Here is a 44312-nt window from a genome sequence, read left to right as displayed (position 1 = left end):
TCGGCGGCTGAGGTCCACTTTTCTTCGATGCGGCCGTATCGCCAGACGAGCAGCGCGATTACCCAGGTGAGGACGAACATGCCAACGACGATGAAGCCGACCGCGTTGAGGTTGAGGCCACCAAGCCAGTCCCAGAACGCCCCCCTCCAGCCGAACTGGTTGGCGAACATGCCGAGCAGTTCGATGCTGCCGATCAGCAGGGCGACGGCCACCGATAGCCCGGTGATAGAGATGTTGTAGTAGATCTTGCGTACAGGTCTGGAAAAGGCCCAGCCGTAGGCGAAGTTCATAAATGAACCATCGATGGTGTCCAGCAAGCACATGCCGGCGGTGAACAACACGGGCATACACAGGATCGCGTACCACGGCAGGCCGGCGGCCGCGCTGGTGCCTGCCAGCACCAGCAATGCGACCTCGGTGGCGGTGTCGAATCCCAGACCGAACAGCAACCCTACGAGGTACATCTGCCAGGATTTCGTGATCGACTTGGTGAAGCGGCCGAGAATCCGGTTGATCAGTCCGCGGTTTTCCAACTGTTGTTCAAGTTCGGCCTCGTCGTAGTGCCCGTGACGCAGCCGAATGAATACCCGCACAATGCTGACCAGGACGATCACGTTGAGGATCGCGATCAAATAGAGAAACACGCCCGACACGCTCGTGCCGATTAAGCCGGTGTAGTGGTGCAGCGTTGAGGAATCGTCCTGGACCGGTCCGGCGATTTGTTTGATCCCGGTTGCCAGCAGGAGCGCCAGCGCGAACACCACCGTGGAGTGGCCCAGTGAGAAGAAGAATCCGACGGCAAGGGGGCGCTGGCCGTCGCTCATCAGCTTGCGTGTGGTGTTGTCGATGGCGGCGATGTGGTCGGCGTCGAAGGCATGCCGCAGGCCCAGGGTGTAAGCAGTCAGCCCGACTCCGATGCCAAATGCCTTGCCGCCCATGTTGAATTGGGCGGGCTGCACGAGCCACACCAGGGTGATCCAGCCAACCAGATGCAGTGCGACGATCACCATCGCCATCGATGCGAGCCGCCGCCACTCCGCCGGCGCCAACGAGCGGTGCACCTCCCGACAGTAGGTTCGTTCGCGAGCTGGATGCAAGCGATTTGCAAGAATTGCTGCTCGGTTGCCGGTGAACCCTGGCAATCCCGGGTGTCGGGCGCAACACTGAACGGGTGACGCCAAAGTCGTCGGCACTGGACCCCGCCGTCACCGAGCGGATCGGTGAATTCCTGCGCGCCCGCGGGCTGCGCCGGATGGCGTCGCGAATCCAGGTGCTGGCGGTGCTCGAGCCGGTCAATGGGCACCTGGCGGTGGCGGAGATCCACCAGCGGGTGCGTGCGTGTCTGCCGCCCGGCGCCCAGCCGCCTGACGTGGCGACCATCTATCGCACGGTGACCACCCTGGTCGATCAGGGGGTGCTGCACGCGTTGACCCTCGACGGCGGTGTCACCACCTACGGGCTGGCCACCGCACCCCACCACCACGCGGTATGCACGCAATGCGGCTCGATCATCGAGGTGCCCGCCCGCCAGCTGAGCTCGGCACTGGAACACGCGATGGCGGGCAGTTCGTTCGCGCTGTCCGAGGCAGCCGGCCTGACGCTGCGCGGCCTGTGTCCGCGGTGCCAGGACGACGACGAGCGCGAGCCGCGGCCGCCTAACCGCTCAGGACGCTGAAGTCAGTACAGACCCAGTAGCGCGTTTTCGACCACCTCGGGCAGCGCCGGATGAATCCAGTACTGGCCGCGGGCCATTTCCGCGGCGGTTAGCCCGAAGCTCATCGCCTGGACCAGCGGCTGGATGATCGACGACGCCTGATGGCCCATGATGTGCGCGCCCAGCAGGCGTCCGCTCTTGCGTTCGGCGATGAGTTTGACAATTCCGGTGGTGTCTTCCATCGCCCATCCATAGGCGACTTCGCCGTAGTCCTGTATCGCGACCGAGATATCGAATCCTCGTGCAATGGCCTGGTTTTCGGTTAAGCCGACGGCAGCTAGCTGCGGATCGGTGAATACCGCCGAGGGTACGAAGCGGTGGTCTGTCATGGCCATTGACTCGGTGTCGTCCCAGTCGCACAGCAGGTTGTGTTGCACGACGCGGGCCTCGTGGTTGGCGACGTGCTTGAGCTGATACGGCGACGAGACATCGCCGAGGGCGAAAACTCCACGCGCCGAGGTGCGTTGGTATTCGTCGACGGCCACCCGGCCATCCTCGACATCGACACCGGCCTGCTCGGCGTCCAGCAGATCGGCGTTGGACAACCGGCCGGTCGCCACCAGCAGCAGATCGGCGTTCACCGTGCCACCATCGTCGAGGTGTAGCGCGACGCCCGCGCCGTGGTTCTCCGCGTCCATGACCCTGCGATGGGTACGCAGCTCCCACTTGTTCGACGCTAAGCGGGTGAACCGTTCACAAATGGTGTCGTCGCAATGCCGCAGCATGCGGCCACCCCGGATCACGAGCGTGACGCGTACGCCCGGCGCGGAGAAGACATGTGCGAATTCTGCTGCCACGAAGCCACTTCCGACGATCACCAGATGCTCGGGCAATTCGGAAATTCGCATGATGGTGTCGCTGGTGTGATAGTCGACGCCGGAGGCGAGGATCGCCGGGGGAATCACCGGCCGCGAGCCCGCCGCGATCACCACCTGATCGGCGGTGAACTCGTCGCCGGCGTCGGTGTACAACAGATAGCGCCCGTCGGGTTGAACGGGCCCGAACCGGGTGTGCTGGTGGTACACGTCGATATTGGGTGCCGAGCGCCGGTAGTCTTCGCCGCTGAGCGCGATCGGATCGATCCGTCCGAAGATGCGTGAGACGATGTCGTCCCAGCGCACCCGGTCGATGTGGGCGTCGACGCCGTACCGCGCCGCGTCCCGGATCGTGTTGGCGACCTCGGCGGCGTAGACGAACATCTTCGTCGGGATGCACCCGACGTTGAGGCAGGTACCACCGAAGGTGCCCTGCTCGCAGATCGCTGCCCGCTTGCCGGCATAGCGATCGTCGAGAATGCTGTTGCCCGAACCGGTTCCGATGATCGCGATGTCGTAGGTTTCCATTTTTTCGCCGTCACCCCTTCCCCGAGGATGCCGAGGCGCCGGTGTTGTCGCTGCTGAGGTAGTCATGCAGCCAGAGGTCGAGTTGGCGATAGGCCGTCCGGCGCGGCTGCGGCAGTGACAAAAAGACGTCGTGTTTGGCGTCGGGCACCGGAACGATGGTGGTGCGACTCCCGATGCAGCCGGCCCACCTGGCGATCTGGCTGACGTCGAGGACCGCGTCGCCGCGGTGCATGGACGCCGGGTCGCCGTTTTCTTCCACGGTGTGATCCGAACGCAAGATCAAGTTGGGCACACCGACGTCGAGCCCGCGATGCAGCCGAATCTGGCCGCGGCGGATGGCGTGCAGCCAGCCGAGTGTGATCGGGAAGCCGCCCACTGGTTTCCACTGCAGGTTGTAGTCGAACTCGCCGTGGTAGTCGCGGTGCAAGGTGGTGCCGTAACCGCCTTCGGTCGGCGGCCGGACCACACCCTTGGACCGCAGCCGAGAAAGGCCGGCGATCAGCGCCGAGGTCGCGGGATGGCGCAGGACCACCGGGCCGCGCAGATCCAGAAACGGGCTGTTGAGCACCAGGCCGCCGACCCTGGCGTGCGCGGTCGCATCGCGTCGACGCAGCCGGTCCAGCCATAACGACACGATGAGCCCGCCGGAGGAATGGCCGTATATCAGGACCTTGATGGGATGGCCGGGACGGGCCTGCTCGCCGATGGCCGACAGGGCGTGTTCGAGTTCGGCGTCGTAGTGGGCGAGGTTGGTGATGAAGTGCGGGGTCTGGCCGTCGCGCCGCGACCGGCCGCACTTCTGCAGGTCCAGCGCATAGAAGGTGAAGCGGCGGTCGGCGAAGTGATCGGCGAGTTCGGTGTGGAAGAAGTAGTCGGTGTAGCCGTGCACGGCCAGGACCGCGTGAGTCGCGCCGGTGGGCTCGCCGCGTCGTATCAGGGTTGCGGCGATATCGCCCTCGCCGGCGGGGTCGGACCCGAGCGCGATCGTGCGCTGCCAGTAGCCGGGCAGCACGTCGGGCACCCAGCCAGTCACGAGGCCAGCTTAAAGCTTTTGCTGGTGGCGGGGAGGCGCATGTCGCCAGTGCCCGTATTGCGTCGGGATAACCTGGGACCGGCACAGTTGAAGGAAGGACCACCGATCCGGTGTCAAAGCTAGCCAGAACCGCACGGACGGACGTCGTGCTTGTGGGCGCGGGCATCATGAGCGCCACGCTGGGTGCGTTGTTGCGGCGGCTGGAGCCGGATTGGTCGGTCACCGTGATCGAGCGGCTGGACGCCGTCGCCGCTGAAAGTAGCAGTCCGTGGAACAATGCCGGCACCGGGCATTCCGCGCTGTGCGAGCTGAACTACACCCCGCAGAACCCCGACGGCTCGATCGACATCAGCAAAGCGGTGCGCATCAACGAGCAATTCCAGGTGACCCGCCAGTTCTGGGCGTACGCCGTCGAGAACGGCATCTTGACCGATCGCAGCTTCGTCAACCCGGTCCCGCACGTGAGCTTCGTGCGCGGCGCGCAGCGCGTGGACTATCTGCGGCGGCGGCAGCGGGCTCTGGCCGGCAACCCGCTGTTCGCCGGCACCGAATTGATCGACGACCCGGACGAGTTCGCCCGCCGGTTGCCGTTCATGGCCGCTAAATGTGACTTCTCCGAGCCGATCGGCCTCAACTGGGCCTCCGACGGCACCGACATCGATTTCGGCTCGCTGGCCAGACAGCTGGTCGGCTTTTGCGTGCGCAACGGCGCCACCGCACTGTTCGGTCACGAGGTCCGCGATATGACCCGCCAATCCGACGGCAGCTGGACGCTGCTGATCGGTAATCGCCGCACCGGCGAAAAGCACCGACTGAATACCAAATTCGTCTTCGTCGGGGCCGGTGGTGATGCATTGCCGCTGTTGCAGAAGTCGGGCATCGAAGAGGTCAAAGGCTTCGCCGGCTTCCCGATCGGCGGCCGGTTCCTGCGCGCCGACAACCCGGCGCTGACCGCCGCGCACCGGGCCAAGGTGTACGGGGTTCCGGCGCCGGGAGCACCGCCGCTTGGCGCGCTGCATCTCGACCTCAGGTTCGTCAACGGCAAGTCGTGGCTGGTATTCGGGCCGTACGCCGGCTGGTCACCGAAGTTCTTGAAGCACGGCCACTTCACCGATCTGCCTCGTTCGGTCAAGCCGAACAACCTTCTGTCGATGCTCGGTGTCGGCGCCACCCAGTTGACGCTGGTCAACTATCTGATCGCCCAACTGAGACTGTCCGAACCCGAACGGGTACAGGCGCTGCGTGAATTCGCCCCCAGCGCAGTGGATTCCGACTGGGAGCTGACGGTGGCCGGTCAACGCGTGCAGGTGATCCGGCGGGACAGGCGTAAAGGTGGGGTGCTCGACTTCAACACCACCGTGCTGGGTTCGGCCGACGGCAGCATCGCCGGACTGCTGGGAGGCTCGCCGGGGGCGTCAACGGCCGTGCCGGCCATGCTCGACGTGCTAAAGCGATGCTTTGCCGATCGCTATGCGTCCTGGCTGCCCTCGCTCAAGGAGATGGTGCCGTCGCTGGGGGTTGAGCTGTCTCGCGAGCCCGCGCTGTACGACGAAGTGTGGTCGTGGGGCACTAAGGTCCTGCAGTTGCAATCGCCGGCGGGGGTGATCCCATCATGACCCGCAGCGATGAGGAGGAGCGGCGCCCATGACCCGCGCCGGCGACGATGCAGAGCGAAGCGATGAGGAGGAGCGGCGCTAATGACGGAGGCACTGCGTCGCGCCTGGGCCAAAGACCTTGACGCCCGGACCCTTTACGAGCTGCTGAAATTGCGGGTGGAAGTGTTTGTCGTCGAACAGGCTTGCCCCTACCCGGAGCTGGATGGACGCGATCTACTCGCCGAAACCCGGCATTTTTGGCTCGAAACGCCTGACGGCGAGGTGATCTGCACACTACGTTTGATGGAGGAGCATGCCGGAGGCGAGAAAGCGTTTCGCCTAGGCCGGCTGTGCACCAAACGCGGCGCCCGCGGCCAGGGCCACACCACGCGATTGCTGCGGGCCGCGCTGGCGGAGGTCGGCGACTACCCGTGCCGGATCGATGCGCAGACCTATCTGGCCGACATGTACGCCCAGCACGGGTTTGTCCGTGCCGGTGACGATTTCGTCGACGACGGCGTTCCGCACGTGCCCATGGTGCGGCCCGGCTCCGGTCTGATGGAGCTGCCGTGAAGCCGTATCCGTTCAGCGCGATCGTCGGGCACGACCAACTGCGGCTCGCGCTGCTGTTGTGTGCGGTGCGCCCGGAGATCGGCGGTGCGCTGATCCGCGGCGAGAAGGGCACTGCCAAGTCGACGGCCGTGCGCGGGCTGGCGGCGTTGCTGTCCGCCGCGACCGGGAGTGGCGGTGCGGGCCTGGTCGAGATGCCGCTCGGCGCAACCGAAGACCGGGTGATCGGTTCGTTGGACCTGCAGCGGGTGCTGCGCGAAGGTGAGCACGCGTTTTCACCCGGACTGCTGGCCCGCGCACACGGCGGCGTGCTCTACGTTGATGAGGTCAACCTACTCCACGATCACCTGGTCGACGTGCTGCTCGACGCCGCAGCGATGGGACGGGTGCATATCGAACGTGACGGCATCTCACACTCGCACGAGGCCCGATTCGTGCTCATCGGCACGATGAATCCCGAGGAGGGCGAACTGCGTCCGCAACTGCTGGACCGGTTCGGCCTGACCGTCGACGTGCACGCGTCGCGCGATATCGACGTGCGGGCACAAGTTATCCGGCAGCGAATGGCCTACGAGGCCGACCCGGACGCGTTCGCGGAGCGCTACGCCGACGCCGACGCCGAACTGGCCCGACGAATCGCCGCGGCGCATGCCCTTGTCGACGACGTTGTGTTACCGGACAACGAATTACGGCGCATCGCGGCGCTGTGCGCGGCGTTCGACGTCGACGGCATGCGGGCCGACCTGGTGATGGCCCGGACCGCCGCCGCGCACGCCGCCTGGCGCGGGGCGAACACCGCCGAGGAGCAGGACATCAGGGTGGCAGCAGAGTTGGCGTTGCCGCACCGGCGCCGCCGCGACCCATTCGATGATCCCGGCATCGATCGCGACCAGCTTGATCAGGCCCTGGCACGGGCCGGTGCCGAAGAGCCGCAACCCGATCCGGATCCCGACCCACCGGGTGGCGGTAAGGCCACCGACGACTCCGCGCCGCAGCCGAACCAAAAGTCTGCTTCCGCGTCGACGACGCCCAGCGCGCCGCCCGCGCCGACCTTCCGCACCCGAGCGCTGACGGTTCCGGGAGTGGGCGAGGGCGCACCCGGACGACGGTCGCGGGCCCGCAACGCCTCCGGCAAGGTGGTGGCGGCAGCCGATAGCGGCGACCCGAACTCCGGCGCGCGTGGGCTGCATCTGTTCGCCACCCTGCTGTCGGCCGCCGAGCGTGCGGAGGCCGGGCCGCTGCGGCTACAGCCGGACGACGTGCGCCGGGCCATTCGCGAAGGACGCGAGGGCAACCTGGTGATCTTCGTTGTCGACGCGTCGGGTTCGATGGCCGCCCGGGATCGCATGGCCGCGGTGAGCGGCGCCACCCTGTCATTACTGCGTGACGCCTACCAGCGCCGTGACAAGGTCGCGGTGATTACGTTCCGCCAAAACGGCGCGCGGCTGTTGCTGCCGCCGACATCGTCGGCACACATCGCCGGAAAGCGACTGGCCCGGTTCGACACCGGCGGCAAGACTCCGCTGGCCGAAGGCCTGCTGGCCGCGCGTGAGCTGATCATCCGGGAAAAGGCGCGCGACCGGGCGCGGCGTCCCCTGGTGGTGGTGCTCACCGACGGTCGCGCCACCGCCGGGCCGGACCCCTTGGGCCGCAGCCGAATTGCGGCGGCGCGCTTGCGCGCCGAAGGCGCGGCGGCGGTGGTCGTGGACTGCGAGACGTCCTATGTGCGGCTGGGGCTGGCCGGCCAACTCGCGCGTCAGCTCGGTGCGCCGGCCATACGGCTGGTGCAGTTGCGCAGCGACTATCTGACGCATGCCGTGCGCGGCGTGGCTTGAACGAGTGAGAGATAAGCGTCCATGCCACAGGGAAATCCGCTCCGAGTCCCCGATGACGGCCTGACCACCCGGGCCCGGCGCAACACGCCGGTGCTTGCGGTGCATACGGGTGCGGGAAAGGGAAAGTCGACAGCGGCGTTCGGAATGGCGTTGCGGGCCTGGAATGCCTGCCTGGATGTGGCGGTGTTCCAGTTCGTCAAGAGCGCCAAGTGGAAAGTGGGCGAGGAGGCGGCCTTTGTTCAACTCGGCGAGCTGCACGACCGGCACGGGATCGGCGGAGCCGTCGAATGGCACAAAATGGGTGCGGGCTGGTCTTGGACGCGTAAGTCGCGTAAGGCGGGCACCGAACTCGATCACGCCGCGGCCGCGGCCGACGGCTGGGCCGAGATCTCGCGCCGGCTGGCCGCGCAGCGTCACGACTTCTACGTACTCGACGAGTTCACCTATCCGCTGAAGTGGGGTTGGATCGACGTCGACGACGTGGTGGAGGTTCTGCTGGCCAGGCCGGGCCACCAGCATGTGGTGATCACCGGACGCGATGCCCCGCAGCGCTTGGTGGACGCCGCAGACCTGGTCACCGAGATGACCAAGATCAAGCACCCGATGGACGCAGGGCGCAAGGGGCAGAAGGGCATCGAGTGGTGAGTGTCCCCGCCCCCGCGCCCTCGACCCGCGAGCGCGCGTGTCTGTACGCCGACACGCCGTGTGGGGTGTCATTCTGCGCACGCTCGCGATGGTGGGCGGTGCAGTGACAACGGCCCCCGCGGTGGTCATCGCCGCGCCCGCCTCCGGCAGCGGGAAGACCACGGTCGCAACGGGTTTGATTGGGGCCTTGCGACGGGCGGGCCACACAGTCGCGGGGTTCAAGGTCGGCCCGGATTTCATCGACCCCGGCTACCATGGCCTGGCCGCCGGACGGCCCGGCCGCAACCTCGACCCGGTATTGGTGGGGGATCAGCTCATCGGCCCGTTGTACGCCCACGGCGCCAGTGGTGCGGACATCGCCGTGGTCGAAGGCGTGATGGGGCTGTTCGATGGGCGCATCTCGCTCGCGGCGACCGCCCCCGCGGAAGGCTCCACCGCCCACGTCGCCGCGCTGCTGGGCGCCCCGGTAATTCTGGTGGTCGATGCGCGCGGCCAAAGTCACAGCATTGCCGCACTGCTGCACGGTTTTTCGACTTTCGATACCGCGACCCGGGTCTGTGGTGTCATCCTGAACCGGGTCGGCTCGCCCAGACACGAGCAAGTGCTGCGACAGGCGTGCGAGCAGGCCGGTGTCCCGGTGTTGGGCGCCATTTCGCGCACTGCCGAATTGGAGCTGCCGACAAGGTATCTGGGGCTTGTCACAGCGGTTGAGTACGGCCGTCGTGCACAGGTCGCGGTCGCGGCGATGACCGCTTTGGTCGCTCGTCACGTCGATCTGGCCGCCGTTGTCGCGGTCGCCGGAAGCCGCGTTGCCGATCCGCCATGGGATCCTGTGGCGGCAGTGGGGGAGAAACCGTGCGGCCGCGCCACTGTCGCAATGGCCGCCGGAAAGGCGTTCACCTTCGGCTACGCCGAGCACGCTGAGCTGCTGCGCGCTGCCGGCGCCGAAGTGGTCGAGTTCGACCCGCTCATCGACCCTTTGCCCGACGGCACAGACGCGGTGCTGTTGCCGGGCGGCTTTCCCGAACAGTTCACCGCGGAGCTCTCGGCTAACGACGTTGTCCGCCGGCAGATATGTGAGCTGGCCGCCGCGGGCGCGCCGGTGCATGCCGAGTGCGCCGGGCTGATCTACCTGGCCACCGAACTCGACGGGTATCCGATGTGCGGAGTGCTGGCCGGTTCGGCACGATTCACCCCGCACCTCACGTTGGCATATCGCGACGCCGTCGCCGTGGCTGATTCGCCGCTGTACTCGGTTGGCCAGCGGGTGGTTGGACACGAATTCCACCGAACCGCAGTGGCATTCAGCGAGAGCTACCAACCGGCATGGGTGTACGCGGGCGACGCCGTCGACTCCGTGCGAGACGGTGCCGTGCACGCCGGCGTGCATGCGTCGTACCTGCACACTCACCCGGCCGCGGCGCCGGACGCGGTGGCGCGCTTCGTCGCAAATGCCGCCGCCGGTTAAATTCGCGGCTCCGCATCGAGCAACAACTAGGTCGATGGGTGTCGACCCGCTGCGCCCGGCTCCGCCGCGCTGGCGGTCGACACTAGGCTTGGCGGGTGACCGACAGCCCCTACCTAGTTGGATTGCGGCTGGCCGGCAAGAAGGTCGTCGTGATCGGTGGGGGCACGGTCGCCCAGCGCCGGCTACCCCTACTCATCGCGAGCGGCGCAGACGTGAATGTCATCTCCCGCACCGCCACCCGGGCCGTCGAAGCGATGACCGGAATCACCTTGTCGGTGCGTGAATACCGCGACGGCGACCTCGAAGGGGCCTGGTACGCGATCGCGGCCACCGACAACGCGCGGGTGAACGCCGACGTGGTCGCCGAGGCCGAACGCCGCCGAATCTTCTGTGTCCGCGCCGACATTGCCGTCGAAGGCACCGCGGTGACCCCGGCGTCCTTCAGCTACGCGGGGTTGTCGGTGGGCGTGCTGGCCGGCGGCGAGCACCGCCGGTCGGCGGCGATCCGGTCGGCGATCCGGGAGGCGTTGCAGACGGGCGTCATCACCCCGGAAGGCTCCGAAAGCTCCGAGAGCTCCGACGTCGTGCGCGGCGGGGTGGCGCTGGTCGGCGGCGGTCCCGGCGACCCCGAACTGATAACCGTGCGCGGCCGCCGCCTGCTCGCCCAGGCCGACGTAGTGGTCGCCGACCGGCTGGCGCCACCCGAACTGCTCGCCGAACTGCCGCCGCACGTGGAAATCATCGACGCCGCCAAGATCCCGTATGGGCGGGCCATGGCCCAGGACGCGATCAACGACGTCATGATCGAACGCGCCCGATCCGGGAACTTTGTGGTCCGCCTCAAAGGCGGGGACCCCTTCGTCTTCGCACGCGGGTACGAGGAAGTCTTGGCGTGCGCCGAGGCCGGAATCCCGGTGACGGTGGTGCCAGGTGTGACGAGCGCCATAGGTGTGCCCGCCCTGGCGGGCGTTCCGGTCACTCACCGGGCGATAAATCACGAGTTCGTGGTGGTCAGCGGCCATCTGCCGCCCGGGCATCCCGAATCGTTAGTAAATTGGAACGCGTTGGCTGCAATGACCGGCACCATCGTCTTGCTGATGGCGGTCGAACGCATCGAACTGTTCGCCGATGCCCTGCTAGAAGGCGGCCGACGTGCGGATACGCCGGTGCTGGTAGTGCAGCAGGGAACGACGGCCGCTCAACACACATTGCGGGCCACTCTCGCCGACACGCCCGAGAAGATCCGAGCCGAAGGGATCCGACCTCCGGCGATCATTGTTATCGGGGCCGTCGCGGCGTTCGGGGTTTAAACGATTCTTAAGATTACTGTAAGGTAACCCGTTATGACGGCTCTCAACGACTCAGAGCGGGCAGTCCAGAACTGGACAGCTGCACGCCCGGATCGTCCGGCCCGGATGCACCCAACGCAACCGGCGGAGACCGCCTCAACGCGAACCAGCAAGTATTACCCCGCTTGGTTGCCTTCGCGCCGCTTCATCGCAGCCGTCACCGCAATCGGTGGTATGCAGCTGCTGGCGACCATGGACAGCACCGTCGCCATCGTCGCGCTTCCTAAGATTCAGAACGAGCTGAGCCTGTCCGACGCCGGCCGCAGCTGGGTGATCACCGCATATGTGCTCACCTTCGGCGGACTGATGCTGCTGGGCGGCCGCCTCGGTGACACCATCGGGCGCAAGCGCACCTTCATCGTCGGCGTCGCGCTGTTCACCATCTCCTCAGTGCTGTGCGCCGTGGCCTGGGACGAGGTGACGCTCGTCATCGCTCGGCTCTCGCAGGGCGTCGGGTCGGCCATCGCGTCGCCGACCGGACTCGCGCTGGTCGCGACCACCTTCCCCAAGGGTCCGGCGCGCAACGCGGCGACGGCGGTCTTCGCCGCAATGACCGCCATCGGCTCGGTGATGGGCCTGGTGGTAGGCGGCGCGCTGACCGAGGTGTCATGGCGGTTGGCGTTCATGGTGAACGTGCCGATCGGGCTGGTGATGATCTACTTGGCCCGCACCGCGCTGCGGGAAACCAATAGAGAGCGGATGAAGCTCGACGCCGCCGGGGCCATGCTGGCCACGCTGGCGTGCACCGCCGCCGTGTTCGCCTTCTCGATGGGCCCGGAAAGGGGCTGGATCTCCGTCACCACGATCGGCTCGGCCGCAGTGGCGTTGGCGGCCGCTCTTGCTTTCATCGTGGTGGAACGCACCGCCGAAAACCCCGTCGTACCGTTCGGCCTGTTCCGCGACCGCAACCGGCTATTCACCTTCACCGCGATCTTCCTGGCCGGCGGCGTCATGTTCAGCCTGACCGTGTCCATCGGCCTGTACGTGCAGGACATCCTGGGCTACAGCGCACTGCGCGCGGGCGTCGGCTTCATCCCGTTCGTCATCGCGATGGGCATCGGCCTGGGTGTGTCCTCGCAGCTGGTGTCGCGGTTCTCACCGCGGGTGGTGACGATCGCCGGTGGATACCTGTTGGTCCTCGCGATGCTGTACGGCTGGTGGTCCATGCACCGGGGCGCGCCCTACTTCCCCAGCCTCGTCATGCCCATCGTCGTGGGCGGCATCGGCATCGGCATGGCCGTCGTCCCGCTGACACTGTCGGCCATCGCCGGCGTCGGCTTCGACCAGATCGGCCCGGTGTCGGCGATGACACTGATGTTGCAGAGCCTGGGCGGGCCGCTGGTGCTGGCCGTCATCCAGGCCGTGATCACCTCGCGCACCCTGTACCTGGGCGGCACCACCGGTCCGGTCAAGTTCATGAACGACCTTCAGCTGCATGCGCTTGACCACGGCTACACCTACGGCCTGCTGTGGGTGGCCGGCGCGGCTGTGATCGTCGGCTGCGCGGCGCTATTTATCGGCTACACCCCTGCGCAGGTCGCTCATGCGCAAGAGGTCAAGGAAGCGATCGACGCCGGGGAGCTGTAGCTCGAGGCGTCAGGCTTGCGGAACCCGGGCCGCGGGCGTGCGCAGCGGCCACACGAGTTGGCGTAGATACCCCGCGGGTTCACTGTCGTCGACGCCGTACCGCGCGGGCCATCGGTGCGCGGGCAGGTAGAGAGTCCCGAACAGCGCGTCGACGGCCGGGAATTCCCCGGCGTAGTTGGAGTTGTAGGCCTGGGGTTCACGAGCGTGGTGCCAATGGTGAAACTGCGGGGTGGCAATCACCCACCGCAGCGGCCCGAACGTGAGTCGCACATTGGCGTGGATGAAAATCGCCTGCAGCGTGGTCAGCACGACGAAGGCGCCCAGGCTCAATCGACCGAAGCCAAGCGCATACAGCGGTAGCACCGCGGTGGACCGGACGAAGATCTGGTCCAAGGGGTGCAGGTGGTTGGCGGCGAGCCAGTCCATTTCACGCACGCTGTGGTGCACGCGGTGGAACCGCCACAACAGCGGAACCTCGTGCGCGGCACGGTGTCCCGCGTAGCCGCCGACCGTGGCGATCGCCAATGCGGCGACAATTTGCGCCGAACCGGGGCTCGCGGCAATCGCGGTGCGAAAGGGTGCGGGGACAAAAGCCCGCAAGACGGTGCCGACCACAGCCACCGTGACGACGAGACCGACCTTGAGCGCGGCCCCATTGATCAGATAGTGCACCACGTCGGTGCGCCACCCCGTGCGCAGTATCTGGCGCGGGCGCAGCGCGAACAGCCGCTCGAGCGGAATGAAGATGATTGCCAGGATGACCAACCCGACCACGATTCCGCCGCGCACGCTCAGGGCGCACAACACCAGCGCCGACGTGATCACCACCAGCATGACGCCACTGAAGCCCGGCTTGCCCGGCCGACCAGCCACACCGCGCACTTCCGGTGAGAGAGGATCCTCGGGCGGCATGGCCAACGGCTCCGCCGGTCGATCGGGCCTCCCCAGCCGGCCCCACGCCGCCAGCACGCCGGCGGCCACCATGACCCCAAAGGCCCCCGCAGTCGGTCGTTGGGTGGCCACCGCGATCGCGCTGATCAGAATCGCCGACTGGACGGCCAGGCCCGGCACGCTCAACCTGCGCTGGCCCAGCAGCAGGCGGATCGCATGCCAGCCAACCAGTGCCGCCACCGCGACCAAGCACAACGCCAGCAATCCCGCGCCGCGACCGAGATGCGCACGCCCCAGACTTGCGACAATCGTTGCCGCGCAGAGGATCCCGATCAATTCGATCGCATACAAAAGTGTCAAAGCCACCACAACAGGCCCGCTTCGATGACCGGAACCGGCACGGGTCACAGACGTGCCCATGCGCGGTAACCTAGCGCGCACAGCTGAGGAGAACCTGAATTCCCGGGGCCAACGCTACATTTTCGGTCGGCGCGCCGGCCGACCACCGGCGCTCCCGCACCGTGGCTTGCACTGGAATTGATAGCGCATGCGATATCAATTTCGAGAAGGCACGCATGGCTGAGCTTGCGTCAGCGCACCGCAGCCCCCTCCGCCAAACCCGCGGCAGGCTAGGCTTGCCCGCTGTGATCACCCGGATGTCCGAGCTGTCGCGAACCCCCGCTTTGGTGAGCACGGACCTCGTTACGATACGTCAGTGCCGGTGCGTGTGACACCGGCTGACTGGGATGACCATGTCATTTGTATTCGCGGCGCCCGAGGCATTGACGGCAGCAGCCGCTGACTTGAACGGGATCGGTTCCACGTTGGAAGCGGCCCGCGCGACCGTAGCGGCGCCGACCACCTCGGTGCTGGCGCCCGGTATCGATGAGGTTTCGACGGCCATCACGGCACTGTTCAACCAGCACGCGCTGGGCTATCACGAAGTCAGCGCCGAGCTGAAGCTATTCCACGACCAGTTCACGCAAACATTGGTCGCCGGTGCTGCCTCGTATGCGAGCACCGAGGCCGCCAACGCCAATCCGATGCAAAGCATGCTCGCCGCGGTGAACACGCCCGCCCAGTCGCTGCTGGGGCGCCCCCTGTTCGGCAATGGCGCTGACGGCACCGCTGCGAATCCCAACGGGGGCGACGGCGGACTGCTGTACGGCAACGGTGGCAACGGCTTCAACAGCACAACCGCTGGCGTCGCCGGCGGCAACGGCGGAAGCGGCGGGCTGTTCGGCAAGGGTGGTAACGGGGGAGCCGGCGGGCTCGGCGCGTTCGGTGGGGCCGGCGGGCAAGGCGGGTTGATCGACCGCGGCGGTACCGGTGGAGCCGGCGGGCTGGGCGCGGCCGGTGGGGCCGGTGGGGCCGGCCGGGTGTTCGGCAACGGCGGCACCGGCGGTGCCGGCGGCGGGGCCGGCGCGGCCGGCGGAGCCGGCGGGGCTGCCGGGCTGTTCGGCGACGGTGGCACCGGTGGCGCCGGCGGTGCCAACACCGGCGGGCTCGCCGGCGCCGGCGGCGCCGGCGGGAATGCCCAGTGGTTGGGCGCCGGCGGAGCCGGCGGCGCGGGCGGGGTCGGCTTGCCCGGCGGCATCGGTGGCGCCGGTGGCACCGGTGGGCTGTTATACGGAAACGGCGGTACCGGCGGCGCCGGCGGGGCCGGTGGCGTTGCGCTGGTCGGCGATCCCGCCGCGGCCGGCGGCAACGGCGGGGCCGGCGGAAGCGCCATGTACCTCGGCAACGGCGGGCACGGCGGGATCGGTGGGGCCGGCGGCCAGGGCAACAACGGCACCAACCTCCCCTTCGACCAGCACGGCGAGTTGCCGCCGGGCAACAACGGCACGAGCAACCCCTCGGGTAGCGGCACCGCCGCGGGTCCTGGCGGGGACAGCACCCAGCAGTTCATAGGTGGCGGTGGCGGCGGCACCGGCGGTAGCGGCACCAGCACTGGCGACGTTTTGGGGGGCCCAGGCGGTGGTGGCGGTCAGGGCGGTATCTCCGCATCCGGCGGCTTCGGCGGCGCCGGTGGCTCGGCGACCAGCACCGGGTCAGGCACGGCAGATGCCGGTGCCGGCGGTAACGGCGGCGCCGGGGGACCCGGTGCTCCCGGCGGTGATGGTGGCCCGGGCGGTTCGGCCAGCAGCGCCTCAGGCACGGCAAATGGCGGTGCGGGCGGTAACGGCGCCAACGGAGGCATCGGTGCCAACGGTGGCAACGGCGGTGTCGGCGGCAGCGTGCTCAGCGCGGCCGGTGAGGGTGGCGCCGGCGGCAACGGCGGAAACGGTGGTCCCGGCACCCCGGTGCCCGCCGCGACCGCTACCGGAGGTGCGGCCGGGGCCGGCGGGGCCGGCGGGAACGCCGGCATGCTGATCGGCAACGGCGGCCACGGCGGCGCCGGTGGCGTAGGCGGCACCGCCGGCATCGGCGCCGCGGCGGGTAACGGTGGCCTCGGCGGCGCCGGCGGGGCCGGCGGGAGCTCCAGCGGCCTGGACGGCAGCGGTGGCGTCGGCGGCGACGGGGGAGCCGGGCCCGTCGGCGGTATCGGCGGTCAAGGGGGCGCCGGCGGCCAGGGCGGTACCGCCGGGATGATCGGCAACGGTGGGGTCGGCGGTGCCGGCGGCGTGGGCGGTGCCGGGACCATCGGCGGTGCGGGCGGTACCGGCGGCGATGCCGGCAACAGCGTCGGCGCTACACCGGGTTCTGCCGGTAACGGTGGTGCCGGCGGTCCTGGGGGTGAGGGTGGCACCGGCGGCAATGGCGGCGCCGGTGGTGCCGGCGGCGCTGGTGGGACGCTCGGCAGTACCGGCAGCGGCGGATTTGGCGGTGCGGGCGGCGCCGGCGGCGCGAGCGGCACCGGCGGCGCGGGCGGCGCCGCCGGTAATCCCCATGGCGGCACGGTGGGCGAGGCCGGGGCCACAGGCGCTAGCGGCGTGGCCGGCGCGTCCGGCCAGGACGGCGCGCCCGGCACATAAGAGCCAAGGCCGGGCGACCCGACTGCGCCCGGCTTCGTCATAGGCGCGGCAAGCTAGGCTTGCCCGCTGTGATCACCCGGATGTCCGAGCTGTTCTTGCGCACTCTGCGCGATGATCCCGCCGACGCCGAAGTGCCCAGCCACAAACTACTGATCCGGGCCGGCTACATCCGGCCCATCGCACCCGGGCTGTACAGCTGGCTGCCCCTCGGGTTGCGGGTGCTGCGCAAGATCGAACGGGTCGTCCGCGAAGAGATGAACGCGATCGGCGGGCAGGAGATTCTGTTCCCCGCCCTGCTGCCACGCGCGCCTTACGAGACGACCAACCGATGGACCGAATACGGCGACGGGGTGTTTCGCTTAAAGGACCGCCGCGGCAACGACTATCTGCTGGGCCCCACACACGAAGAGCTTTTCGCCCTGACCGTCAAGGGCGAATACAGCTCCTACAAAGACTTTCCGCTGCTGCTGTACCAAATCCAGAACAAATACCGCGACGAGGCGCGGCCGCGCGCCGGCATCCTGCGGGTCCGGGAATTCCTGATGAAGGACTCCTACTCCTTCGATATCGACGACGCCGGACTCAAGGCCGCGTACCACGCGCATCGGGAGGCCTATCAACGCATCTTCGAGCGGCTCAAGGTGCGCTACATCATCGTGTCAGCGGTGTCAGGAGCGATGGGCGGCAGCGCTTCCGAGGAGTTTTTGGCCGAGAGTCCGGTCGGTGAGGACACCTTCGTGCGGTGCCTGGAGTCGGGGTATGCGGCCAACGTCGAGGCGGTCGTCACCGCCCGCCCGGAGGCTCGGCCCATCGACGGGCTGCCCGAAGCGGTGGTCCACGACACCGGCGACACCCCGACGATCGCCACCCTGGTGCACTGGGCCAACGAGGCCGGCCTGGGCCGTGCGGTCACCGCGGCCGACACGTTGAAGAACGTCTTGCTCAAGGTTCGCCGGCCGGGCGGAGAGTGGGAGCTGCTGGCCATCGGGTTGCCCGGCGACCGCGAGGTCGACGACAAGAGGCTGGGCGCTGCGCTGGAACCGGCCAACTACGCGTTGCTCGACGATGCCGACTTCGCCAGGTATCCGTTTCTGGTGAAGGGTTATATCGGGCCGAAGGCATTGCGTGACAACGGTGTTCGCTATCTTGTCGACCCGCGCGTGGTCGACGGCACCAGCTGGATCACCGGGGCCGACCAGCCCGGCCGCCACGTCGTCGGGCTGGTGGCCGGCCGGGATTTCACCGCCGACGGCACCATCGAGGCCGCCGAGGTGCACGACGGCGATCCATCTCCCGATGGCGCCGGCCCGCTGGTGTCGGCGCGCGGCATCGAGATCGGCCACATTTTCCAGCTCGGCCGCAAGTACACCGATGCCTTCACCGTCGACGTGCTCGGCGAGGACGGCAAACCGGTGCGGCTCACCATGGGCTCCTACGGCCTGGGGGTGTCGCGGATGGTGGCCGTGATCGCCGAGCAGCACCACGACGAGCTGGGCCTGCGCTGGCCGTCGGCCGTCGCGCCGTTCGACGTTCACCTGGTGATAGCCAACAAAGACGACCAAGCTCGCGCCGGAGCCACCACCCTGGCCGCTGATCTTGACCGGTTGGGTGTCGAGGTGCTGCTCGACGACCGCCAGGCATCACCCGGCGTGAAGTTCAAGGACGCCGAGTTGCTGGGTGTGCCCCGGATCGTCGTGGTGGGGCGGGGCTGGGCCGATGGCATCGTCGAGCTGCGCGATCGCTTCAGCGGACAGACGCGGCAGCTGGCCGCCGGGCCAACGTTGGCCGGCGACATCGCGGCGGCCCTGAACGGCTAGCCGGAACTACTCGTTGCCGCCCGGGAAACCCGTGGTGATGGGCCAGGCACCCAGCACGCGGTTCCATCTGGCGGCCATGACCGCGCTTTGCGTCAGGGCCGTCGCGGCGAACGCACGATCATCCGCCGTGTCGGCGTGCTCGACGACGGCCCGCCAAGCCGTCGCGCCGTCGTTCTCCATGCGTGCCGCCAGGCGGGCGGCATCCGCGGCGCTGCCCACCAGCATGGGCAACTGGTAGCCGGCGGCGGCGACCGGCGCGTTGACCTTGCGGGCGGCCAGCATCGTGATGACGTCGTCGCGTCGCTGGCGGTGCTGGTCCAGGGCTTCCACCACCAAGTCGTTGACACTGGGAGGCGACAACGCGGACACGATGCCGTAGCCGTAAATGGTCGAGTGTTCGACGGCCAGCGCGTCGCACAGCGCCGCGGTGTCGGAGTCTTTGCCGGATGTCATATCGACGGACCCCCCGGCACGAGCGCAACCGTGTAGGACGCCGTGCAGGAAGCCGCAATGGAGGCGAGCAGCCCAGCCCGGTAGCCAGACTCGGTGGCGACCAGGCGGCTGGCGCTCTCGGCCGATGCGCGCAGCGAATCGATCACATCGGACACCGGGGGTGGAGGAGGTGGTGGCCCCGCCGGCTCAGCCTGGCTGGGGCTGGTCGTCTCACTCGATGAACTCGGTGAAGACGTGAGCTTGCCGGCGGCTCGGGTTATTTCCGTGGACAGGGCGCGCGCGTGCGCGGCACGTTGGGTGGCGACCACCGTCAGCGCGGCGGCGATCTGGGGCGGGTTACCGGCGGCCGCGGCGGCGGCGGCCGCCAGCGCGCTGTCTTTTCTGGCCTGGTCCAGCGGCCCCAAGAGGTCTTCGACTGGGGGCGGCTTGGGTGGGAGCTCGCCACAGGCGGATACGACCACCCCGAGCGCAGCGAGGGCCACGCCGCCGGCGAGCAGACCCCGCCTGTTGGTGACGGGTACTGCGCTAGGCACAGCAACATCCTGCCATTGGTAGAGGGCAGGGACCTTGACGACGCGATCACCTCGTCAAACGCGATTCCTGGCGTATCGTTGATAGCTGGCTCTCGCGGGACGGCAGCGGTCGCGTTCCGCCGGGACGCTGAAAGCCGCCCAGAAGTCAACCGGGCACCGACACCCGCCGGATGACCGGACAACTCAAGATGAGGAGCTCGCCGTGACCACCGGGCTACCTTCGCAGACGCAGGTGATCGAGCTACTCGGTGGGGAGTTCGCGCGCGCCGGTTATGAAATCGAAGACGTGGTCATCGACGCGCGGACGCGGCCGCCGCGGATCACGGTGGTCGCCGACGGTGACAGCCCCCTCGACCTGGACACGATAGCCACTCTCTCGCGTTCGGCATCGGCGTTGCTGGACAGCCAGCAGGGCATCCGGGACCCCTATGTGCTCGAGGTCAGTTCGCCCGGCGTCGAGCGCCCGCTGACCAGCGAGAAGCACTTCCGCCGCGCCCGCGGCCGCAAGGTCGAAATTGCGCTGTCGGACGGATCGCAGCTGACCGGCCGGGTCGGCGAGACGCGCGATCACACCATCGCGCTGGTGGTCCGCGACGGCCGGGACTGCACGGTACGCGAGATCCCGCTCACCGAAATCGTGAAAGCTGTTGTCCAGGTGGAGTTTTCACCGCCAGCCCAGAATGAGCTGGAATTGGCGACTAAGCATCAGGCGCGCAGGACGGAGGCCGGAGCATGAACATCGACATGGCCGCGCTGCACGCGATCGAAGTGGATCGCGGAATCTCCGTCACCGAGCTGCTCGAGACGATCAAGTCCGCGTTGCTTACCGCCTATCGGCACACCCAAGGTCACCAGACGGACGCGCGTATCGAGATTGACCGCAAGACCGGTGTCGTTCGCGTGCTCGCGCGAGAGACCGATGAGGACGGCAACGTCATCAGTGAATGGGATGACACCCCCGAGGGTTTCGGCCGCATCGCCGCGACCACCGCACGTCAGGTGATGCTGCAGCGATTCCGCGACGCCGAAAACGAGCGTACCTACGGCGAGTTCTCCACCCGCGAGGGTGAGATCGTCGCGGGCGTCATTCAGCGCGACAGCCGCGCCAACGCCCGTGGTTTGGTCGTCGTCCGGATGGGCAGCGAGACCAAGGCCTCCGAGGGCGTGATCCCGGCGGCTGAGCAGGTTCCCGGCGAGAGCTACGAGCATGGCAACCGCGTCCGGTGCTATGTGGTTGGGGTGACACGCGGCTCCCGTGAGCCGGTGATCACGCTGTCCCGTACCCACCCCAACCTGGTGCGCAAGCTGTTCTCGCTGGAAGTCCCCGAGATCGCCGACGGATCGGTGGAGATCGTGGCGGTGGCCCGCGAGGCCGGTCACCGCTCCAAGATCGCGGTGCGGTCTAACGTTCCCGGCCTGAACGCGAAAGGCGCCTGCATCGGTCCGATGGGGCAGCGGGTCCGCAACGTGATGAGCGAGCTCTCCGGGGAGAAAATCGACATCATCGACTACGACGAAGACCCGGCCCGCTTCGTCGCCAACGCGTTGTCGCCCGCGAAGGTGGTCTCCGTGTCCGTCATCGACCAGAGCGGCCGGGCCGCGCGCGTGGTGGTGCCGGACTTCCAGTTGTCGCTGGCCATTGGCAAGGAGGGCCAGAACGCGCGGTTGGCCGCCCGACTCACCGGGTGGCGCATCGACATCCGCGGGGATTCGCCGGGGCATTCTGAGGACCAGTCCGAACATGGTGCCACCCACGGGATGGCGCACGACCGCTAGCGGCGCTCGTGACCGCCGGCGACGATGCAGAGCGAAGCGATGAGGAGGAGCGGCGCTCGTGACCGACCTCCGATCCCTTGCCCGGCTGAGCGGTGCGCAATCGCGGTCGATCAGCCCGGAGAACTTCGACGGCGCCAAGGGCGGGGGTGCGCGCGCCGCCGAGGGAACCGGTGCAGCCTGCGCGGCGCACCTCGGCCCGGGCTGGAAGATCTCGCCCAGCGTCCACATCGACGGGCACACCACGTTCGAGCTGGCCGCCATCGACGGGCCGGCGGTCATCACTCACATCTGGCTGACCACGCACCCGACTAACTGGCGCAGCGTCATCTTGCGCGCCTACTGGGACGGCGCGGACAAGCCCGCAATCGAGGTACCGGTCGGCGACTTCTTCGGCCAGGGCTGGTGCGAGTTCGCCCAGCTTTCCTCCGTGCCGGTCGCAGCCAACCCGCACGGCGGCTTCAACAGTTACTGGCCGATGCCGGTGCCGCGGCACGCCCGGCTCACGCTGGAGAACCGCTCGCCGCAGACCGCCACCGTGTACTACCAGATCAGCTACGAGATCGACGTCGATGTCGCCGGTGATGGCTACCTGCACAGCCAATTCCACCGCAGCAACCCCCTCGCGGCCGGCAACGTGCACCCCATCCTCGACCCCGTGCCCGGCGCCGGGAAGTACGTCGGCACCTACCTCGCCTGGGGCGTCAACCGCCCGGGCTGGTGGGGCGAGGGCGAGGTCAAGTTCTACCTCGACGGCGACGAGGAGTTCCCCACTATCTGCGGCACCGGCACCGAGGACTACTTCGGCGGCGCCTGGAACTTCGACGTGCCCGGGCAGGGGTACACCGTCTACTCGACACCGTTCCTCGGGCTGCACCAGGTCATCCGCCCGGACGGGCTGTACCGCAGCCAGCAACGGTTCGGCATGTACCGCTGGCACCTCCTCGACCCCATCCATTTCCGCGCCGACCTGCGCGTGGACATCCAGGCCCTCGGGTGGACTTCGCATCACCGCTATCAGCCGTTGCACGACGACATCGCCTCCACCGCGTTCTTCTACCTGGACCGCCCATCGGCGCCGGGACCGCCGCTGCCCAGCGCCGACGACCTGGAGGTAGGCGGCTGACGTGGCTCGGCCCGACGACGTGCGCGCGGCCGAGTGCGACGGCGCCGAGTTCGCCCACCTGGCCATGCCGCTCGGTGGCATCGGCACCGGGAACCTGGCCGTCTGCGCCGACGGCGGGCTGCGGCAGTGGCAGTTGCACAACATCGGCAACCATGCCGGCGCGCTGCCGGGGTCGTTCTTCGCGCTGCGGGTCAGCCGATGGGAGCCACCGCTGGACGTGGTGCGCATCCTGCAGGCGCCACCGCGGGACTCGACGGACACCCCGCTGGTCAGCGATGACGTCGTGCCACAGTGGCAACGTGACCTGCTGAGCCGGCATCCGGGGGTGGCCCGCACCACCTTCTGCGCTACCTACCCGATTGCCCGGGTGGGCTACCTGGATCCGGCCCTTCCCCTGGACGTCACGCTGGAGGCCTTCAACCCGCTGGTGCCACTGGATGTCGACGCCAGCTCCATTCCGGCGGCGATGTTTACCTTCCGGTTGGTCAACACGGACAACCACCCGCTGCACGGAACGCTGGGCGCCACCGTGCAGAACGCCGTCGGGTGGGATGGCATCACCCCGATCGACGGCGTCCACACGCCGGGGTATGGCGGCAACACCAACCGGTTGCGGCGTCGCGACGGCTGGACGAGCGTGGTGCTGGAGAACGCGGCGCTGCCCGACGACGCCCCGGGCGCCGGGCAGGTGGTGCTGGCCACCGACGACCCGCGGGCCGCCGCCCTGACCCGGTGGCGGGACGCGGGTGAGTTCGTCACGTTTCTGCGCTCGCGGGCGCTGGCCAGCGGCGCGCCGCGGCTGGCCCTGGCGGCGGGCATCGCCGACCCGCAACGTCACGCTCCGCGGTCGGCGATGGGCGCCAGCCCGCGGGGCAGCACCTGGAACGCCGGCCTCGGCGTTCCGTTTCTGCTGCAGCCGGGCGAGACGCGGTTGATCCGGGTCGCGCTGACCTGGTATTTCCCCAACCGCTACGTCAACTTCGAACAGTTCGGGCCCGACCGGCCGGAGTGGGGGCGGTCCCGGTTCTGGCTGGGCAACCACTACGCCACCCGCTACGCCGACGCCCAGGACGTGTTCGAGCGGGTGCGCCGAGAATGGCCCGCGCTGCGCGAGGCCACCGGCGCATGGACTTCCACACTGGCCCGCTCCGGCCTTGACGACGCCGCCGTCAGCCACCTCGCCGCGCAGCTCGCGACCGTGCGCAGCCCCACCTGCTTTCGCGCCGCGGACGGTCGGTTCTTCGCATTCGAGGGGGTGCTGGGCGCCTCCACGGTGATGTGGTCGGGGTCCTACGGCGGGTCCTGTCCGCTCAACTGCACGCACGTCTGGAACTACGCGCAGGCGCTCGCGGCGGCTTTCCCCGCGCTGGAACGGAGCATGCGCGAGACCGAGTTCGAGATCATGCAGGCCCCGTCGGGGTACATACCGCACCGGGTGATCGCGCCGACCTACCTACCGCAGCTGTGGGGAGAGCCGATCGGCGGCCCCGACCAGCCGGCGCTGGACGGCATGCTCGGCACCGTGCTGAAGACCTACCGCGAGTACCGGGCCGGCGCGGGCGGTGCGGACAGGGACTGGCTGCGCCGGTACTGGCCCAACCTCACCCGCCTGCTGCGCCACATCGACCGCACCTGGAACGTCGACGGCACCGGGATGCTCAGCGGCATCCAGCCCAGCACCCACGACATCGACCTCGCCGGGCACAACCCGTTCACCGGCACCCTGTGGCTGGCCGCGCTGCGTGCCGCCGAGCAGATGGCCCTGCTCCTCGACGACACCGACGCGGCGACGGCGTACCGGGCCACCTTCGCCCGCGCCAGCGAGTCCTATGACGCGGCACTGTTCAACGGCGAGTACTACGTGCAGCGGTTGCCGCCCGGGGACAACCACGACTATCAGTGGGGTGACGGGTGTCTGGCCGACCAGCTGATCGGGCAGTGGTGGGCGCACCAGCTCGACCTCGGCCACCTGCTGCCCGCCGAACACGTGCGCACCGCCCTCGCCGCGGTGGTGCGGCACAACCTGCGCCGCGGGTTCTGCGGCTTCACCCACCCGTACCGGGTGTTCGCCGACGGAGACGACGCGGGGCTGCTGCTGTGTACCTGGCCGCACGGCGGCCGGCCCGCGGTGTCGATCCGCTACGCCGACGAGGTGTGGACCGGCTCGGAGTACCAGGTGGCCGCGCACTGCTGGCGGGAGGGCCTGCACCGCGAGGGGCGCGCCGTCCTCGACGCCGTGTGGGTGCGCTACGACGGGCGGCGCCGCAATCCTTTCAACGAGATCGAGTGTGGCGACCACTACGCGCGGTCGCTGGCCGGCTGGTCGGCGCTGGAGGCGCTGGCCGGGTTCAGCCACGACGAACCGGCCGGCGCGTACAGCTTCCGCCGCCCGGACACCGCCCTGCCGTTCCTCGCCGGCTCCGGCTGGGGCCTGTGGTCGCAGCAGGGTGACGCGCTCGTCATGGCCTGCACCGGCGGGCGGCTCGACCTGCGCCGGCTCACGGTCCTCGGCGGCGCGGCCGGCTACGACGCGTCCGTCGACGGGACGGCCGTGCCCACCCGGTGTAGCAGCGCAGGCATCGAATTCCCCGATGGGATAAGGCTGCTCGCCGGACAGGCACTCACGCTGACAGCCCGCTGACGGCGGACGTCACGCCGCATTCTCGGGCGGTTCTGAGCTCCGGTCAAGTGACGCTAGACTGAGCCGTGATCCAGCGCGAACTTTCGGCCCCCGAAACCAGACGGGCGCACAGAAGCACTGATGGACCAGTGCGCACGTGTGTGGGGTGCCGTAAGCGAGAGTTGGCCGTCGAACTGCTTCGAGTGGTTGCTGTGCCGACCAGGAACGGCGAGTATGCCGTGATCGTTGACACGGGGAGTAGCCTGCCGGGGCGGGGTGCATGGCTGCATCCCGTACCGCAGTGCGCGCAACAGGCGATTCGGCGGCGGGCTTTCACCAAAGCGTTGCGGATCGCCGGTCCACCGGACACATCCGCGGTGGTCGAGCACGTCGAGTCTCTAGGCGCGCCCGATTATCGCGGCAACAGAACAGGTAGCTAAGAACATGAGCACACCGTGAAGTCCCGATGACAATGCGTCATAACTAAACCCGAGGCGCGGCCCACGACTGTCGCCTCATAGACAGGAGATGTAGTGGCAGGTAAGGCCCGCGTACACGAGTTGGCAAAGGAACTCGGTGTCAGCAGCAAGGAAGTTCTCGCCCGGCTGAACCAACAGGGCGAATTCGTCAAATCCGCATCCTCGACGGTTGAGGCCCCGGTCGCTCGCCGGCTGCGAGAGTCCTTCGGAGGCAGCAAGCCAGCCCCCGACAAGGCACCCGCCAAGGGCCCCGACAAGTCACTCGATAAGGCCCTCGACAAGGCGATCAACAAGGCCGTCGGCAACGGCGAAGCGACCGTCGCACCCGCCAAGCCCGCCGACACCCGCACAGCGGCAACCGCTGCGGCCCAGGCTTCCCCGGTTCCGGCCGCAGAAGCGCCCGCGCCGCCGGCACCCGCGCGGCCGTCGGCGCCGCCGCCCGGGCAGCCGGGAGCGGCGACCCCCGGACAGCCACCCAGCCAACCGGCGCCTCCCCCCGGTATGACGCCGGGCCCGCGCCCCGGCCCGATGCCGAAGCCCGGGGTCCGTACCCCGCGCGTCGGCAACAACCCGTTCTCGTCGGCGCAACCCGTCGACCGGCCCATCCCGCGTCCGCCGGCGCCCCGCCCCGGAGCGGCCAGGCCCGGCGCGCCGCGCCCGGGCGCTTCGCCCGGCAGCATGCCGCCCCGTCCCGGGGGTGCCGGCGGGCAGTCCCGCCCGGCACGTTCGGGCGCACCGCGACCCGGCGGTGGCCGGCCGGGTGGGCCCGGCGGCCGCCCCGACTCGGGTGGCGGTAACTACCGCGGCGGTGCGGGCGGAGTAGGCGCCGCACCGGGCGGCTTCCGCGGCCGTCCCGGCGGCGGCCCCGGCGGTGGTCCCGGCGGTGGTCCCGGCGGTGGTGGCGGTGGCGGCCGTCCCGGACAGCGCGGCGGTGCCGCCGGCGCGTTCGGCCGTCCCGGCGGCGCGCCCCGGCGCGGCCGCAAGTCCAAGCGGCAGAAGCGCCAGGAATACGACTCGATGCAGGCGCCCGTCGTCGGCGGCGTGCGCTTGCCGCACGGCAACGGCGAGACGATCCGATTGGCACGCGGCGCATCGCTGTCGGACTTCGCCGAAAAGATCGATGCCAACCCGGCCGCGCTGGTGCAGGCGCTGTTCAATCTCGGCGAGATGGTGACGGCCACGCAATCGGTCGGCGACGAGACGCTCGAGCTGCTGGGCAGCGAGATGAACTACAACGTCCAGGTCGTCAGCCCGGAGGACGAAGACCGCGAGCTGTTGGAGTCCTTTGACCTGACCTACGGCGAGGACGAGGGCGGCGAGGAAGACCTGCAGACCCGTCCGCCGGTGGTGACCGTGATGGGTCACGTCGACCACGGTAAAACCCGGCTGCTGGACACCATCCGGAAGGCCAACGTCCGCGAGGGCGAGGCCGGTGGCATCACCCAGCACATCGGCGCCTATCAGGTGTCCGTCGACTTCGACGGCACCGAGCGGCCGATCACCTTCATCGACACCCCGGGCCACGAGGCATTCACCGCCATGCGTGCCCGCGGCGCCAAGGCCACCGACATCGCGATCCTGGTGGTGGCCGCTGACGACGGCGTGATGCCGCAGACGGTGGAGGCCATCAACCACGCGCAGGCGGCCGATGTGCCAATCGTGGTGGCGGTCAACAAGATCGACAAGGAAGGCGCCGACCCGGCCAAGATCCGCGGCCAGCTCACCGAATATGGTTTGGTGGCAGAGGATTTCGGCGGCGACACGATGTTCGTGGACATCTCGGCGAAGGTGGGCACCAACATCGAGGCGCTGGAGGAGGCGGTGCTGCTGACCGCGGACGCGGCTCTGGACCTGCGCGCCAACCCGGACATGGAAGCCCAGGGTGTGGCGATCGAGGCGCACCTGGACCGCGGCCGCGGACCGGTGGCGACCGTGCTGGTGCAGCGCGGCACGCTGCGGGTCGGCGACTCGGTGGTCGCGGGTGACGCCTACGGTCGGGTCCGCCGCATGGTCGACGAGCACGGCGACGACGTCGAGGAGGCGCTGCCGTCGCGGCCGGTACAGGTGATCGGCTTCACGTCGGTGCCGGGCGCCGGTGACAACTTCCTCGTCGTGGACGAGGACCGCATCGCCCGCCAGATCGCCGACCGGCGCAGCGCCCGCAAGCGCAACGCGCTGGCCGCGCGTTCCCGCAAGCGGATCAGCCTGGACGATCTGGATGCCGCGCTGAAGGAAACCAGCCAGCTGAACCTGATCCTCAAGGGCGACAACGCCGGTACCGTCGAGGCGCTGGAAGAGGCCCTGCTGGGGATTCAGGTCGACGACGAGGTGGAACTGCGCGTCATCGACCGCGGCGTCGGTGGCATCACCGAGACCAACGTCAACCTGGCGTCGGCCTCGGACGCGGTGATCATCGGCTTCAACGTGCGCGCCGAAGGCAAGGCAACGGAGCTGGCCAACCGCGAAGGCGTGGACATCCGCTACTACTCGGTCATCTACCAGGCGATCGACGAGATCGAGAAGGCCCTCCGCGGCATGCTCAAGCCGATCTACGAGGAGAACCAGCTGGGCCGCGCCGAGATCCGGGCGTTGTTCCGTTCCTCCAAGGTCGGCGTCATCGCCGGCTGCCTGATCACCTCGGGTGTGGTGCGGCGCAACTCGAAGGCCCGGTTGTTGCGGGACAGCATCGTGGTCACGGATAACCTCACGATCAGCTCGCTGCGACGGGAAAAGGATGACGTGACGGAGGTCCGCGAGGGCTACGAGTGCGGTATCACTCTGGGCTACTCCGACATCAAGGAGGGCGACGTCATCGAGACCTACGAGTTGGTGCAGAAGGAGCGCGCCTGATGGCTGACCCCGCCAGGGCGCGCCGTCTGGCCAAACGGATTTTCACGATCGTCGCCTCGGCGATTGAGTTCGAGATCAAGGATCCGGGGCTGGACGGAGTGACGATCGTCGACGCGAAGGTGACCGCCGACCTGCACGATGCGACGGTGTTCTACACGGTGATGGGACGCACGCTGGACGACGAGCCGGACTACGACGCGGCCGCGGCCGCGCTGGAACGCGCCAAAGGTACGCTGCGCACCAAGGTCGGGGCGGGCACCGGTGTGCGCTTCACTCCGACGTTGACGTTTACCCGCGACACGACATCTGACAACGTACGTCAGATGGACGAGTTGCTGGCCCGTGCTCGTGCCGCCGACGCCGATGTCGCGCGGGTTCGCTCGGGTGCCAAACCGGCTGGGGAGGCCGATCCATACCGTGTTAGCGGGTCGGTCGCCGAACCGCCGGCATCGGGGGCACTGGACGGACTCGACGCAAAGGACACCGGTGACGACAACCAACCCGAAGACTGAACTGGCCGGTGCCCCGCGGGTCGGTGCACGCGTCGACGCTCTCGGCGCCGTCGAGCTGCTGGCGCGCGCCGCGACGATCGGGGTGGTCGCTCATGTCCACCCCGACGCCGACACCATTGGTGCCGGGCTGGCACTGGCCCTGGTGCTGGAGAAGTGCGGCAAGGATGTCGCGGTCAGTTTCGCCGCACCGGCGACGCTGCCGGAGTCGCTGGCGTCGCTGCCCGGTTGTCACTTGATAGTCAGCCCCGATGCGATGCGACGCGACGTCGATTTGGTTGTGACCGTTGATGTTCCGAGCGTCAAGAGGTTGGGCGGGTTGAGTGATTTGGCCGGTCCAGGCCGCCAGCTGTTGGTCATCGACCACCACGCCTCCAATGACATGTTCGGCACCGCGAACTTCATCGACGTGTCCGCGGATTCCACCACGATGATGATCGCCGAAATGCTTGACAGGTGGGGCAAGCCGATCGAGCCGGACGTCGCGCACTGCATCTACGCCGGCCTGACGACCGACACCGGATCGTTCCGCTGGGCTAGCGCCCGCGCTCTTCGGCTGGGGGCTCGGCTGGTCGATATCGGCGTGGACAACGCCGCGATCAGCCGAACGCTGATGGATACCCATCCGTTCGTATGGCTGCCGCTGCTGTCGCGCGTGCTGGGCTCGGCGCAGTTGGTGCCGGACGCGGTCGGCGGTCGCGGACTGGTCTACGCAATTGTCGAGCATCAGGACTGGATCGCTTCCCGCCCAGAGGAAGTCGAGAGCGTCGTCGATATCGTTCGCACCACGCAGCAGGCCGAGGTGGCGGCGGTCTTCAAAGAGGTCGACCCGCGGCAGTGGTCGGTGTCGATGCGGGCCAAGGCGCACGTGGATTTGGCGGCGGTCGCGTCCACCTTCGGCGGCGGTGGCCACCGGCTGGCCGCCGGCTACTCCACCACCGGCTCGATTGACGATGCGGTGGCGTCGTTGCGCGCAGCCCTGGACTGATCGCTCGCTCTTTTTCAGGCCTGGTTAGAACGCCCAGCTTCCCGAGCGTTGCAGGACGAACCCATGGTCTCCGCTGGTGGCATCCAGACAGGCGACGAGGCTGTCGGCTCCCACCGCGCATGTCACGTTCAGATACGACAATTTCTGGCCCACGCCCAGCGATTTGCCGCCAGACGGCAGAGGGGGCGGGCTTCCATCACATCCGCCGTAGGACATACGGCTCAATTCGTAGCCGGGCCCTTTGAAATTCACCGCACCCACAACGCAGTCGCCCGGTTTCGGGTGGCCCCCGCCGGGAAAGGGAACGTCGTCCATTCCTGGCATGTCTCCACTGCACTTGATGTCCTGTGACGGTTGCGGCGGAGGCGCCGTCCCCCCGTAAAAGTCACACACCAGGGTGGACGAAGCCAAAAAAGTGATCCGGGCAGAAGCGGCCGAAAGCGAAGACGAGGCGTAGCCGTCCACCGGGACAGAGGTGAAACCGTCGAGACTGGGAAATCCCGGGGGTGGCTGCGCGGCCGCCTGCGGCGTGGGCGCTGCGATCGCGGATGCCGTCGCCAGGGTCAGGCCGCCGAGGGCCCGCATGGTGAGGGCCCGCATGGTGAGGGGGCCAGCACGCATCGATTCCTCCTGCGCTGGGCGTGGTAGTGACTGCTGTTGGGATCGTATTGGCTGTCGTCGTAGCCCGTGATCGAGATCGGCCAGGTTGGTGCTCGCCGTTGCGGCTAACGCACCTGTGCCCGCCCGCGTTGCAGCACCGCCTCCCGGTTGGCGGCGATGTCGTCGCCGCTGGTCCGGTATTGTCTGGCCGCCATCGCTTCCAGCCATAGCCCCGCGCCCGTCTGCGACTCGTCGATCCGGTGGTAGGACGCCAGCAATGCCCGCACCGCGCTCTGGTTGTTGCCGGCGATGGTCGCCGCCACCCGGAGGGCGGCGGGCAACAGCTGGTCGTGCGGCACCACCTCGGTCACCAGACCCGCACGCAGCGCGTCGGCGGCGGACAGGTAGTCCCCGGTGAGGCTCATGCGCCGGGCCAGGCCAACGCCCACCTTCTGCGGTAACCGCACGCTCAGCCCCCACGTGGGCAGCAGGCCCACCCGGGCGTGAGTGTCGGCGAACCGCGCCTGCTCCGACGCGATCACGATGTCGCAGTACAGGACCAGCTCCAGGCCGCCGGTGACCGCGGCGCCGTTGATAGCGCCGATCACCGGCTTGGTCATCGACGGCCACCGCGGCGAGATGTCCGGAAGCGCCGACTGCCTACCCAGCTCCTTGAGATCCAGTCCCGCGCAGAACACCGGGTCGGCGCCGGTCAGGATGACGACGTCAACGTCGTCGTCGGTCTCCGCGTCGGCCAGGGCACCGAAAAACCGGTCCCGCAACGCCGAGGACAGCGCATTGCGAGATTGCGGCCGGTTGAGGGTCAGGGTGCGCACCCGCTCGTCGGTGTGGATCAGCAGGATGTCGTCGGTCATGGACATCACCGTAGCCAGTGCCGGACGCAGCCAACGCGGTCGGCCACCGGGCCGCGCCTATGGTTGAGGGCATGTGCCGGAACATCACCGAGCTGCGCGGCTTGCAGCCAGCGGCGACGGCCGAGGAGATCGCGGCGGCGGCCCGCCAGTACGTGCGCAAGGTCAGCGGCATCACGCGCCCGTCGGCGGCCAACGCCGAAGCGTTCGAGGATGCGGTCGCCGAGGTCACGGCGACGACCACTCGGTTGCTGGCAGTTTTGCCACCGCGACGCCAGCCACCGAAGACCGTCCCACCATTGCGCCGGCCCGAGGTGGTGGCCCGCCTGGCCGGCGAGATGACCCCGACATGACGCTGACCGCGACGATGCCGGCGCTGAAGGAGTGGAGCGCGGTAGTGCACGCGCTGCTGGACGGTCGCCAGCGGGTGCTGCTGCGCAAGGGCGGTATCGGTGAAAAACGCTTTGAGCTGGCGGCCCGGGAGTTCTTGTTGTTCCCGACGGTGGCGCACAGCCACGCCCAGCGCGTCCGACCCGAGCATCAAGATCTGCTGGAGGCCGGGGCCGCGGACAGCACCGACGAGCACCTGCTAATGCGGGCCGCAGCGAAAGTCGTTGCTGCACAGGAAGTTAACCGGCCGGATGGGCTTTCGGAGATCGAGGATCTGCATATCTGGACCGCCGAGTCGGTGCGCGCCGATCGGCTCGACTTCCGGCCCAAGCACAAATTGGCCGTCCTGGTGGTGTCGGTGCTTCCCCTGGCCGAGCCGGTGCGAATCACTCGCACGCCCGAGTACGCGGGCTGCACCAGCTGGGTGCAGATCCCGCTGATGCCGGCCGATGCCGAACTGGTCCCGCCGCTGTACGACGACGCCGCGCTAAGCGAGGTCGCCGTCCGGGTCCGCGACGCGGTCGGCTGACAGGTCGCCAGGGCCGACGGGTAGCAGCAGCCGGGAGCGTCCGTAGCGCACGAAGTGGGTGGCCGGTTTGAACTGCCTGCCCGTCAGCAATGGTTCTTCGGTGCCGTGGTTGCGCGCGTAGCGGGGGAACCAGCTACCGGCGATCAGGACGCGGATGCGTGAGCCGGCGCGGAAGCGGTGTGCGGTCCCGTCGAGTTCGATGCGGACGGTCCTTGTAGCGGTCTTTGTCGCGGCATCCAACCGCCGGTAGCCCTCGCTGACATTTTGCGAGCGTCCTTTGGAGTCGACCTCGCTCACCCGGACGAACAGGTCGACATGGGGATTGTCTGAGGTGTGCTGGAGCTCGATGACCGGATTTCCGTAGACGTACAGATCGTGGGTGAGGGTGACGCCGGTGAATGCGAGCACGTCGTCGCGTAACGCAAGCCGGCTGTCGTCACGGTAACCGCCGTTGGGGGTAAGCAGCGGGCCGCCGGTGGTGGGTGTCGGGTCGGCGGGGTCGTAGCGAAATCTTGCCGGTGCCAATCCCTTTAAACCCGTTGGCGCGGTCTCGCCCAGGTGGCCGCCGGGCCTTAGGTACAGCGCGCGTTGGGTGGTGGCCGGCGGCCAGTCGGCCACGTTGCGCCAGCCCTGGCCGTTGACGTGGACGCGGACCCTGCTGGGCCGGCGCAGGGCAGGCGCACCGCCCAGGTGGGTGTCCAGCCAGTCCAGGGATTCACGCGCGCTGATGGCCAGCCCTTTGCTGAGTAGTTGGGTGTGTGTCCAGGGCCCCATGGTGAGCGCTACGTCGATGCCCCGCCGACGCAGATGCGCGTACTGCTGCAGCGTCTGCCGCACGAAGACGTCTTGCCAGCCGGCCCAGGAGCAGCACCGGCACCTGCGCCCGGTCCAGCGCCTCGCCGAACCGCCGCGCAGTCCAGAACGGATAGTTCTGGTCGGAGTTTTCGACCCACGATTCAAACCACGGCGCACCCGTGCCGAGCAGCGCCCGGGCTGCGGCACCCATCGGCACCTCACCGACCGCCTGAGCCACCCTGCGTTGGGCATCCGGCTGGTGGAGCACCAGCCGGATGCGTGCCGGGTCCTCCTGGTTAGCAACGAGGTCGCTCCAGCCCAGAAAGTCGTTGACGGCGAACGAGCCGGTACCCCACACAGAGGCGTTGAAATCGTGTGGGCCCGCGGTGATGACGGCCGCGGCCAGTTCCGGCGGCGGATCCTGCAGCACGGCCCACTGGGTGAAACCCAGGTAGGACACTCCGACGGTGGCGAATCGTCCGGTGAACCAGGACTGCTCACGCAGCCAATCGACCGTGTCGGCGCCATCGGCGGCCTCGTTGACCATCGGCTCGAACACCCCGCCGGACCCGAACGTTCCGCGCACGCTCTGCAGCACGACGTGGTAGCCGCGGGCGGCGTACAGCCTGGCATAGACCAGCGAGAACGGAAACGCACGCCCGTAGGGTCCGCGGACCAGCAAGGTGCCGACGGGGCTGGAGGTATTTGGTACGTAGTGGTCAGCCACCAGCCGGACGCCGTCGCGCGTCGGCACATGGACGCGATCCACGGTGTAATCGGTGGTCGCCCGCGGCAGCCCCAACAGTCGGCCAAGAGCGCGGACGCCGGCTTGTCTCAGGGCGCCCAGCTTGGGCTGCGCGGGTCGGGTAGAGGTGGTATTCACGGTGCCCAGGTTAAGACGGTCGCGTCGCGCTAGAACTTGTAGTAGGGCGCAAGGTCGTTGGCCCGTTGCAGGTTGGTGGACGGGCAGTCGACCTCGGGGCTGGAGTAGACCGTCGAGTAGAACAGCGACTGCTGGATCACCCCGTAGCTGGTCTTGAACGTCACCATGCAGGAGAAGTACCAGTAGCTGTTGTGATAGGTCGGCTTGAGGACCCAGTACGTGGCGGCGCGGTGCCCCTGGATCGTCGTCTCGAGGCCGTCGGGGGGCAGCGTCTGCTCGTAGGTGCGCCAGATGATCGGCTCGACGGCCAGCTGATAATTACCCGCGTCGAAGCGGCAGCGCAGTCCGTCTTCGTGTTCGGGCGGTGTGAACGCCAATCCGAGTCGCTGCACGACGTCCAACGGGATGTCCTCGCACGCGTCGAACGGGCGCGGGTCGGTGGTCGCCACGATCGGGCTCTTCATCGTGGTCTCCATCGGTTCGGCGGTCGACCGCAGCTCGACGGGCCTGCCTCCGGCCGGTGCGAGCGGGGTGCTCTGCCAGCCCACCGTACCCCCGATGATCGCGATCGCCAGCGCACCAAGCGCGCCGATCAGACGCATACTGGCGAACACGACACCCCCTGACGCCTCGGCGGTCCCTTGCCGGGAGTGTACAAGTCGCGTGCGCGGCGTCACAGTGAAACCCCACGTTGACGGCGACGCGGGGCCGGAAAGAGGCCGTGAAAGGGCTTGTTCGAACCCGGGTCGTTAGGCTGGTTAGTCGTGGCTGGGCAAAAATCCGGGCGGGAATCGACTGGCGGGGGGCAGCCGACGCTGTGGGCGGTTTCCGACCTGCACTCCGGTCACCTCGGCAATAAGCCGGTCGCCGAATCGCTGCACCCGTCTTCGCCGGAGGATTGGTTGATCGTCGCCGGCGACGTCGCCGAACGCACCGACGAGATCCGTTGGACACTTGACCTGCTGCGAAGGCGATTCGCCAAGGTGATCTGGGTGCCCGGCAACCACGAGCTGTGGACCACCACACGGGATCCCATGCAGATCTTCGGCCGGGCCCGCTACGACTACCTGGTCAACATGTGCGACGAGATGGGCGTGGTCACGCCCGAGCATCCCTTCCCGGTGTGGACCGAACGCGGTGGCCCGGCCACGATCGTGCCGATGTTCCTGCTTTACGACTACACCTTCTTGCCCGAGGGGGCCGCGACCAAAGCCGAGGGATTGGCCATCGCGCGGGAGCGCAATGTGGTGGCCACCGACGAATTTTTGCTTTCGCCTGAGCCGTACCCCACTCGCGAGGCCTGGTGTCGCGAGCGTCTGGCCAGCACCCGCGCCCGGCTCGAGCAGCTGGACTGGATGACTCCGACCGTCCTGGTGAACCATTTCCCGATGGTGCGAGAGCCCTGCGACGCGTTGTTCTACCCGGAATTCTCGCTGTGGTGCGGGACCGCCAAGACCGCGGACTGGCACACCCGCTACAACGCCGTGTGTTCGGTTTACGGCCACTTACACATTCCGCGAACCACCTGGTATGACGACGTCCGCTTCGAGGAAGTGTCGGTGGGTTACCCGCGGGAGTGGCGGCGCCGCAAGCCGTACAGCTGGCTGCGTCAGGTATTGCCGGATCCGCAGTACGCGCCCGGCTATCTCAACGACTTCGGCGGTCACTTCGCGATCACTCCCGAGATGCGGGAACGGCATGCGCAGTTCCGGGAACGATTGCGGCAGCGACAATCACGATGACGGTGCGCCCGCTGGTCTCGTCTGTGCTGCCCGATACGGCATTGGAGGACCTGGCGTATTCGGAGGTGTATTCCGACCCCCCGGGACTGACCCCGCTGCCCGAAGAGGAGCCGCTGATTGCCAAGTCGGTCGCCAAGCGGCGCGACGAGTTCATCACCGTCCGGCACTGCGCCCGGATCGCACTGGGCCAGCTCGGCGTGCCGCCAGTGCCGATCCTCAAGGGCGACAAGGGAGAACCCTGCTGGCCCGACGGCGTGGTGGGCAGCCTCACCCACTGCACCGGCTACCGCGGTGCGGTGGTGGGACGCAGTGGCGCGGTGCGCTCGGTGGGCATCGACGCCGAGCCGCACGACGTGTTACCGAATGGCGTCCTGGACGCGATCACCCTTGAAGAGGAACGCCACGAGATCGCCGCGTTGCCCGACGGCCTGCATTGGGACCGAATCCTGTTCTGCGCCAAGGAAGCAACCTATAAAGCCTGGTTCCCGTTGACCAAGCGCTGGTTGGGTTTTGAGGACGCCCACATCGTGTTCGACTTCGATCCGCCCGGTGTGGGAGCCGCCGGGGTGTTCGTCTCCCAGATCCTGATCGACGGGGAGGCCCTAGCGGGTCCGCCGCTGACCGCGCTGAGGGGCCGTTGGTCGGTCGACCGCGGGCTGGTGCTGACCGCGATCGTGTTATGACTGAAAGCCCGACTGGACCCGGAATAGTGGTTGTCGACAAGCCGGCGGGTATGACCAGTCACGACGTCGTGGCACGCTGTCGCCGCATCTTTTGCACCCGCAGGGTGGGGCACTCGGGGACGCTTGACCCGATGGCCACCGGCGTTCTGGTGATCGGCGTCGACCGCGCCACCAAGATCCTTGGCCTGCTGACGGCGGCATCGAAGTCGTATGCCGCCACCATTCGGCTGGGCCAGACCACTTCCACCGAGGACGCCGAAGGCGAACTGCTACACAGCGTTTCGGCTGAGCACGTGACAGATGAGGCGATCGCCGCCGCGGTCGCCGGGTTGCGCGGTGAGATCGAGCAGGTGCCGTCGGCGGTCAGCGCGATCAAGGTGGACGGCCGTCGTGCATATCGGCTAATCCGCGAGGGTCACGCCGTCGAACTCGAGGCCCGGCCGGTAAGCATCGACCGGTTCGAGGTGCTGGCAACGCGCCGCAAAGCGGGCTCCGGCGACGATGTCATCGATGTCGACGTCGAAGTCGACTGTTCGTCGGGAACCTACATTCGTGCGCTGGCCCGCGATCTCGGCGCCGCGCTCGGAGTGGGCGGACATCTGACGTCGTTGCGGCGCACCCGCGTCGGCCGCTTCGGGCTGGACCAGGCGCGCTCACTCGACGACCTGACCGAGCGGCCCCGGCTAACGCAGACCCTTGATGAAGCCTGCCTGCTGATGTTTCCCCGGCGCGACCTCACTGCCGAGGAGGCCGGGGCAACCGGCCACGGCCGGCCGCTTTCGCCGGCCGGTATCGACGGCGTCTACGCCGCCAGCGACGCGGACGGCCGAGTGATCGCGTTGCTGCGTGACGAGGGTTCGCGGACGAAGTCGGTGGTGGTGTTACGCCCGGCGACGATGCAGGACGGGACGTCCTGAGGAGGAGTCGGGCAGTCGGGTTTAGCCCGGCGACGATGCAGGACGGGACGTCCTGAGGAGGAGTCGGCCAGTCGGGTTTAGCCCGGCGACGATGCAGGCATAGGCTGAGCCCAAGTATCTAGACGGCCTACGGTTACAGAAGGGGCGCTCATGTCCGACAAGGGGTCAAACAAGGTTTACGTCGTCGGCGTGGGCATGACGAAGTTCGAGAAGCCGGGCCGCCGCGAGGGCTGGGACTACCCGCAGATGGCCAAAGAGTCGGGCAGCAAAGCGCTGCAGGACGCCGGGATCGAGTACAGCGAGATCGAGCAGGGCTACGTCGGCTACGTGGCCGGCGACTCCACGAGCGGGCAGCGCGCCCTCTACGAACTCGGCATGACGGGCATCCCGATCGTCAACGTCAACAACAACTGCTCCACGGGGTCCACGGCGCTGTACCTGGGTGCGCAGGCCATCCGCGGCGGACTGGCGGACTGCGTGCTGGCGCTGGGCTTTGAGAAGATGCAGCCGGGGGCGCTTAGTGGCGGCGCCAGCGACCGGGAATCGCCGATGGGCAAGCACGTCTCGGCGTTGGCCGAAATCGACGAGTTCGCTTTTCCGGTGGCGCCCTGGATGTTCGGGGCGGCCGGCCGTGAGCACATGAAGAAGTACGGCACCAGCGCCGAGCACTTCGCGAAGATCGGTTTGAAGAACCACAAGCACTCGGTCAACAACCCGTACGCGCAGTTCCAGGAGGAGTACACGCTCGACGACATCCTGGCCGCCAAGATGATCTCCGACCCGCTTACCAAACTGCAGTGCTCGCCCACCTCCGACGGCTCGGCCGCGGTGGTGCTGGCCAGCGAGGATTACGTGGCCAGGCACAACCTTGCCGGGCAGGCCGTGGAGATCGTCGGGCAGGCGATGACCACCGACTTCGCGTCCACCTTCGACGGCAGCGCCCGCAACATCATCGGATACGACATGAATGTGCAAGCCGCTCAACAGGTTTACCATCAGTCCGGACTCGGTCCGGAGGACTTCCAGGTGATCGAACTGCACGACTGCTTCTCCGCCAACGAGCTGCTGCTTTACGAGGCGCTGGGCCTGTGCGGCGAGGGCGAGGCGCCCAAGCTGGTCGACGACAATCAGACGACTTACGGTGGGCGCTGGGTGGTCAATCCCTCGGGCGGGCTTATCTCAAAGGGCCACCCGCTGGGTGCGACCGGGCTGGCGCAGTGCTCCGAACTGACCTGGCAGCTGCGCGGCACCGCCGACAAGCGCCAGGTCGACAACGTGAACGCGGCATTGCAACACAACATCGGGCTGGGTGGGGCCGCCGTCGTCACCGCCTACCAGCGCGCCGAACGCTGAACCGACATGATCGAGTGGTCCGACACCGATCTGATGGTTCGGGATGCCGTTCGTCAGTTCATCGACAGGGAGATCCGTCCGCACCTGGACGAACTGGAATCCGGGGCGCTGTCGCCCTATCCGATCGCCCGCAAGCTGTTCAGCCAGTTCGGGCTCGACGTGATGGCCGCCGAATCGGTCAAGTCAATGCTGGAACGTGAGCGTGCCAAGCAAAACGGTGAGCTGCACGACGAAAAGCAGGACAGCGCAGACGCTTCGGGAGGGATGGGTGCCCAGGCGTCGATGGTCGCAGTACTGGTTTCCGAAATCGCCCGAGTCAGCATCGGATTGCTGAGCACGGTCGGTGTCAGTCTTGGCCTGGGCGCGACGACCATCATGAGCCGCGGCACGCTGGCTCAAAAGGAGCGCTGGTTGCCCGACCTGATGACGTTGAAAACGATTGCGGCGTGGGCCATCACCGAACCGGACTCCGGCTCGGACGCATTCGGCGGGATGAAGACCTACGTCAAGCGCGACGGTGAGGACTACATTCTCAACGGGCAGAAGACATTCATCACCAACGGGCCCTACGCCGACGTCCTGGTGGTCTACGCCAAACTCGACGACGGCGATCCAACCGTGGACCGGCGGAACCGGCCCGTGCTCATCTTCGTCCTCGATTCCGGCATGCCGGGTCTGACGCAGGGCAAGCCGTTCAAAAAGATGGGCATGATGTCTTCGCCGACAGGCGAATTGTTCTTCGACAACGTGCGGCTGACCCCGGACCGCCTGCTCGGCGAGAACCAACACCACGCCGAAGGGGACGGCCGCGACAATGCCCGGGCCAATTTCGCCGCCGAACGGATCGGGATCGCGACGATGGCGCTGGGCATCATCAACGAATGTCACAGGCTGTGCGTGGATTACGCCAAGACCCGCACTCTGTGGGGCAAGAACATCGGGCAGTTTCAGCTGATCCAGCTCAAGCTGGCCAAAATGGAGATTGCCCGGATGAACGTGCAGAACATGGTGTTTCAAACCATCGAGCGGCAGCAGGCGGGGAAACCGCTGACGCTGGCCGAGGCATCGGCGATCAAGCTGTACACGTCGGAGGCCGCCACCGACGTCGCGATGGAAGCCGTGCAACTGTTCGGCGGCAACGGTTACATGGCCGAGTACCGGGTCGAACAGCTGGCCCGCGACGCGAAGTCACTGATGATCTACGCCGGCAGCAACGAGGTTCAGGTCACCCACATCGCCAAGGGCCTGCTGGCCGACTGAGTCACGCCGTCTGGACGCGCTAAGCCACTACCCAGATCGCCCGGGCGGCCGGGCTGCCCAGATCGATGGTGGTCTCGGCCCCGTCGGCGGATTCGATCGCCACCGAGATCATGCCGGCGAACTCTCGGCGGGTCAGCACCCGCAGCCGAGAGTCGAGAATGATCCCGACACCGGCGAAATAGCGCAGCATTTCCGGATCGGCATCGGAGATGCGTGCGACGGTCGCGGTGTCTCCGTCGCCGCACGCCCAGAGCTGACGGGCGGGCGGTGTCGGCACCTGCCCGTCGGAGGCGGGGATGGGGTCACCGTGCGGGTCACGCCGGGGGAACCCCAGCTTGGCGTCGATGCGGGCCACCAGGCGATCCGACACCGCGTGTTCGAGCACCTCGGCCTCGTCGTGCACCTCGTCCCAGGCGTAGCCGAGCTCATTGACCAGGAAAGTCTCCAACAGCCGGTGCCGGCGCACCATTTCGAGCGCCGCTCGCCGCCCCGCCTCGGTCAGGGTCACCGCGCCATACTTCTCGTGGTCGACCAAGCCCTGCTCGACGAGTTTGCGGATCGACTCCGACGCCGTGCTGGCCGACACCCCGATCCGGTCGGCCAGCATCTTGGTGCTGACTTTCTGCGGGGTTCCCTCAGGGGACCATTCCTGGGCATTCCAGATGACCTTCAGGTAGTCCTGGCCGACCGCGGTGAGACTGCCAGGCTCGTCGTCAGCCCTCACAAGCAGAGAGTTTAGGCAACCCGCGACCTAATCCGCCTCATCTGCGGGTTGCGCCCGCCTGTGCTGACCACGTCGTTGCCACCGAGCCTGCGCTGCGCGTGCCCTCGACTGGACGAGTGTGGGTCTAGACGCAGTTTCGGCGCGCCGAGTGCAGGCTCGATGGCACGCCATGGACCCCCATGGCGCCGTAGGCTTGCGGTCGTGCAGCGGTGGCGCGGCCAAGACGAGATTCCCACGGACTGGGGCAGGTGCGTGCTCACCATCGGGGTGTTCGATGGTGTGCATCGCGGCCACGCCGAAATAATCGCGCACGCGGTGAAGGCCGGGTGCGCGCGCAGCGTGCCGACCGTGCTGATGACGTTCGACCCGCACCCGATGGAAGTGGTCTATCCCGGCAGCCACCCGGCCCAGCTGACCACGCTGACCCGCCGTGCCGAGCTTGCCGAGGAGATGGGCATCGACATCTTCCTGGTGATGCCGTTCACCAGCGATTTCATGAAGCTCACGCCGGACCGCTACATCCACGAGCTGCTGGTGGAAAACCTGCACGTGGTGGAGGTCGTGGTGGGTGAGAACTTCACATTCGGCAAGAAGGCGGCCGGCAACGTCGACACCCTGCGTCGTGCCGGCGACCGATTCGGATTCGCGGTGGAGTCGATATCACTGCTGTCCGAGCACCACAGCAACGAAACGGTGACCTTCTCCTCCACCTACATCCGGTCCTGCGTGGACGCCGGCGACATGGTGGCGGCCACGGAGGCGCTGGGCCGCCCGCATCGCGTCGAGGGTGTCGTGGTCCGGGGTTACGGGCGGGGGGCCGAGCTGGGTTTTCCCACCGCGAACGTGGCGCCGCCGATGTATTCGGCCATCCCGGCCGACGGGGTGTATGCCGCCTGGTTCACCGTGCTCGGGCACGGACCGGTGACCGGCACCGTCATCCCCGGCGAGCGCTACCAGGCCGCGGTGTCCGTCGGCACCAACCCGACCTTTTCCGGACGCACCCGCACCGTCGAGGCGTTCGTCCTGGATACCGCCGCCGACCTGTACGGGCAGCACGTGGCGTTGGACTTCGTCGCGCGCATCCGCGGGCAGCGCAAATTCGACTCGGTGAAGGATCTCATCGCCGCCATGGGTAGGGACACCGAACGGGCGCGTGCGGTGCTCACGGACTGACCGCGACGATTCGGGGCCGGCACCGTCCGGCTGCTAAACTGCCGGACGATATCGGTGCGTGCTGCGGTTCGCGGTGGCCGCGCTGTGAAATCCATGATCGCGGACCAATTGATGGAGATAGTTCGTGGCGCTTACAGCCGAGCAGAAAAAAGAGATCCTGGGCCAATACGGCCTGCACGACACCGACACCGGGTCCCCGGAGGCGCAGATCGCGCTGCTGACCAAGCGGATCGCCGACCTGACCGAGCACCTCAAGGTGCACAAGCATGACCACCACTCACGGCGGGGACTGCTGCTGCTGGTGGGCCGCCGGCGTCGGCTGATCAAGTACGTGTCCCAGATCGATGTCGAGCGTTATCGCTCGCTCATCGAGCGGCTGGGGCTGCGCCGCTGACCCCGGCAAATCCCATGTCCCGCTAACAGGCCAAACTTCGCCCGTGTAGAGTGGGAGCGTTCTGGGCCGGTTTGGCCCGAGCAAATGGTGCGGTTCGCGCAGATCCGCGTGTGCCGTTCCAGCGTGTCACGACGGGAGCAGCCCAGTCTGCATCGGGCGGTCTTCGGTAGTGGCTGCCGGGCTCTCCGGATCTGGGGCAGGTCGGCCGCTTCGATCGATGGCCGTAGCCGTATTCAGACTTTGCTCTTGGGGAAGCTCCCAGGTTGACTCGCGGGCCCGCCCGGCCGGTGAGTTGTCCTGGGAAGTCGCGCGTGACGACGCGAAAAAGCCGAATAACCCAGAGAGGCCGTACGGACACCTATGTCTGTAGCTGAAATTGAAGAGGGCGTGTTCGAGGCGACCGCCGTTATCGACAACGGGAGCTTCGGCACCCGGACAGTACGTTTTGAGACCGGCCGGTTGGCCCTGCAGGCCGCCGGCGCTGTGGTCGCTTACCTGGACGACGAGAACATGCTGCTGTCGGCGACCACCGCCAGCAAGAGCCCGAAGGAACACTTCGACTTCTTCCCGCTGACCGTCGATGTCGAGGAGCGGATGTATGCCGCCGGCCGCATCCCCGGTTCGTTCTTCCGTCGTGAGGGCCGCCCGTCCACCGACGCCATCCTGACCTGCCGGCTCATCGACCGCCCGCTGCGCCCGTCGTTCGTCGACGGTCTGCGCAACGAGATCCAGATCGTGGTGACGATCCTGAGCTTGGACCCCAACGACCTGTACGACGTGCTGGCGATCAACGCCGCGTCGGCGTCCACCCAGCTGAGCGGCCTGCCGTTCTCCGGCCCCATCGGGGGTGTGCGGGTGGCGCTCATCGACGGCACCTGGGTCGCGTTCCCCACCGTCGAGCAGCTCGAGCGCGCCGTGTTCGACATGGTGATGGCCGGCCGAAAGGTCGACGGTGACGTGGCCATCATGATGGTCGAGGCCGAGGCCACCGAGAACGTCATCGAACTCGTCGAGGGCGGCGCCCAGGCGCCGACCGAAAGCATCGTGGCCGAGGGCCTGGAGGCCGCCAAGCCGTTCATCGCCGCGCTGTGTACCGCGCAGCAGGAACTCGCCGACAAGGCCGCCAAACCAACCGGCGACTACCCGACATTCCCCGACTACGGCGACGATGTCTACTACTCGGTGGCCTCGGTGGCCACCGACGAGTTGGCCGCCGCGTTGAGCATCGGCGGCAAGGCCGAACGCGACCAGCGCACCGACGAGCTCAAGGCCGAGGTGCTGAAGCGGCTCGCCGAGACCTACGAGGGTCGTGAAAAAGAGGTCAGCGCCGCGTTCCGCTCACTGACCAAGAAGCTGGTCCGGCAGCGCATCCTGACCGACCATTTCCGCATTGACGGCCGTGGCATCACCGACATTCGCGCGTTGTCGGCCGAGGTCGCCGTGGTTCCGCGGGCACACGGCAGCGCGCTGTTCCAGCGCGGCGAAACCCAGATCCTCGGTGTGACCACGCTCGACATGGTCAAGATGGCCCAGCAGATCGACTCGCTGGGACCCGAAACGTCCAAGCGGTACATGCACCACTACAACTTCCCGCCGTTCTCCACCGGCGAGACCGGCCGCGTCGGCTCGCCGAAGCGGCGTGAGATCGGGCACGGCGCGCTGGCCGAGCGGGCTCTGATCCCGGTGCTGCCCAGCGTCGAGGAGTTCCCGTACGCCATCCGGCAGGTGTCCGAGGCGCTGGGCTCCAACGGCTCGACGTCGATGGGCTCGGTCTGCGCGTCCACGCTGGCGCTGTTCAACGCCGGAGTGCCGCTGAAGGCGCCGGTGGCCGGCATCGCGATGGG

37 protein-coding genes and 2 pseudogenes are annotated in these 44312 nt (G+C 67.9%); 28 read left to right on the top strand and 11 right to left on the bottom strand.

What is annotated here, in order from left to right:
- A partial coding sequence (locus tag ACLP4W_RS23860) for a HoxN/HupN/NixA family nickel/cobalt transporter (protein ID WP_442389865.1) occupies positions 1 to 1097 on the bottom strand: 1097 nt, incomplete at its 3' end.
- Positions 1098 to 1171: 74 nt separating this feature from the next.
- Here ACLP4W_RS23860 and ACLP4W_RS23855 point away from each other — a divergent pair.
- Positions 1172 to 1675 carry a Fur family transcriptional regulator gene (locus ACLP4W_RS23855; RefSeq protein WP_442389864.1) on the top strand — a complete coding sequence of 168 codons (504 nt, stop codon included), beginning with the start codon at positions 1172 to 1174 and terminating at the stop codon, positions 1673 to 1675.
- A gap of 2 nt (positions 1676 to 1677) precedes the next feature.
- Here ACLP4W_RS23855 and mtr read toward each other — a convergent pair whose 3' ends face one another.
- Positions 1678 to 3057: a mycothione reductase gene (mtr, locus tag ACLP4W_RS23850; RefSeq protein ID WP_442389863.1), complete on the bottom strand. Its 1380-nt coding sequence runs from the start codon at positions 3055 to 3057 to the stop codon at positions 1678 to 1680.
- A gap of 10 nt (positions 3058 to 3067) precedes the next feature.
- Positions 3068 to 4090: an alpha/beta hydrolase gene (locus ACLP4W_RS23845; protein ID WP_442389862.1), complete on the bottom strand. Its 1023-nt coding sequence runs from the start codon at positions 4088 to 4090 to the stop codon at positions 3068 to 3070.
- Positions 4091 to 4257: 167 nt separating this feature from the next.
- Here ACLP4W_RS23845 and mqo point away from each other — a divergent pair, with 167 nt between their 5' ends.
- From mqo to ACLP4W_RS23810, 7 genes and pseudogenes are all read left to right on the top strand, one after another.
- Entirely contained in the window at positions 4258 to 5706 is a 1449-nt protein-coding gene (mqo, locus tag ACLP4W_RS23840; protein WP_442389861.1) for a malate dehydrogenase (quinone), read from the top strand.
- Positions 5707 to 5787: 81 nt separating this feature from the next.
- Positions 5788 to 6258, top strand: coding sequence for a GNAT family N-acetyltransferase (locus ACLP4W_RS23835; RefSeq protein WP_442389860.1), 471 nt, complete (start codon positions 5788 to 5790; stop codon positions 6256 to 6258).
- Positions 6255 to 8090 (top strand): magnesium chelatase subunit D family protein, encoded by a 1836-nt coding sequence (locus tag ACLP4W_RS23830; protein WP_442389859.1) that lies wholly within the window; start codon positions 6255 to 6257, stop codon positions 8088 to 8090. The genes ACLP4W_RS23835 and ACLP4W_RS23830 overlap by 4 nt, the downstream gene beginning before the upstream one ends.
- A gap of 21 nt (positions 8091 to 8111) precedes the next feature.
- On the top strand, positions 8112 to 8735 hold the full coding sequence (gene cobO / locus ACLP4W_RS23825; protein WP_442389858.1) for a cob(I)yrinic acid a,c-diamide adenosyltransferase: 624 nt from the start codon (positions 8112 to 8114) through the stop codon (positions 8733 to 8735).
- Positions 8736 to 8838: 103 nt separating this feature from the next.
- Positions 8839 to 10203, top strand: coding sequence for a cobyrinate a,c-diamide synthase (locus ACLP4W_RS23820; protein WP_442389857.1), 1365 nt, complete (start codon positions 8839 to 8841; stop codon positions 10201 to 10203).
- A gap of 95 nt (positions 10204 to 10298) precedes the next feature.
- Positions 10299 to 11524 (top strand): annotated as a pseudogene (gene cobA / locus ACLP4W_RS23815) (uroporphyrinogen-III C-methyltransferase).
- A 22-nt stretch (positions 11525 to 11546) separates the two neighbouring features.
- Entirely contained in the window at positions 11547 to 13139 is a 1593-nt protein-coding gene (locus ACLP4W_RS23810) for an MFS transporter (protein ID WP_442389856.1), read from the top strand.
- Positions 13140 to 13148: 9 nt separating this feature from the next.
- Here ACLP4W_RS23810 and ACLP4W_RS23805 read toward each other — a convergent pair whose 3' ends face one another.
- The gene (locus ACLP4W_RS23805) at positions 13149 to 14396 is read right to left on the bottom strand and encodes a sterol desaturase family protein (protein ID WP_442389855.1); all 1248 of its coding nucleotides are present in this window, start codon (positions 14394 to 14396) and stop codon (positions 13149 to 13151) included.
- A 386-nt stretch (positions 14397 to 14782) separates the two neighbouring features.
- Here ACLP4W_RS23805 and ACLP4W_RS23800 point away from each other — a divergent pair, with 386 nt between their 5' ends.
- Both ACLP4W_RS23800 and ACLP4W_RS23795 read left to right on the top strand, forming a co-directional pair.
- Positions 14783 to 17005, top strand: a complete 2223-nt coding sequence (locus ACLP4W_RS23800; RefSeq protein WP_442389854.1) for a PE family protein — start codon at positions 14783 to 14785, stop codon at positions 17003 to 17005.
- A 68-nt stretch (positions 17006 to 17073) separates the two neighbouring features.
- A complete protein-coding gene (locus ACLP4W_RS23795) occupies positions 17074 to 18822 on the top strand; it encodes a proline--tRNA ligase (RefSeq protein WP_442389853.1) in 1749 nt (582 codons plus the stop codon).
- 6 nt (positions 18823 to 18828) lie between these two features.
- Here ACLP4W_RS23795 and ACLP4W_RS23790 read toward each other — a convergent pair whose 3' ends face one another.
- Positions 18829 to 19275, bottom strand: a complete 447-nt coding sequence (locus ACLP4W_RS23790; protein WP_442389852.1) for a ferritin-like domain-containing protein — start codon at positions 19273 to 19275, stop codon at positions 18829 to 18831.
- The gene (locus tag ACLP4W_RS23785; protein ID WP_442389851.1) at positions 19272 to 19808 is read right to left on the bottom strand and encodes a hypothetical protein; all 537 of its coding nucleotides are present in this window, start codon (positions 19806 to 19808) and stop codon (positions 19272 to 19274) included. Before ACLP4W_RS23785 ends, ACLP4W_RS23790 begins: the two co-directional genes overlap by 4 nt.
- A 202-nt stretch (positions 19809 to 20010) precedes the next feature.
- Between ACLP4W_RS23785 and rimP the strand changes: the two genes are divergently transcribed.
- The 8 genes from rimP (at position 20011) to ACLP4W_RS23745 (ending at position 30153) form a co-directional block, all read left to right on the top strand.
- On the top strand, positions 20011 to 20544 hold the full coding sequence (gene rimP, locus ACLP4W_RS23780; protein ID WP_442389850.1) for a ribosome maturation factor RimP: 534 nt from the start codon (positions 20011 to 20013) through the stop codon (positions 20542 to 20544).
- The gene (gene nusA, locus ACLP4W_RS23775) at positions 20541 to 21584 is read left to right on the top strand and encodes a transcription termination factor NusA (RefSeq protein WP_442389849.1); all 1044 of its coding nucleotides are present in this window, start codon (positions 20541 to 20543) and stop codon (positions 21582 to 21584) included. Before rimP ends, nusA begins: the two co-directional genes overlap by 4 nt.
- A gap of 58 nt (positions 21585 to 21642) precedes the next feature.
- The gene (locus tag ACLP4W_RS23770; protein WP_442389848.1) at positions 21643 to 22707 is read left to right on the top strand and encodes a glycoside hydrolase family 172 protein; all 1065 of its coding nucleotides are present in this window, start codon (positions 21643 to 21645) and stop codon (positions 22705 to 22707) included.
- A 1-nt stretch (position 22708) separates the two neighbouring features.
- Positions 22709 to 25348, top strand: a complete 2640-nt coding sequence (locus ACLP4W_RS23765) for a GH116 family glycosyl-hydrolase (protein WP_442389847.1) — start codon at positions 22709 to 22711, stop codon at positions 25346 to 25348.
- 65 nt (positions 25349 to 25413) lie between these two features.
- On the top strand, positions 25414 to 25767 hold the full coding sequence (locus ACLP4W_RS23760) for a YlxR family protein (RefSeq protein ID WP_442389846.1): 354 nt from the start codon (positions 25414 to 25416) through the stop codon (positions 25765 to 25767).
- A 93-nt stretch (positions 25768 to 25860) separates the two neighbouring features.
- Positions 25861 to 28656 carry a translation initiation factor IF-2 gene (gene infB, locus ACLP4W_RS23755; RefSeq protein ID WP_442389845.1) on the top strand — a complete coding sequence of 932 codons (2796 nt, stop codon included), beginning with the start codon at positions 25861 to 25863 and terminating at the stop codon, positions 28654 to 28656.
- Positions 28656 to 29168, top strand: coding sequence for a 30S ribosome-binding factor RbfA (gene rbfA, locus ACLP4W_RS23750; protein WP_442389844.1), 513 nt, complete (start codon positions 28656 to 28658; stop codon positions 29166 to 29168). The genes infB and rbfA overlap by 1 nt, the downstream gene beginning before the upstream one ends.
- Complete coding sequence (locus ACLP4W_RS23745; protein WP_442389843.1) at positions 29143 to 30153, top strand: DHH family phosphoesterase; 1011 nt, start codon at positions 29143 to 29145, stop codon at positions 30151 to 30153. Before rbfA ends, ACLP4W_RS23745 begins: the two co-directional genes overlap by 26 nt.
- Positions 30154 to 30177: 24 nt before the next feature.
- On the opposite strand, the gene ACLP4W_RS23740 is transcribed toward ACLP4W_RS23745, so the two are convergent.
- Both ACLP4W_RS23740 and ACLP4W_RS23735 read right to left on the bottom strand, forming a co-directional pair.
- Positions 30178 to 30753 (bottom strand): hypothetical protein, encoded by a 576-nt coding sequence (locus tag ACLP4W_RS23740; protein WP_442389866.1) that lies wholly within the window; start codon positions 30751 to 30753, stop codon positions 30178 to 30180.
- 125 nt (positions 30754 to 30878) lie between these two features.
- Complete coding sequence (locus ACLP4W_RS23735) at positions 30879 to 31628, bottom strand: enoyl-CoA hydratase (protein WP_442389842.1); 750 nt, start codon at positions 31626 to 31628, stop codon at positions 30879 to 30881.
- Between the two features lie 71 nt (positions 31629 to 31699).
- Here ACLP4W_RS23735 and ACLP4W_RS23730 point away from each other — a divergent pair, with 71 nt between their 5' ends.
- Both ACLP4W_RS23730 and ACLP4W_RS23725 read left to right on the top strand, forming a co-directional pair.
- A complete protein-coding gene (locus ACLP4W_RS23730) occupies positions 31700 to 31978 on the top strand; it encodes a DUF2277 domain-containing protein (protein ID WP_442389841.1) in 279 nt (92 codons plus the stop codon).
- On the top strand, positions 31975 to 32544 hold the full coding sequence (locus ACLP4W_RS23725; RefSeq protein WP_442389840.1) for a DUF1802 family protein: 570 nt from the start codon (positions 31975 to 31977) through the stop codon (positions 32542 to 32544). Before ACLP4W_RS23730 ends, ACLP4W_RS23725 begins: the two co-directional genes overlap by 4 nt.
- On the opposite strand, the pseudogene ACLP4W_RS23720 reads toward ACLP4W_RS23725, so the two are convergent.
- A pseudogene (locus tag ACLP4W_RS23720) lies at positions 32503 to 34222 on the bottom strand (CocE/NonD family hydrolase). The gene ACLP4W_RS23725 and the pseudogene ACLP4W_RS23720 sit on opposite strands and share 42 nt — an antisense overlap.
- Positions 34223 to 34251: 29 nt before the next feature.
- Positions 34252 to 34836 carry a DUF3558 domain-containing protein gene (locus tag ACLP4W_RS23715; RefSeq protein WP_442389839.1) on the bottom strand — a complete coding sequence of 195 codons (585 nt, stop codon included), beginning with the start codon at positions 34834 to 34836 and terminating at the stop codon, positions 34252 to 34254.
- Between the two features lie 150 nt (positions 34837 to 34986).
- Here ACLP4W_RS23715 and ACLP4W_RS23710 point away from each other — a divergent pair, with 150 nt between their 5' ends.
- The 5 genes from ACLP4W_RS23710 to ACLP4W_RS23690 all read left to right on the top strand — a co-directional run bounded on the left by ACLP4W_RS23710 (position 34987) and on the right by ACLP4W_RS23690 (position 40177).
- Entirely contained in the window at positions 34987 to 35964 is a 978-nt protein-coding gene (locus tag ACLP4W_RS23710) for a metallophosphoesterase family protein (RefSeq protein WP_442389838.1), read from the top strand.
- Positions 35961 to 36647 carry a 4'-phosphopantetheinyl transferase PptT gene (pptT, locus tag ACLP4W_RS23705; RefSeq protein ID WP_442389837.1) on the top strand — a complete coding sequence of 229 codons (687 nt, stop codon included), beginning with the start codon at positions 35961 to 35963 and terminating at the stop codon, positions 36645 to 36647. The genes ACLP4W_RS23710 and pptT overlap by 4 nt, the downstream gene beginning before the upstream one ends.
- A complete protein-coding gene (gene truB, locus ACLP4W_RS23700; protein WP_442388763.1) occupies positions 36644 to 37564 on the top strand; it encodes a tRNA pseudouridine(55) synthase TruB in 921 nt (306 codons plus the stop codon). The genes pptT and truB overlap by 4 nt, the downstream gene beginning before the upstream one ends.
- Positions 37565 to 37714: 150 nt before the next feature.
- Positions 37715 to 38917, top strand: a complete 1203-nt coding sequence (locus ACLP4W_RS23695) for a lipid-transfer protein (RefSeq protein WP_442389836.1) — start codon at positions 37715 to 37717, stop codon at positions 38915 to 38917.
- Positions 38918 to 38923: 6 nt separating this feature from the next.
- Positions 38924 to 40177, top strand: a complete 1254-nt coding sequence (locus tag ACLP4W_RS23690; protein ID WP_442389835.1) for an acyl-CoA dehydrogenase family protein — start codon at positions 38924 to 38926, stop codon at positions 40175 to 40177.
- Positions 40178 to 40196: 19 nt separating this feature from the next.
- Here ACLP4W_RS23690 and mntR read toward each other — a convergent pair whose 3' ends face one another.
- Entirely contained in the window at positions 40197 to 40901 is a 705-nt protein-coding gene (mntR, locus tag ACLP4W_RS23685) for a manganese-binding transcriptional regulator MntR (protein ID WP_442389834.1), read from the bottom strand.
- A 201-nt stretch (positions 40902 to 41102) separates the two neighbouring features.
- On the opposite strand from mntR, the gene ACLP4W_RS23680 reads away from it, so the two are divergent.
- The 3 genes from ACLP4W_RS23680 to ACLP4W_RS23670 form a co-directional block, all read left to right on the top strand.
- Positions 41103 to 42074 (top strand): bifunctional riboflavin kinase/FAD synthetase, encoded by a 972-nt coding sequence (locus ACLP4W_RS23680; protein ID WP_442389833.1) that lies wholly within the window; start codon positions 41103 to 41105, stop codon positions 42072 to 42074.
- Positions 42075 to 42198: 124 nt separating this feature from the next.
- A complete protein-coding gene (gene rpsO, locus ACLP4W_RS23675; RefSeq protein ID WP_442389832.1) occupies positions 42199 to 42468 on the top strand; it encodes a 30S ribosomal protein S15 in 270 nt (89 codons plus the stop codon).
- A 360-nt stretch (positions 42469 to 42828) separates the two neighbouring features.
- The coding region (locus ACLP4W_RS23670) for a polyribonucleotide nucleotidyltransferase (protein WP_442389831.1) at positions 42829 to 44312 on the top strand (1484 nt) is incomplete at its 3' end.

Origin of the sequence: Mycobacterium sp. (genome assembly GCF_052145595.1) — a bacterium.
Classification (GTDB): Bacteria; Actinomycetota; Actinomycetes; order Mycobacteriales; family Mycobacteriaceae; genus Mycobacterium.
The sequence above is the reverse complement of the archived record's forward strand: the minus strand, read 5'-3'. Positions and strand labels throughout refer to the sequence as shown.

Excerpts from the sequence above, each read along its gene's own strand:
- ACLP4W_RS23730 (WP_442389841.1), top strand. The coding sequence starts at position 31,700 with ATGTGCCGGAACATCACCGAGCTGCGCGGCTTGCAGCCAGCGGCGACG.
- ACLP4W_RS23835 (WP_442389860.1), top strand. The coding sequence starts at position 5,788 with ATGACGGAGGCACTGCGTCGCGCCTGGGCCAAAGACCTTGACGCCCGG.
- nusA (WP_442389849.1), top strand. The coding sequence starts at position 20,541 with ATGAACATCGACATGGCCGCGCTGCACGCGATCGAAGTGGATCGCGGA.
- pptT (WP_442389837.1), top strand. The coding sequence starts at position 35,961 with ATGACGGTGCGCCCGCTGGTCTCGTCTGTGCTGCCCGATACGGCATTG.
- ACLP4W_RS23790 (WP_442389852.1), bottom strand. The coding sequence starts at position 19,275 with ATGACATCCGGCAAAGACTCCGACACCGCGGCGCTGTGCGACGCGCTG.
- rbfA (WP_442389844.1), top strand. The coding sequence starts at position 28,656 with ATGGCTGACCCCGCCAGGGCGCGCCGTCTGGCCAAACGGATTTTCACG.
- ACLP4W_RS23725 (WP_442389840.1), top strand. The coding sequence starts at position 31,975 with ATGACGCTGACCGCGACGATGCCGGCGCTGAAGGAGTGGAGCGCGGTA.
- mqo (WP_442389861.1), top strand. The coding sequence starts at position 4,258 with ATGAGCGCCACGCTGGGTGCGTTGTTGCGGCGGCTGGAGCCGGATTGG.
- truB (WP_442388763.1), top strand. The coding sequence starts at position 36,644 with ATGACTGAAAGCCCGACTGGACCCGGAATAGTGGTTGTCGACAAGCCG.
- cobO (WP_442389858.1), top strand. The coding sequence starts at position 8,112 with ATGCCACAGGGAAATCCGCTCCGAGTCCCCGATGACGGCCTGACCACC.
- ACLP4W_RS23810 (WP_442389856.1), top strand. The coding sequence starts at position 11,547 with ATGACGGCTCTCAACGACTCAGAGCGGGCAGTCCAGAACTGGACAGCT.
- ACLP4W_RS23740 (WP_442389866.1), bottom strand. The coding sequence starts at position 30,753 with ATGCGGGCCCTCACCATGCGGGCCCTCGGCGGCCTGACCCTGGCGACG.
- ACLP4W_RS23800 (WP_442389854.1), top strand. The coding sequence starts at position 14,783 with ATGTCATTTGTATTCGCGGCGCCCGAGGCATTGACGGCAGCAGCCGCT.
- ACLP4W_RS23690 (WP_442389835.1), top strand. The coding sequence starts at position 38,924 with ATGATCGAGTGGTCCGACACCGATCTGATGGTTCGGGATGCCGTTCGT.
- mtr (WP_442389863.1), bottom strand. The coding sequence starts at position 3,057 with ATGGAAACCTACGACATCGCGATCATCGGAACCGGTTCGGGCAACAGC.
- ACLP4W_RS23695 (WP_442389836.1), top strand. The coding sequence starts at position 37,715 with ATGTCCGACAAGGGGTCAAACAAGGTTTACGTCGTCGGCGTGGGCATG.
- ACLP4W_RS23735 (WP_442389842.1), bottom strand. The coding sequence starts at position 31,628 with ATGACCGACGACATCCTGCTGATCCACACCGACGAGCGGGTGCGCACC.